Below are 56,162 nucleotides of genomic sequence, written 5' to 3'. Positions count from 1 at the left end.
GCGTCACCGAGGCCGCCCAGCGGACCGCCGCCGGTGCTCTCGGTGGCCGAGGGGGACGGCGTGGCGGAGGCGGAGGGCGACGCGGCCTCGTCGTCGGAACCTGAATCCGGCGAAGAGGCCGTGCTCGCGACGTCCTCGTCCGCGCCGGCCCGGTCTGCCGCCCTGGACTGCGCGGACCGCAGCGGCGACGAGGGCGCCGACGGTGCCGGCTCGGCGGAGGCGTCCTTGTCCGCGCCGTCCGTGCCGTTCGCGTCCTTCTTCTCGTCCCCGGCGGCGCCGTCGCTCGCGGAGGCCGACGGCGTGGGCGAGGCCGAGGAGGCGTCCTTGTCCTTCTCCAGCGCCGCCACACAGTCTTTGTACTCGTCCGCGGTCAGGCTCTTGGCGGTCGGCACCGGGGTGCTGTTGCTGTCCGCCAGCGCCAGTGAGGACGTGAAGCCCAGTCCCACGATCACCGCCGTCGGCATCGCGGCCATGGCCATCGCCTTGCCGGCCGGCATGTGGAACCGGGTGAACAGCGGCTTCCTGGGTGCCGCGTGACGCGCCCCGGATCTGGTACGCGGCCGGTCCGCTTCCGCCCCGTTGGTCACCTCGTCAGCCGGCACTGTGCCTCCCGTTCGCCCCGTTGGCCGGGCTCGTTCCTGACAGGTCGTTGGGCTCGTCCGTCCCGTCCGTCACCGGACCGGGGGCGGTCCGGGGAGCGCCGCCCTGCCCCGGGCCGGTCTCCTCGGGCGGCACGCCCGGCGCCCACGACACCGCCAGCGCGCCGCCGATGAGCGCGAGCAGGAAGCCGATGACGAAGCCGCCGAAGTTCGACACGGGTATGGACACCAGCGCCAGCAGGATCGACGCGACGCCCGCGAAGACCCGGATGTGCTTCTGGAACCACAGGCTGATGCCCAGGACGATGAGCAGCACGCCGATGATCAGGGAACCGGCTCCCGCGGTGGTGGACATCGCCAGGGTGAGGTGACCGACCTGGAGATGGGCGTACGGGAAGTAGATGATCGGAAAGCCGCCGAGCAGGACGAACAGACCGGCCCAGAACGGTCGGCTGCCCCGCCAGGCGCGGAACTGCAGCCTCCGGCGAGTGAACCGGCCGGGTACGGCGGAAGTCTCGGCGCTCATGGAAAACAGCTCCCTGGTGCGGCTCGCTGTGAAGGGTGGTACGTGGGTGGTGTGAGTGGTGTGTGAAGGAGCGGGTGAGTGTCGAACGGGCGGGGGTGCCGTCGGCTCCCCCGCCCGTCACCGGGTGCTCAGTAGCACTCGTGCTTGCCGGTCTGCAGCTTCATGTGCAGCCCCGGCAGCTTGAAGGTGCCGGCCGTGGTGGCCCACGCCGTCTGCTTCACATCGGTCAGCGTCGCCGACTCGGCCTGCTGAGCGAAGCCGTACGGGTTCGTCCGCTTCGAGGACACCTCGTCCTGGTTGATGCCAGGACCCTTCTGGGCGTCCTTCGCGGCCACGCCGATGTCGATGTTGTTGAACGTGGCATCGGCGCCGAGGTCCTCGACGTCGATGTACAGGTTCTTGGCGGAGACCTGCTTGCCCGGGTCGCTGCTGTCGCCCGCGGTGAGGGTCAGGCTGACCGACCCCAGCAGCGGGATGCCCGGAGTGACGACGGACTGGCAGAGGTTCTGGATCTGCGCCTCGTTGAACGCCGAGACCGCGACCGGGTGCTCGGCCTTCTCACCGGAGAGGGTGTAGCCCGTGTCGATCGCGCCGTACTGAACGAAGCCCTTGCCGTCGAGCTTCTCGGCCGTCACCTTGAACGACTGGCCCGACACGCTGAACGACGCGGCCAGGGCACCCTGCGCCAGGGCCACGCCTATCGCCGCGGTGGCGGCCACGCTGGGCACCATGACCACAGCGAACCGCTTCCATCTGGTCCCGCCACGCACCTGGGACTCCATCAATTCCTCCTTCTCGGACGTACATCTCCTGGCTCCGGCTCAGCCCCCGTTCGGCTCGGGCCGGGCAGGGATGGGAGAAGTGCTACGTCCTCGGGAAGGAGAGCGCCCGCGCTCGGTGGCGCGTACCGCGCCCGAATCACCGGCGATCACCCCCGAGCGACAACCACTGGTCGCGCCTGACACGCATCACGCACAACCTTGCTGGACAGGCTTCACCGGCCGGCGAAGACCCCCCTGTCCAAGAGCCGACACCGCCGGCTCTGCTCGGTGGGGACCCAGACATCCCGTGACCCGATTGGCTGTCGGGGGACGGGGATGGACCGAGCGTGGCCGATCGTGGTGCATTCTCGCCGCACGCACAAGGGGGTTCGTTACTCACTAGTAACGACCGGATAACCGAGCGGCGACGCAACGGCCCCGGACGGCGACACTCGGTGGTAACGCAGGCCACGGCATATCGACCGATGCCCGGACAGATCAGGGCACCCTTCCGGCCTGGTCTTACTCGCAGTAACAGCGGCCGCGATTACCAAGTTTTGGTAAAGCGCGGCCGCTGTGACGGTGTGTCGGCAGTTCTTTCACTCGGGCATCACATGCCCGGGCGTCCGGCGTCCGGCCGCGGACCGCAGGGTCCGCCCGGCTCAGAACAGCGCCCGCGCCAGTGCCCGCCGGGCCGCCGTCACCCGGGGGTCCTCGGCCCCGACGACCTCGAACAGCTCCAGCAGCCGCAGCCGGGCCGCGTCCCGGTCCTCGCCCGCCGTCCGCTTGACCGTCTCGATGAGCCGCCCGAAGGCGTCCTCCACATGACCGCCCGCCAGGTCCAGGTCGGCGGCGGCGATCTGCGCCTGCACGTCGCCCGGCTTCTCCGCGGCCTCCTGACGCACCTTCCGCACGTCCATCTCGCGGACCCGCTGCAGCAGTTCGGCCTGGGCCAGACCCAGCTTGGCCTCGGGGTTGGCCGGGTCGTCGGCCAGCACGTTCTTGTACGCCTGGATGGCGCCGCCCAGGTCACCGGAGTCCAGGGCCTGCGCCGCCGCGTTCAGCGCCGCAACGTACGGACCGACTGGCTGCTGCTGCGCCCGCGCGCCCGGCTCGGCCTCCGCGTCGACGGTCAGACCGGTCAGCCCGAAGCGCTGCTCGGCGACCTGCACCAGCTGGTCCAGCGTCTGGCGGATCTGCGCCTCGGGCGCCGCGCCCTGGAACAGCGGCAGCGCCTGGCCGGCGACCACCGCGAAGACCGCGGGGATTCCCTGGATGCCGAACTGCTGCATCAGCAGCTGGTTGGCGTCGACGTCGACCTTGGCGAGCAGGAAGCGGCCGTTGTACTCGACGGCCAGCCGCTCCAGGACCGGGCCGAGCTGCTTGCAGGGCTGGCACCACTCGGCCCAGAAGTCGATGACGACCGGCACCTCGGCGGAGCGCTGCAGGACGTCGCGTTCGAAGGTGGCCTCGCTGACGTCGATGACGAGGTCGGCCGGGGAGACGGCACCCGTCCTGCCCTCCCGGGCGGCCTGGGCGCGGGCCTGCTCCGCCTTGGCCTTGGCCTCCTGGGCCGCCTTCACCGCGGCGAGGTCGACGACGCCGCTCATGGACATGTTCCGTGGCTGCATGCGTCTATCCTCCCCCGTTCCGCCTCTCCGAGTGAAAACGGCCGTCGAGCCGGGCACGCCGGCCGGCCGGCGTGCCCGGTCCCCACCGGGCCCGCCGGCCGGTGCACGGTGCCGTCGTGCCGGTACGTGGCCGTCGTCCCGTGCCGGTCAGGATGGTGGTGCGTGCGTGTGCTGTGTGGTTGTCGCTCGGGCGCGGATCGGAACCCGCGCTTTCGCTACGGCTCGTAGCGTAATGGCACCGAGTGCCGCCGCGAAACCGACCCCCGGTGATCTCCCTCACCACCACACGGAACCGCCCGGTTCCGCGCCGGTTATGGTCGTGGGATGCAGAGCCGGACCTCGCACGCCCGCGCCGGCCGCCCACGCAGCGCCGCCGCGGACGCGGCCATCCTGGCCGCCACGCGCGCGGCGCTGGTGGAGCTGGGCTGGTCGAAACTCACCCTGCAGGACGTGGCCACCCGCGCGGGGGTCGCCAAGACGACGCTGTACCGGCGCTGGGCGGGCAAGAACGAACTCGTCGTGGACGCGGTCGCCGAACTCTTCGACGAGCTGCGCCTGCCGGACCGCGGCAGCCTGGCCGCCGACATCGAGGGCGTGGTACTGCAGTTCGCGGCGATCCTGGCCCGCCCGGAGGCCCGCAGCGGGCTGATGGCAGTCGTTGCGGAGTCGACCCGTGACGCAGCGTTGCGGGAACGTATCCGCATGTCGATCGTGGACCGGCAGAAGCGACTGGTCGTGCGGGGCCGGGAGCGTGCCCAGGCACGCGGCGAGCTGCCCGGCGAGGACGACGCCGCTGCGGCCGCCCGCACCGCCGACCTCATCTTCGACGTGGTGGCGGGGGCGGTGGTGCACCGCACCCTGGTCAGCGCGGAGCCCGCGGACGAGGAGTGGGTGCGCAGGTTCACCCAGCTGCTGTTGCTGGGGCTGGGCGAAGCGGCCCGCACCGGGTTCGCCGGAGCCGCCGGGGAGCGCGGGCCGGACGGGAAGGACGCCCGGGGCCGGGACGGCTGAGTCGGGCGCGACGGCGGCGGGCGGTCCCGGAGCCGGGTCCGCCCGCCGCCGCGGCTGTCCTGGGGCGCTCAGAACCCGGCGGGCTCGGTGTACACGCCCCACTCGTCGCGCAGGGCCTGGCAGATCTCGCCCAGCGTGGCCTCGGCCCGCACGGCGTCCAGCATCGGCTCGATCATGTTGGCGCCGTCCCGGGCCGCGGCCAGCATGGCGTCCAGCGCCGAGCGCACCGCGGCGTCGTCGCGTGCCGCCCGCCGCTTCGCCAGCAGCCGCACCTGCTCGCGCTCCACCTCGTGGCTCACCCGCAGGATCTCCAGGTCCCCGGTGACCGACCCGGTGTGCACATTGACGCCGACGACCTTCTTCTCGCCCTTCTCAAGGGCCTGCTGATAGCGGAACGCCGCCTCGGCGATCTCGCCGGTGAACCAGCCGTCCTCGATGCCCTTGAGGATGCCGGAGGTCATCGGCCCGATGGGGTGCTGCCCGTCGGGGTGGGCGCGCCGGCCGCGTTCCTTGATCTGGTCGAAGATCTTCTCGGCGTCCGCCTCGATCCGGTCCGTGAGCTGCTCGACGTACCAGGAACCGCCCAGCGGGTCGGCGACGTTGGCGACGCCGGTCTCCTCCATCAGCACCTGCTGGGTGCGCAGCGCGATCTCGGCGGCCTGCTCGCTGGGCAGCGCCAGGGTCTCGTCCAGGGCGTTGGTGTGCAGCGAGTTGGTGCCGCCGAGCACGGCCGCGAGGGCCTCCACGGCGGTGCGGACGACGTTGTTGTACGGCTGCTGCGCGGTCAGCGACACCCCGGCGGTCTGGGTGTGGAAGCGCAGCCACTGGGCCCGGTCGGTCTTCGCGCCGTAGACGTCGCGCATCCAGCGGGCCCAGATCCGGCGCGCCGCGCGGAACTTGGCGATCTCCTCGAAGAAGTCGACGTGCGCGTCGAAGAAGAAGGACAGGCCGGGCGCGAACACGTCCACGTCCAGGCCGCGGCTCAGGCCCAGTTCGACGTAGCCGAAGCCGTCGGCGAGGGTGTACGCCAGCTCCTGCGCGGCCGTCGCGCCGGCTTCGCGGATGTGGTAGCCGGAGACGGACAGCGGCTTGTACGCGGGGATGCGCGCGCTGGTGTACTCCATCAGGTCGCCGATGAGGCGCAGATGGGGCTCGGGCGGGAAGAGCCACTCCTTCTGCGCGATGTACTCCTTGAAGATGTCCGTCTGCAGCGTGCCGTTGAGGACGGAGGTGTCCACGCCCTGGCGTTCGGCGGCGACCAGGTACATGCAGAAGACGGGGACGGCCGGGCCGCTGATCGTCATCGAGGTGGTGACGTCGCCCAGCGGGATGTCCTGGAACAGCACCTCCATGTCGGCCGCGGAGTCGATCGCCACGCCGCAGTGGCCGACCTCGCCGAGCGAGCGCGGGTCGTCGGAGTCGCGGCCCATGAGGGTGGGCATGTCGAACGCGACCGAGAGCCCGCCGCCGCCCGCGGCGAGGATCATCTTGTAGCGCTCGTTGGTCTGCTCGGCGTTGCCGAACCCGGCGAACTGCCGGATGGTCCACGTACGCCCTCGGTAGCCGGTCGGGTACAGGCCGCGGGTGAACGGGAACTCGCCGGGCCAGCCGATCCGCTCGAAGCCCTCGTAGGTGTCCCCGGGGCGGGGACCGTAGACCGGCTCCACGGGATCGCCGGAGAGCGTGGTGAAGTCCGCGTCGCGCTTGCGCGCCGCGTCGTACCGGGCCTGCCAGCGACGGCGGCCTTCTTCTATGGCGTCAGCGTCCATGCTCCGAATTTACTAGGACGTCCTAGTAAATGTCGATGGCTGACCGCCGCACGGGTGCGGTGTGCGGCGGTGGACGTTACGCCTTGACGGCGGTGGGGGCCGGGTCGGCGACCTTGGCTTCCAGCTCGCGGCTGACCTTCCGCTCGACGAAGAAGGCGGCCGTGGGGATGGTGCCCGCGAGCAGCACCCACAGCTGGCGGCCGACCGGCATCTTCGCCTTGGAGCCCAGGTCGAAGGCGAAGATCAGATAGATCACGTACAGCCAGCCGTGCGCGATGGCGACGACACGGGTGAAGTCCGCGGCCCCGGCGATGTCCAGCCCGTACTTGGCGATCATGCTCAGACACAGGAGCACCAGCAGGACGCCGGTGACGTAGGCCATGACGCGGTAGCGGGTCAGCACGCTTCGTTTCATGGGTCGAGCGTAACCGCACGTTCCGGTAGATCTTGGGCGGGGTCGCCCTGCCGCGCGGCTGCGCGCGGCCCGGGGATCCGGGCGGTTCAGTCCTCCTCGAAGTCGCGGGCCGCCACGCGCAGCGGGCGCAGCATCGCGAAGATCTCCGCGCACTCCTCGGCGTCGTAGACGCCGAGGCCGAAGTCCATCGCCATCAGGTCGCGGGTGGCCGCCTCGACCACCTCGCGGCCCTTGTCCGTGATGACCGCGAGGGTGCCGCGGCCGTCGTTGGGGTTGGGACGCTTGGCCACCAGACCGGACTTGACCAGGCGGTCGACGGTGTTGGTCACGGAGGTGGGGTGCACCATGAGCCGTTCACCGATCTTGGACATCGGCAGTTCGCCGGCCTTGGAGAAGGTGAGCAGCACCAGCGCCTCGTAGCGCGCGAACGTCAGTCCGTACGGCTTGACCACCGCGTCGACCTCGGCCAGCAGGATCTGGTGGGCGCGCATGATCGACGTGATCGCCGCCATGGACGGGACGTTCCCCCAGCGCTGCTTCCAGAGTTCGTCGGCGCGGGCGATGGGGTCGAAGGGAAGACTGAGGGGCTTGGGCACGTCACAGAACCCTACCCCCGGCGGTCATATGGTGGTCAGCCCCGTCTCGCGGACCGGTACGCGGCGGCGGTGACCGGCGGCCGGCGGCGCGGGGTGCACCCGCGTTGCGCGGCCGCCGGGCGTCCTACTGCTCGGCCAGGTGCCGTTCGACGGTCTCCACCTTGCGCGTCAGGCCGTCGGTCACGCCGGGACGGATGTCCGCCTTGAGGACCACCGACACACGCGGGGCGCGGGCCTCCACCGCGGCCACGGCGCGCTTGACCACGTCCATGACCTCGTCCCACTCCCCCTCGATGGAGGTGAACATCGCGTCGGTGCGGTTGGGCAGCCCCGACTCGCGGACCACGCGGACGGCCTCGGCCACGTGGGCGCCGACGTCCTCGCCGACGCCGAGCGGGGTGACGGAGAAGGCGACGATCATGCGTTCACGATCCCTTCGCGACGGGCGCGGGCGGCGATCACCGCGTCCTCGGCGGCCCGCTTGAGCCGGCGCTCGGCGAAGAAGCCACCGGTGGGCAGCACCGAGAGGACGAAGTAGAGCGCCGCGGTCTTCAGCGGCCACTTGGCGCGGTTCCAGGCGTCGGCCCAGAAGAGCACGTACAGGACGAACAGGATGCCGTGGACGGAGCCCATCACGGGCACCGCGTTGAAGTCCGTGGTCCGCTTCAGGACCGAGCAGACCAGCAGCAGAAGGAAGGACACGGCCTCGGGCCCGGAGACCAGGCGCAGGCGTCGCAGGGCGGTGGCGGTTTTGATGTCCACGGGTCACCTTCGGTGGAGAGGAGTTTGTGAACGCGGGCACAAAGGGTCGGTCCATTGTGGCAAACCGGTCGCAGTGCCCCTCCCCCAGGGTCGTCCGCACGGCGCGCGCCCGCGGCACGCCGCGTCTCAGGGTCGGGTCCGGGTTCGTCTCCGTCCACAGGCCCTGTCGGCCGCGGGCGAGCGCGGCTACCGTCGCTGCGTGGCGACGTTCCGACTGCACAGCGGCAAGGTGCTCGCCGTCGACCTGACCGGGGACGCCGTGACGGCGAGAAACGGCTCGATGGTCGCGTACGACGGGCGGATGACCTTCAAGAGGCTGACCGGGGGCGGTGAGGGGCTGCGGGGCGTGGTGACGCGGCGGCTCACCGGGGAGCAGATGACCGTGATGGAGGTGCGCGGGGAGGGGACCTGCTGGTTCGCCGACCGGGCGAGCGAGATCAATCTGGTGCGGCTGACCGGGGACACGCTGTACGTGGAGGCGGACAGCCTGCTGGCGGCCGATGCGGGGCTGCGGACCGGGACCACGTTCACCGGGCTGCGGGGGGCCTCGCAGGGCAACGGCCTGTTCACCACGACCGTGCGGGGGCACGGGCAGGCGGCGATCCTGTCCGACGGGCCGGCGGTGGTGCTCCGGGTGGCTCCGCACGCGCCGCTGGTCGTGGATCCGGGGGCGTACGTGGCGCACCAGGGCAGCCTCCGGCAGTCCTTCCAGTCCGGGGCGACCTTCCGCACCCTGATCGGCGAGGGCGGCGGGGAGGCCGTGCAGATCCGGTTCGAGGGGGACGGCCTGGTGTATGTGCAGCCGAGCGAGCGGACCACGGTGGCGGGGGACGTGTGACATGGCCTTCCGGGAGATCAACGCCAAGATGATCGAGGCCACGGTGGTGCCGGGGCGGCGGCTGTTCAGCCGGCGCGGGGCGATGCTGGCCTACCGGGGCGAGGTGTCGTTCACCCCGAACCTCACGTCGGGCCCAGGCGGGGTGATGTCCGTGCTCGGGCGGCGGATCGCCGGGGAGGCGGCACCGCTGATGACCGTCGAGGGCAGCGGCACCGTGTACTTCGGGCACGGCGGGCATCACGTGCACGTCGTCCGGCTCACGGGCGACACGCTGTACGTGGAGGCGGACCGGCTGCTCGCCTTCGAGGACACGCTGGAGCAGGGCACGGTGTTCCTGGGCGCGCAGGGCGGGGTGAGGGGCCTGGTGCGGGGACAGGCCACCGGTCAGGGGCTGTTCACGACCACTCTGACGGGGCACGGAACCGTGGCCGTGATGGCGCACGGGGGTGTCTTCGAGGTGCCGGTCCGTCCGCAGCGGCCGGTCCATGTGGATCCGCAGGCCTACGTCGCCCACCACGGCGACGTGCGCAACCGGCTGTCGACGGCCGTGGGCTGGCGGGAGCTGGTGGGCCGCGGTTCGGGTGAGGCGTTCCAGCTCGAACTGAGCGGCACGGGCGTGGTGTTGGTCCAGGCGTCGGAGGAGAAGCTGTGAACGGACCCGTGGTGTACGACCCGGTGACGCTGCCGGCCGACGACAACGTCGACCCGTACACCTTCTGCGTGGAGCTGTCGGGGACGCGGTGGTTCCTGCAGAAGGGGAAGATGATCGCCTACTACGGGTCGATCGCGTTCGACGGGGTGGGGCACGGGCGGCTGGACCGGCTGGTGCGGACCTCGTTCCATTCGCCCCTGCACGCGGCCGACTGGGTGGTCGCGGAGGGCTCGGGCAAGATGCTGCTCGCCGACCGCGCCTTCGACGTCAACTCCTACGACCTCGACGACGGCAACCTGACCATACGCTCCGGGAACCTGCTCGCCTTCCAGCCGAGCCTGTCCCTCAAACAGTCGATCGTGCCGGGTTTCGTGACCCTGATCGGCACCGGGACGTTCGTCGCCGCGTCGAACGGACCGGTGGTGTTCATGGAACTCCCGCTCCGGGTGGACCCCCAGGCGCTCGTCGGCTGGGCCGACTGCCCCTCCCCGTGCCACCACTACGACCACGGGTATCTGACCGGGGTGCTGGGCGGTGTGCGCGCGCTGACGGGTATCGGCGGGCCCTCCGGGGAGGAGCACCAGTTCGAGTTCGTGGGCGCCGGAACGGTGCTGCTGCAGTCCAGCGAGGCGCTGATGCCCGAGCAGCCGACGGGCGCGGCGCCGGACGAGCCGGGGGTACCCGGTCCCGCGGCGACGTCCGGGGACCGTGGCCCGCAGGGCGGCGTACCGCGACTTCCCGGACAGCTCGGAGATCTCCAGCGCCGCTTCGGGCTGTGAGCGGTAGTCTGCACACCGTGACGGCTCGAACGCCTGCGCGCCGCCACACGATCCTTGCTCGTCCGGAATTCAACCATTAGGTAGACTTCATCCATGGAGACCGAGACGGCCACGCGCTGGCTGACCGATGCGGAGCAATGCGCCTGGCGTACCCATCTGGACGTCAACAGGCTGTTGACGTACCAGCTGGAGAGGGACCTGCAACCGTTCGGCCTGACGTTGAACGACTACGAGATCCTCGTGCATCTGTCGGAGTCGGAGGACGTGCGGATGCGGATGAGCGACCTCGCGGCCGCCACGCTGCAGTCCAAGAGCCGCCTCTCGCACCAGATCACGCGCATGGAGAACGCGAACCTGGTGCGCCGTGAGAACTGCGAGTCCGACCGCCGGGGCCTGTACGCGGTCCTCACCGAGCACGGCATGGAGACCATGCGGAAGGTCGCTCCGCACCACGTCGCCTCCGTGCGCCGGCACTTCATCGACCTGCTGGAGCCCGAGCAGCTGGCCCAGCTCGACAAGGCGCTCAAGCCGATCGCGGAGCACCTGCGCGCCCAGCGCGGACGCCCCTGAGCGGCCGGGCGCCGGGAGGGGGCAGCCGTCCCGGCGCGTCGCGCGGCCCCGGTGGCCGGCGGGCCGCCCCGACGCGCCCCGGTGGGCCGGACGCGGCCCGCGCCGCCCGGCCGGGCGGCCGGCCCTCACCGGTCACGAGAACGGGGGCCTTCCGCATCCGGTGGAGGCCGCCCTCCTCCGGATGCGGAAGGCCCTTCGTCGCGTCGTGGACGCCGTCAGCTCTCGGTCAGGCCCGTCACCAGTTCGTCGGCCGCGCGGTACGGGTCCAGCTCGCCCGCCACGATCCGCGCCGCCAGGGCGCTGAGGCGGCGGTCGCCGTGCAGATCGCCGATGCGCTCGCGCAGCGCGGTCACCGCGATCGTCTCCACCTCGCGGGCCGCACGGGCCAGCCGGCGCTCGGCGAGCACCCCGCGCTCCTCCATCCACGCCCGGTGCTTCTCCAGGGCCTGCACGACCTCGTCCACGCCCTCCCCGCGGGCGGCGACCGTCTTGACGATGGGCGGCCGCCAGTCGCCGGGAGCGCGGGCCTCGCCCAGGCCCAGCATGTGGTTCAGCTCGCGGGCGGTGGCGTCGGCACCGTCCCGGTCGGCCTTGTTGACCACGTACACGTCGCCGATCTCCAGGATGCCCGCCTTGGCCGCCTGGATGCCGTCGCCCATGCCCGGGGCCAGGAGGACCACGCTCGTGTCCGCCTGGGAGGCGATCTCCACCTCCGACTGGCCCACGCCCACCGTCTCGACCAGGATCACGTCGCAGCCGGCCGCGTCCAGGACCCGGATGGCCTGCGGGGCCGCCCAGGCCAGGCCGCCCAGATGGCCCCGGGTGGCCATGGAGCGGATGTACACCCCGGGGTCCGAGGCGTGCTCCGACATCCGCACCCGGTCCCCGAGCAGCGCACCGCCGGAGAAGGGCGAGGACGGGTCGACGGCGAGCACTCCGACCCGCTTGCCCTGCTTGCGGTAGGCCGTGACCAGCGCGGAGGTCGACGTGGACTTGCCGACGCCGGGCGCGCCGGTCAGGCCGACGACGTAGGCGTTGCCGGTCAGCGGCGCGAGCGCCGCCATGACCTCCCTGAGCTGCGGCGACGCCCCCTCCACCAGGGAGATCAGCCGGGCCACGGCCCGCGGTCGGCCTTCCCTGGCCTGGGCCACCAGTGAGGAGACGTCCTGCATCACAGCTCCGTTCACGTCTGCGTCGTCTTCGTCCGCCGTACGGGGCCGCCGGGCCCCCAACGGCGCTTCAGCCGGCCCGGCCGGGCCGGCAGACAGGCTCCCTCACGCCCGGGGCACCCGCAGGATCAGCGCGTCGCCCTGGCCGCCGCCGCCGCACAGCGCCGCCGCGCCGACGCCGCCGCCGCGCCGCTTCAGCTCCAGCGCCAGGTGCAGCACCAGACGGGCGCCGGACATCCCGATCGGGTGACCCAGCGCAATCGCGCCACCGTTCACATTCACCTTTTCGGTGGATACCCCGAGGTCCTTCATGGACTGCACGGCGACGGCCGCGAACGCCTCGTTGATCTCGATGAGGTCCAGGCCGGAAACCTCAAGGCCCTCCTTCTTCAGGGCGTGCCGGATCGCGTTGGACGGCTGCGAGTGCAGCGAGTTGTCCGGGCCGGCCACATTGCCGTGGGCGCCGATCTCGGCGATCCACTCCAGGCCCAGCTCCTCGGCCTTGGCCTTGCTCATCACCACCACGGCCGCGGCGCCGTCGGAGATCTGCGAGGAGGTCCCGGCGGTGATCGTGCCGTCCTTGGCGAAGGCCGGGCGCAGCTTGGCCAGCGTCTCGACGGTCGTGTCGGCGCGGACACCCTCGTCCTTGCTGAACAGCACCGGGTCGCCCTTGCGCTGCGGGATCTCCACCGGGGTGATCTCGGCGTCGAACAGGCCGTTCTTCTGCGCCGCGGCGGCCCGCTGGTGGGACAGCGCGGCGAACTCGTCCTGCTCGGTGCGCGTGATGCCCAGGCGGCCGTTGTACTTTTCCGTGGACTCGCCCATGGCGATGCCCTCGAAGGAGTCGGTCAGCCCGTCGTGGGCCATCGCGTCGAGCATCTGCACCGCGCCGTACTTGAAGCCCTCACGGGACTTCGGCAGCAGGTGCGGGGCGTTGGTCATGGACTCCTGGCCGCCGGCGACGACGATGTCGAATTCACCCGCGCGGATCAGCTGGTCGGCGAGGGCGATCGCGTCCAGGCCGGACAGGCACACCTTGTTGACCGTGAGCGCCGGGACGCTCATCGGGATGCCGGCCTTGACCGCGGCCTGCCGGGCGGGGATCTGGCCGGCGCCCGCCTGCAGCACCTGCCCCATGATCACGTACTGCACCTGGTCGGCGCCGATCCCGGCGCGGTCGAGGGCGGCCTTGATGGCGATGCCGCCGAGGTCGGCGCCGGAGAAAGACCTCAGCGAGCCCAGCAGCCGCCCCATGGGCGTACGGGCGCCCGCGACGATGACCGAGCTGTTCGTTCCCGAGGTTCCAGAAGGCATGAGCTGCGTCCCCTTACCGGCCTGCTCGGCCCGAGGAGTGAACGAGGGTTTACTTCGAATGTACTGAGCGGTACCGCACCCGTCATCGGCCTTTCAGTGTGATCGCGCGCACGTTGCGTAACCATCCGCGGGGCGCTCCACTGAAACCATGCTGACGCGAATCGACCACATCGGGATCGCCTGCCACGACCTCGACGCCACCGTCGAGTTCTACCGGACCACCTACGGATTCGAGGTGTTCCACACCGAGGTCAACGAGGAGCAGGGCGTACGCGAGGCCATGCTCAAGATCAACGATACGTCGGACGGCGGCTCCTCCTACCTCCAGCTGCTGGAACCCACCCGGGAGGACTCGGCGGTCGGCACATGGCTCGCCAAGCACGGGGAGGGCGTCCACCACATCGCCTTCGGCACCCCGGACGTCGACGGCGACGCCGCCGAGATCCGCGACAAGGGCGTGCGCGTGCTCTACGACGAGCCGCGGCGCGGCACCATGGGGTCCCGGATCACCTTCCTGCACCCCAAGGACTGCCATGGCGTCCTCACAGAACTGGTCACGTCGGCGCGAGTTGAGCCGGACGAGCACTGACCGACATACATAAGGGCCGGTAGGGTTGGGGGCGGTCGTTCTCGCACCGAGGGCGGCCGCTTGCCGGGGTCCGGGTTTCGGGGGACGGGCGGTGGGGCAACAGCTCATGCTCCGCCGCGGATCTGACACCATTCCCCGGGGGCCCCGTTCGGCGGATGGACGGAGCTCGTTTCACAAGCTTGCGACCAGGGGACGGATGGGACCGCGCAGTGCGGGGCTACGAACGCCAGGAGCGAGAGCCGGCGGCTGACGTCGACCACCTGACTCGGTTCGAGGCCGAGATGGAACGGCTGAAGACCGAGCGGGAGAAGGCGATCCAGCACGCCGAGGACCTCGGCTACCAGGTCGAGGTGCTGCGCGCCAAGCTGCACGAGGCGCGGCGTGCTCTCATGCTCCGGCCCGCCTACGACAGCGCCGACATCGGCTACCAGGCCGAGCAGCTGCTGCGCAACGCGCAGATGCAGGCCGACCAGATCCGCGCGGACGCCGAGCGCGAACTGAGCGAGGCGCGGGCACAGACCCAGCGGATCCTGCAGGAGCACGCCGAGCAGGCCGCACGGCTGCAGGCGGAGCTGCACCAGGAGGCGGTCACCCGCCGCCAGCAGCTGGACCAGGAGCTGGCCGAGCGCCGGCGCACCGTGGAGTCCCACGTCAACGAGAACGTGGCGTGGGCCGAGCAGCTGCGCGCCCGCACCGAGCAGCAGGCCCGCCGGCTGCTGGAGGAGTCCCGGGCGCAGGCCGAGCAGGCGATGGCCGCCGCCCGCGCGGAGGCCGAGCGGCTGACCGCCGAGGCCCGGCAGCGGCTGCGGAACGAGGCCGAGGCGGCCCGCGCCGAGGCGGACCAGCTGCTGCGCCGGGCCCGTGCCGACGCCCAGCGGATGCTGGACGCCGCCTCCGCCCAGGCCCAGGAGGCCACCGACCACGCCGAGCAGCTGCGCAGCGCCGCGCTCGGCGAGTCCGAGGCCGCCCGCCGGCAGGCCGCCGAGCTGAGCCGGGCCGCCGAGCAGCGGATGGCCGAGGCCGAGGAGGCGCTGCGCAAGGCGCAGGCCGAGGCGGAGAAGACGGTCGCCGAGGCCAAGGAGGCCGCGGCGAAGGCGCTGGCGAGCGCCGAGTCGGCCAACGAGCAGCGCACCCGGGTCGCCAAGGAGCAGGTCGCCCGGCTGGTGGAGGAGGCCACCAAGGAGGCCGAGAGCACCCGCGCCGAGGCCGAGCAGCTGGTCGCGGACGCCCGCGCGGAGGCGGAGAAGATCGTCGCCGAGGCCGCGGAGAAGGCCCGTACGGTCAGCGCGGAGGAGGCCGCCACCCAGCTGTCGAAGGCGGCGAAGCAGGCCGAGGACGTCCTGAACAAGGCCTCCGAGGAGGCGCGGCGCACCACGAAGGAGGCCGCCGAGGAGGCCGAGCGCATCCGCAGCGAGGCGGAGGCCGAGGCGGACCGGCTGCGCGCCGAGGCGCACGAGATCGCCGAGCAGCTCAAGGGCGCGGCCAAGGACGACACCGAGGAGTACCGCGCCAAGACCGTCGAGCTGCAGGAGGAGGCCCGCCGGCTGCGCGGCGAGGCGGAGCAGCTGCGCGCCGAGGCGGTCACCGAGGGTGAGAAGATCCGCGCCGAGGCCCGGCGCGAGGCCGTGGCGCAGATCGAGGAGGCGGCCAAGACCGCCGAGGAGCTGCTGGCCAAGGCCAAGGCGGACGCCGACGAGCTGCGCCGGACCGCCACCGCGGACAGCGAGAAGGTCCGCACCGAGGCCATCGAGCGCGCCACCACGCTGCGCCGGCAGGCCGAGGAGACCCTGGAGCGCACCCGCAAGGAGGCCGAGCGGCAGTGCGCCGAGGCCGAGGAGCGGGCCGAGGCCGTCAAGGCGGACGCCGAGCGCGCCGCCCGCGAGCTGCGCGAGGAGACCGAGCAGGCGCTGGCGGCCCGGCAGGCGGAGGCCGCCGAGGAGCTGACCCGGCTGCACACCGAGGCCGAGGAGCGCCTGGCCTCGGCCGAGCAGGCGCTGGCCGACGCCCGTGCGGAGGCCGACCGGATCCGCCGCGAGGCCGCCGAGGAGGCCGACCGGCAGCGCACCGAGTCCGCCGAGCGGATCCGCACCCTGCAGCAGCAGGCCGAGGAGGAGGCCGACCGGCTGCGCACCCAGGCCGCCGCGGACGCCTCCGCCTCCCGCGCGGAGGGCGAGGCCGTGGCCGTGCGGCTGCGGTCGGAGGCGGCCGCCGAGGCCGAGCAGCTGAAGACCGAGGCCCAGGAGACCGCCGACAAGGTGCGCGCGGAGGCGCAGGCCGCCGCCGAGCGGCTGGGCGCGGAGGCGTCGGAGACACTGGCCGCCGCCCAGGAGGAGGCGGCCCGGCGCCGCCGCGCCGCCGAGGAGCTGCTCGCCGCCGCCCGCGAGGAGTCGGACCAGGAGCGCGAACGGGCCCGGGAGCAGAGCGAGGAGCTGCTGGCCGCCGCCCGCACCCGGGTGGAGGAGGCGCAGGCCGAGGCCACCCGGCTGGTGGAGGAGGCCGACCGGCGGGCCGGCGAGACGGTCGCCGCGGCCGAGCAGCACGCCCAGCAGGTACGGGACTCCGTGGCCGGGCTGCAGGAGCAGGCCCAGGAGGAGATCGCCGGGCTGCGGTCGGCGGCCGAGCACGCGGCGGAGCGCACCCAGCGGGAGGCCCAGGAGGAGGCCGACCGGGTCCGCGCCGACGCCTACGCCGAGCGGGAGCGGGCCGGCGAGGACGCCGCCCGGATGCGCCGCGAGGCGCAGGAGGAGGCCGAGGAGGCCCGCGAGCTGGCCGAGCGCACGGTGACGGAGGCGGCCGAGGAGGCCGAGCGGATCCGCAAGGACGCCGCCGAGCACGCCCAGCGGGTGCGCACCGAGGCCTCCGACACCATCGCCCAGGCCGAGCAGGACGCCGCGCGCACCCGGGCGGACGCCCGCGGGGACGCCAACCGCATCCGCTCGGACGCGGCCACCCAGGCGGACACCCTCATCTCCGAGGCGCGCTCGGAAGCCGAGCGACTGCAGACGCGGACGGCCGAGGAGGCCGAGCGCCTGCGCACCGAGGCGGCCGAGGAGGCCGAACGGGTCCGCACCGAGGCGAACACCGAGGCCGAGCAGGTCCGCACCGAGGCGGCCGAGGAGGCCGAGCGCCTGCGCACCGAGGCGGCCGAGGAGGCCGAACGGGTCCGCACCGAGGCGGCCGCCGAGGCGGACAGGCTCGTCTCGGACGCCACCGGGGAGGCCGAGCGGCTGCGTGCCGAGGCGGCCGAGCTGCTCCGCTCGGTGCAGGAGCGTGCCGAGCGGATCCGCACCGACTCCGACCGGCTCAAGGCGGAGGCGGAGGCCGAGGCCGAACGCACGCTGGCCAAGGCCCGCAAGGAGGCCGAGCGCACCCTGGACGAGGCGCGCGAGGACGCCAACAAGCGGCGGTCGGAGGCGGCCGAGCAGGTCGACAAGCTGATCACGGAGACCACCGCCGAGGCCGACAAGCTGCTCGCCGAGGCGCAGGCGACCGCGGTGAAGACCACGGCGGACGCCGAGGCGCAGGCCGACACCATGGTGGGTGCGGCCCGCCAGGAGGCCGAGCGGATCGTCAAGGAGGCGACCGTCAAGGGCAACACCCTGGTGGAGAAGGCCCGCACCGACGCCGACGAGCTGCTGGTCGGTGCCCGCCGGGACGCCACCCAGATCCGCGAGCGCGCCGAGGAGCTGCGCGAGCGCATCACCACGGAGATCGAGGAGCTGCACGAGCGGGCCCGCCGCGAGGCCGCCGAGACGATGAAGTCGACCGGCGACCGCTGCGACGCGCTGATCAAGGCGGCCGAGGAGCAGCTGGCCAAGGCGGAGGCCAAGGCGAAGGAGATCGTCTCGGAGGCCAACTCCGAGGCGGGCAAGGTCCGTATCGCCGCGGTGAAGAAGGCCGAGGGCCTGCTGAAGGAGGCCGAGCAGAAGAAGGCCAAGCTGATCACGGAGGCCGAGAAGCTGAAGGCCGAGGCGGTCCGCGAGGCCCGGCGCACCGTGGAGGAGGGCCGGCGCGAGCTGGAGATCCTGATGCGCCGCCGCGAGGACATCAACGCCGAGATCTCTAGGGTGCAGGACGTCCTGGAGGCGCTGGAGTCCTTCGAGGCGCCCTCGGCCGGCAAGGACGGCGGTGTGAAGGCGGGCGCGACGGTGGGTGCCCCCAGGGCGGGTGGCAAGCCGTCAGAGCGGTAGCGTATAAGGGGAGTTCCGGGCTCCGGCGGGGGCGCGTCCGGAGGTTCGGCCTGCTCCCAGGCCGTGTTCGTGGCATCGCGTCGTCCGCCCGGGAGGCGGCAGACAAGACCTCACGGACAGGGCTCAGGCAAGGCCTCCGGCGGTCAGCCACTCAAAAGAGGTGTCATTCTCCAGATCAAACATGTATCCGCTCGATGACACACCGCTTCGGCCCCTAGGATTCGACCTATCACCTCACCGGTCTCATTCGACAGGAACCCCATGAGCGACACTTCCCCCTACGGCTTCGAGCTTGTGCGGCGTGGGTACGACCGCGCGCAGGTGGACGAACGCATCGCCAAGCTCGTCTCCGACCGCGACAGTGCTCTCGCCCGCATCACCGCTCTGGAGAAGCGCATCGAGGAACTCCACCTCGAAACGCAGAACGCCCAGGCCCAGGTCGCCGACGCCGAACCGTCCTACGCGGGTCTCGGTGCCCGGGTCGAGAAGATCCTGCGCCTGGCCGAGGAAGAGGCCAAGGAGCTGCGTGAGGAGGCCCGGCGCGCCGCCGAGCAGCAGCGCGAGCTCGCCGAGGCGTCGGCCCAGCAGGTCCGCAACGACGCCGAGGCGTACGCCGCCGAGCGCAAGGCGAAGGCCGAGGAAGAGGGCGTGCGGATCGTCGAGAAGGCGAAGTCGGACGCCGCCCAGCTGCGTGCCGAGGCCCAGAAGGACGCGCAGTCCAAGCGTGAGGAGGCGGACGCCCTCTTCGAGGAGACCCGCGCCAAGGCCGCGCAGGCCGCCGCCGACTTCGAGACCAACCTCGCCAAGCGCCGCGAGCAGTCCGAGCGCGACCTGGCCGCCCGCCAGGCCAAGGCGGAGAAGCGGCTGGCCGAGATCGAGCACCGGGCGGAGCAGCTGCGCCTGGAGGCGGAGAAGCTGCGCACCGACGCCGAGCGCCGGGCCCGCCAGACCGTCGAGACCGCGCAGCGGCAGGCCGAGGACATCGTGGCCGACGCCAACGCCAAGGCGGACCGCATCCGTTCGGAGTCCGAGCGCGAGCTGGCGGCCCTGACCAACCGCCGCGACTCCATCAACGCCCAGCTGACCAACGTCCGCGAGATGCTGGCCACGCTCACCGGTGCGGCGGTGGCCGCCTCCAGCTCGCCGTCCGAGAAGGAGTCCACCTCCCGCGGGGTTCCGGCCCAGCAGTCCAGGTGACGTGACGGGGTGAGGGAGTAGCACCCGCTCACGCAGAGACCGTACCGCGCGAAGCCCTTCGCCGCCTTCCGGTGGCGAGGGGCTTCGTCCGCGTCTAGCGTGGCCGCATGATCGAGCTCTCGGGGCTGACCAAGCGCTACGGCGAGAAGGTGGCGGTGGACGACCTGACGTTCACCGTGCGGCCTGGTGTGGTCACGGGATTCCTCGGACCGAACGGCGCCGGCAAGTCCACGACCATGCGGATGATTCTCGGCCTGGACCACCCCACCGCGGGGGACGTGCGCATCGACGGACGGCAGTACCACGAGCTGCCCGATCCGCTGACGTACATCGGGGCCCTGCTGGACGCGAAGGCCGTGCACGGCGGGCGCACGGCCCGCAGCCATCTACTGTGGCTGGCGCAGAGCAACGGCATCCCCGCCCACCGGGTGGACACGGTGCTCGAGACGGTGGGGCTGACGGCGGTCGCCCGCAAGAAGGCCAAGGGGTTCTCGCTCGGGATGAGCCAGCGGCTCGGCATCGCGGCGACGCTGCTCGGCGATCCCCGGATCCTGATGTTCGACGAGCCGGTCAACGGCCTGGACCCCGAGGGCATCCACTGGATCCGCAGTCTCATGAAGTCGCTGGCCGCCGAGGGACGCACCGTGTTCGTCTCCAGTCACCTGATGAGCGAGATGGCGCTGACCGCGGACCATCTGATCGTCATCGGGCAGGGCAGGCTGCTCGCGGACACCTCGATGGCGGACTTCGTGGCGGACAACGCCCACGCCCGGGTCCGTATCCGCACCCCCGACCGGGAGCGGCTGCTGGACGCGCTGCACGGGGCCGGCATCACCGCGCAGGACGCCGAGGACGGGGTGCTGGAGATCGAGGGCGACGCGGCGGAGCGCATCGGGGAGCTGGCCGCCGAGCACCGGATCGTGCTGCACGAGCTGAGCGTGCGCCGGTCCTCCCTGGAGGAGGCGTTCATGCGGCTGACGGCCGGGTCGGTGGAGTACCACGCGCAGGGCGCACCGCCCGCACCACCGTGGGGTGCCGAAGGTGCGGCGGCGGCCTTCGGGGCCGGGAAACAGGCCGTGGCGCGGACGAGCGCGGAGGGCTGAGCGATGACGGTGATGCGGGTCGCCCGGTCCGAGTGGACCAAGATCCGGTCGGTGGCGTCCACGGCATGGACGCTGTCCCTGGCAGTGGTCGTCACCCTCGCCCTGGGCATGCTGATCTCCGCGTTGTCGCGGCGCGAGTCCGGCTCCATGGACCCGCGTGCCCGGCTGTCCTTCGACCCGACCCTGGTCGCCTTCGCGGGCATGACGCTGGGGCAGCTGGCGATGATCGTGTTCGGGGTGCTGGTGGTGTCCTCCGAGTACAGCACCGGCATGATCCGCACCTCGCTGGCCGCGGTCCCGCGCCGGGGGGTGTTCCTGGCGAGCAAGATCGCCGTCGCCACCGCCCTCGCCCTGGTGGTGGGCATGGCCACGAGCTTCGCCGCCTTCTTCCTCGGGCAGGCGATGCTCGGCCCGCTGGGGACGTCGCTGGGCGAGCCAGGGGTGCTGCGGGCGGTCGTCGGCGGCGGCCTGTACATGACGCTGATCGCCGTGTTCTCCATGGGCATCGCCACGATGCTGCGCTCGCCGCTGCTGTCGCTGGGCATCCTGATGCCCTTCTTCTTCCTGATCTCCAACATCCTCGGCAACGTCTCGGCCACGAAGAAGGTGGGCCGGTTCCTGCCCGACCAGGCCGGCAGCCGGATCATGGAGGTCGTCCCCCGGGCCGCGGACGACACACCGTACGGGCCGTGGGGCGGCCTGGGGATCATGGTGCTGTGGGTGGTGGCGGCCCTCGCGGGCGGCTACGCCGTCCTGCGCCGGCGCGACGCCTGACGGTCCCCGCCCGGCGGCGGGACCGGTCGTCTTGGCCAGAACCGCACACGCCCCGATATTGTCCTAGGACTTGTGAGGGCGGTGCGGCGCCCCGCTGTCCTGAACGTCGGGACGAGCACCTTCCGATGGGACCGGAGCATGATCGAGGCAGTCGGGCTGACCAAGCGCTACGGCGACAGAACCGCGGTGGACGACCTCACCTTCACGGTGCGGCCCGGGGCCGTGACCGGCTTCCTAGGTCCCAACGGCTCCGGCAAGTCCACGACCATGCGGATGATCCTCGGCCTGGACAACCCCACCTCCGGCACCGTGACCATCGGGGGGCTGCCCTACCGGAAGCTGCCCAACGCGGCCCGCCAGGTGGGCGCCCTGCTCGACGCCCGGGCCGTGCACGGCGGCCGCACCGCACGCGACCATCTGCTGTCCCTGGCCCAGCTGTCGGGCATCCCGGCCCGCCGGGTGGACGAGGTGCTGGACGTGGTCGGTCTGCGGGACGTGGCCGGCAAGCGCACCAAGGACTTCTCCCTGGGCATGGGGCAGCGGCTCGGCATCGCCGCGGCCCTGCTCGGCGACCCGCAGGTGCTGCTGTTCGACGAGCCGGTCAACGGCCTGGACCCCGAGGGCATCTACTGGGTGCGCAACCTGATGAAGGAACTGGCCGCCGAGGGGCGCACCGTGTTCGTCTCCAGTCATCTCATGAGCGAGATGGCGCAGACCGCCGATCACCTCATCGTCATCGGACGCGGGCGGCTGCTCGCCGACATGAGCGTGCGGAACTTCATCGCCGCGAACTCCGCCGGTTTCGCCCGGGTGCGCACCCCCGGCTCCGAGCCGGAGCAGCGCGAGAGGCTGACCGCGGCGCTGACCGAGGCCGGCGGGCAGGTGCTGCCCGAGCCGGACGGGGCGCTGCGGGTGACCGGGCTGCCGCTGCCGCGCATCAGCGATCTCGCCCACGGGGCCGGCGTGCGGCTGTGGGAGCTGTCGCCGCACCAGGCCTCGCTGGAGGAGGCGTACATCCGGCTGACGCAGAGCGCGGTCGACTACCGCTCGACCGCCGACCCGAAGGCCGGGCTGACGGAGCCGCTGCCGCCCGGCGCCGAGCCGCCGCTGCCCGTCCCCGGCCAGGGACAGCCCGGCTGGTTCGTCCCGCCACCGTCGCAGGATCCCGCGACGGCCGGCGCCGCGCCCGGTCCGCAGGACGGCACCGCCCGCCCCTTTCCTGCCCCGACCACGTCCGAGGACCCCCGATGAGCACGCCCGAGAGGCCGGCACCGCCGGGCCCGCCGTCCGCCGCCCAGGCGGTCACGCCCGATCCGTACTCCGGTTACACCTCGCCCATCCCCGTGGTGCGCACCCACCTCGGGCACGCGGTCGCCGCGGAGTGGACGAAGATCAGATCGGTGCGCTCCACGCGGTGGACGCTCGGGGTGTACGTGCTGCTGGTGGTCGGGACCGGACTGCTGGTCGGCCTGGGGGTCGCCGCGTCCTCGGCGGACCTGCGCGGGGAGAAGAACACGCTGTCGCTGGGCATCGTCGGGCTGCTCGTCGGCAGCGTCTGCCTCGTCACGCTCGGTGCGCTGACCACGACCTCCGAGTACAGCACGGGCCTGATCCGCACCACGATGACCACGTGCCCCAGCCGGGTCCGGGTGCTCCTGGCAAAGGCCGTGGTGTTCTTCCTGCTGGCCTTCACGGTGACCCTGGTGTGCAGCACGCTCGTCGGCTTCCTGCAGACGTCCCTGCTGTCCGGCAGCGGCGCCCCGCGGCCCACCGGCGGTCAGTGGCTCAGGGCCACGGTCGGCGTCAGTTGCTTCCTGGCCCTGCTCGGGCTGGTCTCGCTGCTGGTCGGCTCGATGCTGCGGCATGCGGCGGCCGCCATCACCGTCATGATCGGCGTCGTGCTCGCGCCGCTGGTGCTCGCGCTGTTCATGACCGCGCGGTCGCTGCGGACGGTGCGCACCGGCCTGCTGCACTACTCCGTCCCGACCCAGCTGAGCGTTTTCTACACCGGCCGCCTGGGAGACTCGGGCCCCGCGGGCTGGGACCCGGTGTGGATCATGCTGGGCGTGGCCGCCGTCGCCTTCGCGGGCGCCTGGGCGCTGCTGAACCGGCGGGACGTGTAGGGACGTCTGGGGACGTCGCCGTTCCCCGCGCGGTCCCCGCGGCCGTGCGGGAACCGGTTCAGTAGCGCGGCGCGTTGCGGGACCGCTGCACCCGTGCGCTGCGGCGGTCCCGGGCGTTCCAGCAGGCCTTGTGCCAGTGCCGGCGGTCGTCCACCCCGGCGTACTCGGGCCAGGCCACCACGTGCGGGACGCCGGAGCCGATCAGCTGGTCGCAGCCCGGGCAGCGGTAGGTCTTGCCGGCGGCGCTGGCCCCGGCGACATGGCGCACGCTCCACGCCTCGCCCTGCCAGCTCTCCGTGAACTGCCAGCCGCCGTAGCGCTGTGCGGCGTCGTCCTCGGCGCTCCAGCCGGCGGAGCCGGAACCCTTGGGGCGGTTGCGACGCGGAGACACGGAACACCTCACCGAGTTGGGGCAGCGGGACACGTCCGCTCCAGCGTACGCGCCACGGCCGGACGGCCGGGCGTGCGGCACCCGAGTGCGGCCGTGCCGCCGGCGGCGCCCGACGGGCGGGCGCCCGGCGCACCACAGTGCGGGCAGACCATCCGCCGATCCGTCCGGCCGTGTCCTCGGCACGTGTCATCCGGTTATGCGTGAGTGGGGGAGCTCCGTGTCGGAGCCGAGGAAGCAGGAAAGCAATGCACGTCGGAAGCTTCGTGGTGGCCGCCCAGTTCCCCGGGCAGGGCCAAGGGGAGGCGCTGCACCGGGCGGTGCGCACCGCCGAGGTCGCCGAGCAGGCCGGGCTGGACGCGGTCTGGCTGGCCGAGCACCACTTCGTGCCGTACGGGACGTGCCCGTCGGCCATCACCCTCGCCGCGCTGCTGCTGGGCCGCACCCGCACCCTGCGGGTGGGCACGGCAGTCAGTGTGCTGACCACCGCGCATCCGGTCGCGCTCGGCGAGCAGGCCGCACTGCTGCATGTGACGAGCGGCGGACGGTTCTCGCTGGGCGTGGGGCGCGGCGGGCCGTGGGTGGACCTGGAGGTGTTCGGGGCGGGCGTCGAGGCGTACGAGTCGGGATTCCCCGAATCACTCGATCTGCTGATGCGCTGGCTGCGCGAGCCGTCGGTGTCGGCCGACGGGGAGCGGTTCCGTTTCCGTGCGGTGCCCGTCGTGCCTCGCCCGTCCCAGGCGCTGACCGACGCACCGGGCCCGGAGGTCGTCGTCGCGTGCACCTCGCCGGCGAGCGTCCGCCTGGCCGCCGAACGCGGTCTGCCGATGCTGCTCGGCATGCACGCCGGAGACGAGGAGAAGGCCGAGATGGTCGCCCTGTGGCGGCGTGCGGCCCGCGAGGCCGGGCGCGGCGAGGAGGAGATCCGCGGCGCCGCACATGTCTCGGCGGGCGTCTGCCAGATCGCCGACCGGAGCACGGACGCGGTGGAGACGCTGCTGAAGGCGATGCCGGGCTGGCTCGAACAGGGTCTGGGGGCGCATAGGACGGTGGACGGCCGCACCCGCCGGATGCGCGATCCGCTCGCCTACACCGAACTGCTCTGCGCCTTGCACCCGGTGGGCACCCCGCAGGTGTGCGCCGACCGGCTCGCGGCCACCGCCGAGCGGACCGGGATCTCCCGTTTCGCGCTGCTCGTCGAAGGCTCCGGCGACCTCGCCGCCACCGAGGAGAACGTCCGGCGGCTCGGCGCCGAGGTGCTGCCCCGGCTGGGCGCACAGGGACGTGCCCGGGTCGGCTAGCGCTTTCACAACACGCCCTGGGCCGTGCCCGCCGCGGCCGTCCCGTACCGGCCCCGGCGTCCGCGGCCCGGTCCGCCGGACCGGCCCCGGCGGGCCGGCCGACGGGAGCGGCCTGCCGCCCCGGCACTGTGACGCGCCTCCCGCGTTCGGGGCGGCAAGCCCGCGGCCACCGCGTCAGCAGTCCCTGAGCTCGGGCGACTGGTTGAGCAGCTGGCTGCGCACCGACGTGAACCGGGCCAGCGACTCGTCGGCCGAGGCGTCCATCGGGAACACCGCCACCCGGTGGCAGTTCTGGAAGGCCAGCCGCACCCCGAAGTGCCGCTGCAGCGCGCCGCGTATCGCGTCACTCGCGAGCGCACGCAGCAGCTGACCGCGCGCGTGCTCGTCCGGCGGGGGCGTCTGGTTGTCGGCGAAGTCACCGCCGTCCACCTTCAGCTGGGCCACCAGGGAGCTGATCATCTCCCATGCGTAGGGCAGGGAGGTCCGGACGCAGTCGACGAATTCCGCTTCGTCGACCTCGCCTCGCTCGGCCTTCTCGAGCAGGGCCGGTGAGACGTCGAGCGACATGGGTTCTCCTCTCGCACCCCCGATGAGCAGGGGTTGCCGGACAGATAAGAGGGAGTTCGCGATACCGAACACGGTGAGTACACACATCGCGACCACCCGTTCCTACGGTAGGCAACGAAGCGAAGGCTCACTAGGCAAATGCCCATACAGGTCAGTCGAGTTGTGTACACAATCGGCCACGAGTGAACACGGATGTTCCAGTGGAAATCGGGGCGTGGCACGGGCGGCGCACGGCGGCCGTACGTGGCCCGTGCGGGGACCGGAAGCGGGGCATCGGCGACCGAATCGCGCGCGGCGCGGTGTGTCGAGTAGCGTTGCCGACCATGCGTCTCGTCATTGCCCGATGTTCCGTCGACTACGCCGGGCGGCTCACCGCCCACCTGCCGTCAGCGCCGCGCCTGATCCTGGTCAAGGCGGACGGCAGCGTCTCGATCCACGCGGACGATCGCGCCTACAAGCCCCTGAACTGGATGTCGCCGCCGTGCACCCTCAAGGAGCAGGCCGGCGACGGGGACGGCGCCCCGGGCGTGTGGACGGTCGTCAACAAGGCGGGCGAGAAGCTCATCATCACGATGGAGGAGATCCTCCACGACTCCAGCCATGAGCTGGGTGTGGATCCCGGGCTGATCAAGGACGGCGTGGAGGCGCATCTGCAGGAGCTCCTCGCCGACCGCATCGAGACCCTCGGTGAGGGCTACACCCTCATCCGGCGCGAGTACATGACGGCCATCGGGCCGGTGGACATCCTGTGCCGCGACGGCTCGGGGCAGACCGTCGCGGTGGAGATCAAGCGGCGCGGCGAGATCGACGGGGTGGAGCAGCTCACCCGCTATCTGGAGCTGCTCAACCGCGATCCGCACCTGGCGCCGGTGCGCGGCATCTTCGCCGCCCAGGAGATCAAGCCGCAGGCGCGGGTGCTGGCGACCGACCGCGGCATCGACTGTCACGTGCTGGACTACGACGCCCTGCGGGGCATCGAGGACGACAAGCTGCGCCTGTTCTGACGGCGCCGCCGTCCTTCGGGCACAGCGGCAGAGGCCGGGTTCCGCGGGGTGCGGGACCCGGCCCCTGCCGTGCTGTCGCGGCCGCACCCGCGGCCCGGACGCCGGGGCGGTGCGGCCGCGGCGAGGCCTGCCGGTCAGGCGGCCGTCGCCGTGCCGGAGGGAGCGGCGGGGCTGTTCGCCGAGGTGCTCGTGGACGTAACGCCCGCCGAGACACCGGAGGTCGGCGAGGAGCCGCCGCCCGTCGCGTCCCCGCTGCCGCCGGATTCGCCGGAACCGCCGCCCGTGGTCGGGTCACCGCTGCCGCCGGATTCGCCGGAACCGCCGCCCGTGGTCGGATCGCCGCTGCCGCCGGATTCGCCGGAACCGCCGCCCGTGGTCGGGTCACCGCTGCCGCCGCCGGTCGGGCTGCCGGAGCCGCTGGAACCGCCGGTCTGCGAGCCGGTGCCGCCCGAGGAGCCCCCGGTATGGCTGCCGCCCGCGGAACCCGAGGAGCCGGTCGGGTCGGGCGAGGTGCCGGACGACGTGCCGCCGCCGGTCGGTTCGATGGTGTCGGAGGGCCCGGCACCGCCGCGCGTCGGCGCCGGGTCGTCCGCCGTACCCACGGTGCCGTCCGGGCCCGGGTCGGTGGGCCGCCCGGTCGCGGTGCCGACGCTGCCGTCCGCCGGGACGGCACCGCCGCCCGGGCCGCCGTCCTGCGGCGGGGTGTCGGCGCCCAGACTGCCGTCGTCCGCGCCCTGGCTGGCCGACGGGTTGACGCCGACCTTGTCGGACGGGGTGTCGGGGTCGTTGTGGGAGGTCGCGCCGAGCGTGACCACCGTGCCCAGCACGGCCGCGAGCACCGCGCCGGCGCCCGCCGCCACCAGATTGCGGCGGGCGAACGCCTTGATGCCGGTCCGCTTGGCGGCCGGGGCCGCGGCCGGCCGGGCCGCGCCCGGCGGTGCCGCGTTCGGCGGCTGGTAGGAGACCAGCGTGGCGGTGTCGCCGACGGGCGGCTTCAGCTTCGGGAACGGCGTGGTGACGGCGTCCGGCGGCGTGGCCGACTCCTCGGTGCGGGCGTCCGGCACCTCCTCCGCGGCCGGTGCGCCCCCAAGGCCCGGCACCGGCACCGCGTCCGGTCCGGACGCGGTGCCGGAGCGGTCCTCGACCAGGGCGAGCGCGCGGCGGCCGGCGACGGTGCCGCGCTTGTCGGCGACGGCCCCGCGCAGGCCGATGGAGGCCTCCAGCTCGGCCCGGGCCCGGTCCAGCAGGCCGCCGCACAGCGCGAGGATCCCCAGCTCGTGGTGGAAGTACGCCTGGCCGGCGACCTCGCCGGCGAGCCGGGAGGCCTCCGCGCCGAAGCGCAGGGCCCGCTCCCAGGCACCCCAGTCGCTTCCCGCGGCGAAGGCGGGTGCGGCGGCCCGTGCGAGCCGCACCGCGGGGCTTGCCTCGCCGTCCTCGCCCGGCCCGGCCGTCGGCACCAGCACGGCCAGCGCGGCCAGCACCGCGTCCGCCTCGGCGCACACCCGCTCGGCGCCGACCGAGGGGTGACCGGCCCACCAGGTGTAGTGCCGGGCGGCGGCGCGGGCGGTCTCCTCGCCGTCGTCGCCGTAGCCGGCGGCCTGCAGCTGGGTGAGCACACCGGCGGCGAGCCGGTAGCGGCAGCCGACCGGGGACACCAGCCCGCAGGCGACCAGCTCGCCGAGGGCCGCGTCGGCGTGGGTGTCCCCCACCAGCGCGGGCAGATGCGCCGGGTGGGGCACCTCTCCGCCGAGCGCGACGGCGAAGCGCAGCGCGGCCCGGGCGCTGGCGCTGAGCCGGGAGGCGAGCAGCGGCGCGGGTCCGGCGGCCTCGCCGAGCGAGGGCAGCGGCAGCTGTGCGCCGTCACCGCCCTCGCCCGTGCCGTCCACCGGGCCGTCGGCGGCGGAGGTGTCGGCGAACACGCCGAACTCCTCGACGGCGTCGGCGTCGGCCCGCAGCCGGTCGCGCTGGCGCAGCAGGGCGCCGGCCTGGACGAAGCGCAGCGGCAGGCCCTCGGACTCGAACCACACGTCGCCGGCCCAGTTGGCCTCCTCCTCGGTGAGGGGACGGCCCACGCCCTGCTCGACGAGCGCGATGCCGTCGGCGCGGCCGAGTCCGCCGAGGACGATCTCCTCGACCTCGAACTCGGCGGAGGCGGCGGGCACATCGGGGGTGGCCGCCATCAGGAAGGCGCACTCGGGGGTCGCGTCGAGCAGTTCGTCCAGGGCGCTGCCGCCGAACTCGAGGTCGTCCACGACGACGATCGCGCCGATCTCCCGGACGTGTTCGAGCAGTTCCTCCCGGCCGGGCCGGTACCGGGGGGCGTCGTACACGGCGTGGAACAGGTCGTGCAGCAGGTCCTCGGCCGTGCGCCGGTATCCGCTCAGGCGTACGACGCCGTCGGGCGCGAAGTCCGCGCAGTCCTCGGCGACGACGTCGAGGAGGCTGGTGCGGCCGGAGCCGGGCGCGCCGGTCAGGCGCGCGCAGCGGCCACGGGCGAGCAGCCTCACCAGCCGCTCGCGTTCCTCCCGGCGTCCCAGGAGGGGCGGGGCGGGGCGGGCGGGGCCGGGCGGGGCGGGCGGCCTCGTGGCACGGTCGGCCTCGGCGCGTGCGTCGACGGTGTACCGGGACGCCCGGCCGAACCGTTCCCCGGGCGGACAGGACTCGATCTCGCTGCCGTCGACGGGGTTGACGGTGAGCAGGAAGTCGCCCGCGACGAGCTGCACCGTGCGGACCGGTGCCGGCGCGAGGGGCGGAAAGTCGGCTGCGAGGGAATCCCTGGGCGGGCGCCGGCCCGGCGCGCGGCCGTCGCCGTCCTGGCCCTGGTCCTCGGGCTCCCGGGTGTTCGGGTCCATGGGTTCCATAGGTTCCAAGCCCCCCAAAAGCGTCTCGTGTGCTCGGGCCCGGCGGCCGGGCCCGCCCTCCCGGCCTTGCCGCACACCACGCTGTCGCTTCTGGTCCGGGCCCGCTCGAGGGTCGCGAGGCAGCGGGCGACCGAACACTAAACCTTCGCACAGTATCCCCGACAGTCCGGGGTACCGGGCCGCCCGAGACGTCACAGTCTCATGAGGATTGCGTCCGTCGTGCGCTTCGCAGCGATCCGGCACGCTCCCGGAGATCGCTCGGGTCGCCTCGCCGGCGTGCCGTCCCGCAAGGAGCCGTGCGGGGGCCGGGACGGGCGGCGGCCGCCGGGCGGTACGGGCCGCCGCCGTGTGCGCCCGGGGGTCCGTACCGCGGCTCGTTCAGGCGGGGGGTGCCGTCTGGGCGCCGAGGCCGCCCTCGATGGCCAGGATGCGGTGCAGGCGGGTGGCCACCAGCAGGCGCTGCATCTGCGGCGGTACGCCGCGCAGCACCAGACGCCGGCCGCAGCGGCCGGCGCGCCGGTGGACCCCCATGATCACACCGAGCCCGGTGGCGTCCCAGGCTTCCAGCTCTGACAGGTCCAGGATCAGGTCTCCCACGCCGTCGTCCACGGCCGAGTGCAGGGCCGCACGGGCGTCCGCCGCGCTGCGGACGTCCAGGCGGCCCCCGACGACCACCTGGGCGTGGTCGCCCCTGATGTACATATGCGCTCCCCGTGAGTGCGGTGACCTGCTCCGTGCGACGGTTGGCTGTGCACCGTCTGACTGTCCGAGCCCCGGTGCGGTTGCTGGTTGTTGGCGAACCGATACCAAAATCACCCCGAAGGGTGATACGGGTGGTGCGCCTGCGGCTCAGTACGTGTAGAAGCCCTGCCCGCTCTTGCGGCCGATGTCACCGGCGTCCACCATCCGGCGCATCAGCTCCGGCGGGGCGAACTTCTCGTCCTGGGTCTCGGTGTAGATGTTGTCGGTGGCGTGCAGCAGGATGTCGACGCCGGTGAGGTCGGCGGTGGCGAGCGGGCCCATGGCGTGGCCGAAGCCCAGCCTGCAGGCGAGGTCGATGTCCTCGGCGCTGGCCACGCCCGACTCGTACAGCTTGGTCGCCTCCACCACGAGGGCGGAGATGAGCCGGGTGGTGACGAAGCCGGCCACGTCCCGGTTGACGACGATGCAGGTCTTGCCCACGGACTCGGCGAACTCCCGCGCCGTGGCCAGGGTTTCGTCGCTGGTCTTGTAGCCGCGGACCAGCTCGACCAGCTGCATCATCGGCACCGGCGAGAAGAAGTGGACGCCCACGACCCGCTCCGGGTGCTCGGTCACGGAAGCGATCTTGGTGATCGGGATGGCGGAGGTGTTGGAGGCGAGCACGGTGTCCTCGCGCACCAGCTTGTCGAGCGTGCGGAAGATCTCGTGCTTGACGTCCAGCTTCTCGAAGACGGCCTCCACGACGACGTCGGCGTCGGCGGCGGCGTCCAGGTCGGTGGTCGGGGTGATGCGCGCGAGCGCGGCCTCGGCGTCCTCGGCGGCCAGCTTGCCCTTGCTGACGAACTTGTCGTACGAGGCCTTGATGCTGTCGGTGCCGCGCCCGAGGGCCTCGTCGGTGACGTCCCGCAGGACGACGTCCCAGCCCGCCTGCGCGGAGACCTGGGCGATGCCGGAACCCATGAGGCCGGCCCCGATGACGGCGAGTTTCCGTGCCACTGACGACTCCCCTTCGAACGACTGCGCGGGCGTGATCCGCTGTGAACGGCTGCGGCGGACCGGCTCCGCCGTATGCGCGAGGCGGTCCGCGGGAGCGCTCACCCGCTGGTGACGTAAGGCTCCTGGGCGGACCCTAGCGCCCGTTCGGGGCTGTGTGACCGGTAAGTAACGCGCGTCACGTCTCAATTGACGGACATCACACCCTCAGGTGTCAGCCGTCGCCTCGGACGGCGTAGTTGAGGACCTTCTCGCTCAACACGTCCTCGATGTCGTCGAGGAGAGCCAGGACGTCCCGGGACACCTCCTCCGGGTTGCGGCCCTTCAGCATCTCGTGGCCGATGGCGACGAAGACCGTCTGCTCGATCCAGCAGATCTGGCCGGCGATCAGCCCCGGCAGCGGATCGTCCGGCGCGGCGCCGGTCTCCTCGCGCAGCGCGGCCTCCAGGTTGGTCTTGCCCTCCTGCTGCAGGCTCCACAGCCTCGACCGCAGCGTCGGCGCCTCGTGGACGACCCGCATGAAGCGGCTGTAGCCCTCCATGAGGCCGACCCGCGGCGAGACCGCCTCGACCTCCTCGCGCAGCTCGCGCAGCACGGCCCGCGTGGCGGACTCCCCCGTGCGGCGCCCGCGCACCCAGCGGGAGAGCCGGTCCACGAGGTCGGCGGAGCGGTCGAAGAAGAGGTCCTCCTTGGCCGGGAAGTAGTTGTAGACGGTGTTCACCGAGACGTCGGCGGCCTGAGCCACGTCCGCCATCGTCACCGCCGCGAAGCCCCGCTCCAGGAACAGTCCGGTGGCGATGTCCGAGATGCGCTGCCTGGTCTGGCGCTTCTTGCGCTCCCTGAGCCCCTCTGCCATGCCCCCCATCGTAGGGGGGCACATCTTTGGCGGCCTCTCGTCTTTGGTGACTCCACATTTTTGGAGTGGTTGCAGAGTTTCAGTCTCTCTGCTTTCGTGGACGGCATGGCAGCAGTCATCAGCGCGGCCGGACTGGCCCGTACGTTCCGCACCAAGCGCGGCCCCGTGCACGCGGTGCGCGGCATCGACCTCACCGTCCACGAGGGCGAGATCCTCGGCTTCCTCGGCCCCAACGGCGCCGGCAAGACGACCACCCTGCGGATGCTCACCACCCTGCTGGCGCCGACGGGCGGCACCGCCACCGTCGCGGGCTGCCACCTGGTCACCGACCCGGTCGGGGTGCGCCGCGCGTGCGGCTATGTCGCGCAGTCGGGCGGGGTGGACGGGCAGATCACCGTCCGGGAGGAACTGGTCACCCAGGGCCGGCTGTACCGGCTCACCAAGGCGGAGGCCGTCGAGCGCGCCCGGGAGCTGGCACAGGATCTCGGCCTGGACGGTCTGCTGGACCGCAGGACCGCGGCGCTCTCCGGCGGACAGCGCCGCCGGCTGGACATCGCGATGGCGCTCACCCACCGCCCTCGCGTGCTGTTCCTGGACGAGCCGACGACCGGCCTGGACCCGGGCAGCCGGGCGGACCTGTGGGACCTGGTGCGCCGCCTGCGCGACGAGCACGGCACCACGGTCTTCCTGACCACCCACTACCTGGACGAGGCCGACGCCCTCGCCGACCGGCTGGTCGTGGTCGACCACGGCGTGGTGGTGGCCGAGGGCACACCGAGCGCGCTCAAGCGGGAGCACGCCGGCTCGGCCGACGCCTCGCTGCAGGACGCCTTCCTCGCCATCACCGGCCGCCGGCCCGCTCCGGCCGACGCGGCCCCCGTCGCCATCTAGGGAGACCGAGACCGATGCTGTTCAAGGACACCGCTCTCGTCTACGGCCGCTGTCTGCGCCAGTCGCTGCGCTCGGGCGTGGCCCTGTTCTTCGGCGTCCTCACGCCACTGCTGTATCTGTTCTTCTTCGGTCCGCTGCTCACCGGGCTGCCGCTGGGCGGCCAGGGCAGCTCCTGGCAGGTCCTGGTGCCCGGACTGCTGCTGCAACTCGCCCTGTTCGGAGCGCTGTTCGCGGGTTTCTCGATCATCCTGGAGAAGGCGCAGGGCGTGGTGGAGCGGATGCGGGTGACCCCGGTCAGCCGGCTGGCGCTGCTGCTCGGCCGGGTGCTGCGGGACACCACGGTCCTGCTGTTCCAGGCGGTGCTGCTGGTGCTGGCGGCCCTGGCCATGGGGCTGCGCGCACCGCTCGGCGGCATCCTCGTCGGCTTCGGCTTCGTCGCCCTGCTCGCCGTCGCGCTGGCCTCGCTGTCGTACGCGCTGGGGCTGACGGTCGCCACCCCGCAGGAGTTCGCCCCGCTGGTGAACGGGGTGGCGATGCCCTCGATGCTGCTGTCCGGCCTGATGCTTCCGATGAGCCTGGCACCGGCCTGGCTCGAAGCGCTCTCGCACGTGGTGCCGCTGCGCTACCTGGTGGACGCGGTGCGCGACGCCTACGCCGGCTCGTACACCAGCCCACACATGCTGCGCGGCGTCCTGGTGGCCGTGGGCTTCGCGGTGCTCGCGGTGACGGTGGGCACACGTGTCTTCCGCCGGGCCGGGGCATGACTACGCTGAGTACATGGTCAATCTGACACGCATCTACACCAGGACCGGCGACCAGGGCACCACCAGCCTCGGGGACATGAGCCGGGTCGCCAAGACCGACCTGCGCATCGCGGCCTACGCCGACGCCAACGAGGCGAACGCGGTGATCGGCACGGCGATCGCGCTGGGCGGCCTCGGCGAGGAGATCGTCACCGTGCTCTCCCGCGTGCAGAACGACCTGTTCGACGTAGGCGCGGACCTGTCCACCCCGGTGGTGGAGAACCCGAAGTACCCGCCGCTGCGCATCGAGCAGTCCTACATCGACCGGCTGGAGGCGGACTGCGACCGCTTCAACGCCGAGCTGGACAAGCTGCGCTCGTTCATTCTCCCCGGCGGCACGCCCGGCGCGGCCCTGCTGCACCAGGCCTGCACGGTCGTCCGCCGGGCCGAGCGCTCCACCTGGGCGGCTCTGGAGGTGCACGGCGAGACGATGAACCCGCTCACCGCGACCTACCTCAACCGCCTGTCCGACCTGTTGTTCATCCTGGCGCGCACGGCGAACAAGGAGACCGGCGACGTGCTGTGGGTGCCGGGCGGGGAACGCGGGACCGGAATCTGAAAGCCGCGCCGTCCGCCTGAGGGGCGGGCCGGACGGCGTCCGGTGCGCGCTCCGAGGGTTCCCCTGCTCGAAGCAGCGTGCGGGAGTGACGGTGCGGCCTGTCCGCGATGCCGGCACCCGGTCCGACGACGTCCTTCCATGCCGCCCGCCCCTGCTCGAAGAACGCGGAGGGACCCGCCGGGGGACGGTCAAGAGATGGTCAGCAGGGCGCAAAACACCGCTGGGCCTCCGGGAGTTGAGGCTCTGACGGTGCTATTGGTCCAGACCCATTGACCAGTGGTCCAGACCTTTCTATATTCGCGCGAAGGGCGTGCAGACCGTCATGCCCCTGACATCCCCCGCACACAGAGGAGGCGCTTCATGCGCTTCGCACACAGAGCCGCGGCAGGATTCGCGACCCTGCTGCTCCCCCTGGGCGGCCTTCTCGGGTTCTCGGCCGGCGCCCAGGCCGCCACCGGCCACTCCCCCACCGTCCAGACCCGCGCCGCCGCCGACAGCGGCAAGGTCAAGCTCGGCTACTTCACCGAGTGGGGCACCTACGGCCGCAACTTCAACGTCAAGAACCTGGACACCTCCGGCACCGCGGCGAAGATCACCCACATCAACTACGCCTTCGGCAACGTCACCGGCGGCAAGTGCGCCATCGGCGACTCCTACGCCGACTACGACAAGGCCTTCACCGCCGACCAGTCCGTCAGCGGGCAGGCCGACACCTGGGACCAGCCGCTGCGCGGCAACTTCAACCAGCTGCGCCAGCTCAAGGCGAAGTACCCGAACCTCAAGGTGCTGTGGTCCTTCGGCGGCTGGACCTGGTCCGGCGGCTTCGCCGACGCCGCCAAGGACCCGCAGGGCTTCGCCCAGTCCTGCTACGACCTGGTGCACGACCCGCGCTGGGACGGTGTCTTCGACGGCATCGACATCGACTGGGAGTACCCGAACGCCTGCGGTCAGACCTGTGACAGCAGCGGCCCCGACGCCTTCAGGAACCTGATGGCCGCGCTGCGCTCCAAGTTCGGCGACGAGCTGGTCACCGCCGCCGTCACCGCGGACGGCACGGCCGGCGGCAAGATCGAGGCCACCGACTACGCGGGCGCCTCCCAGTACGTCGACTGGTACAACGTCATGACGTACGACTTCTTCGGCGCCTGGGACGCCCAGGGTCCCACCGCCCCGCACTCGCCGCTGACCTCCTACGACGGCATCCCGAAGCAGGGCTTCACCAGCGCCGACGCGATCGCCGCGTTCAAGGCCCAGGGTGTGCCCGCGAACAAGCTGCTCCTCGGCATCGGCTTCTACGGCCGCGGCTGGACCGGCGTCACCCAGGACGCCCCGGGCGGCACCGCGACCGGCCCCGCCGCCGGCACCTACGAGCAGGGCATCGAGGACTACAAGGTCCTCAAGAACACCTGCCCGGTCACCGGCACCGTCGCCGGCACCGCCTACGCCCACTGCGGCAGCAACTGGTGGTCCTACGACACCCCGGACACCATCGCCTCGAAGATGGCCTGGGCGAACGAACAGGGCCTGGGCGGCGCCTTCGCCTGGGACTTCAGCGGCGACACCGCCAACGGTGAGCTGATCACCGCCCTGAGCAACGGTCTGGCGTAAGCGCAGCATCCCGCACGACATGAGGAAGCTCCCCCGGACCGCATCCGGGGGAGCTTCTTCGTGCGTCTGCCGGCCTGCGGGACGGGGCCGGGCGGGGCTCGGAACGCCGCTCTACGTCGCTGACTCGCTCCACGTCGCTCTACGCGACGTTCACCCTCTGTCCCGGCGGGGCGGCCTCCAGCCAGGCGAGGAAGCCGGTGAGGGCGTCCTCGCTCATGGCCAGTTCCACCCGGACGTCCTGGTGCAGGCAGGTGAGGATCACCGCGTCCGACAGCAGCGCCAGTTCCTCCTCGCCCTCGGGCAGCCGGCGGCCCGCCACCTCGATGCAGGCGCGTTCCAGCAGGCGCCGCGGACGCGGGGCGTAGGAGAAGACCCGGAACCACTCCACCCGGTCGCCGTTGTAGCGGGCGACCCCGTAGCTCCAGCCCTTGCCGCTGGTGTCGGGCTCCTCGGCCACCCCCCAGCGCAGGCTGCAGTCGAAGGTGCCGCCCGAGCGCTGGAGCAGCCGGCGGCGCAGCCCGAAGACGAACAGTCCCACCACCACGAGCGCGACCACGATCGCGCACACACTCAGAGCGAGGACCATCGGCACCGACCTCCTCGTCTCCTAGGTAATGGAACGGAAAAAACACCTACATCCACCTCAGCCGCGGCCGGTACCGGAGTTCTCCGGTACCGGCCGCGGCTGAGTGGTGTCATCAGATCGCGAGCTTCGTTCAGCGCGCCGCCGAAGCCGCACGCAGTCGTACGTCCGCTCGCCGCTCGGCATGGGCGTCGCCTTCCGCCTTCGCGCGTTCCAGCTCCCGCTCCGTGCGCTGGACGTCGATCTCGTCCGCCAGCTCGGCGATCTCCGCGAGCAGCGACAGTTTGTTGTCCGCGAACGAGATGAAACCGCCGTGCACCGCGGCGACGACCGTCTCACCGTCACTCGTACGGATGGTCACCGGGCCCGACTCCAGCACACCGAGCAGCGGCTGGTGACCGGGCATGACGCCGATGTCGCCGGACGTGGTGCGCGCGACGACCAGGGTGGCCTCACCGGACCAGACCTGGCGGTCGGCGGCGACCAGCTCGACGTGCAGCTCAGCAGCCAAGGGTGGCTCCTCGGATCACCACCCGGCAGGGTGCCGGGTGTTGGGGTCAATACTAAGGGGCGTGAGTGAGGGGGCGGGACGCTCCCGCCCCCTCGGCCGGACTCGGGTCACCGAGTTCAGGAGACGCCCAGCTCCTTCGCGTTCTTCTTCAGGTCCTCGAGACCACCGCACATGAAGAACGCCTGCTCCGGGAAGTGGTCGAACTCACCGTCGCAGATCGCGTTGAACGCGGCGATGGACTCGTCCAGCGGCACGTCCGAGCCGTCCACACCGGTGAACTGCTTGGCGACGTGCGTGTTCTGGGACAGGAAGCGCTCCACGCGGCGGGCACGGTGGACGACGAGCTTGTCCTCCTCGCCCAGCTCGTCGATACCGAGGATCGCGATGATGTCCTGGAGGTCCTTGTACTTCTGCAGGATGTTCTTGACGCGCATGGCGCAGTCGTAGTGGTCCTGCGAGATGTACCGCGGGTCCAGGATGCGGGACGTGGAGTCCAGCGGGTCGACGGCCGGGTAGATGCCCTTCTCGGAGATCGGACGGGACAGCACCGTCGTCGCGTCCAGGTGGGCGAAGGTGGTGGCCGGGGCCGGGTCGGTCAGGTCGTCCGCGGGGACGTAGATCGCCTGCATCGAGGTGATGGAGTGACCGCGGGTGGAGGTGATGCGCTCCTGCAGCAGACCCATCTCGTCGGCCAGGTTCGGCTGGTAACCCACCGCGGAGGGCATGCGGCCCAGCAGGGTGGAGACCTCGGAACCGGCCTGGGTGAAGCGGAAGATGTTGTCGATGAAGAACAGCACGTCCTGCTTCTGGACGTCGCGGAAGTACTCCGCCATCGTCAGGCCGGCCAGGGCCACGCGCAGACGGGTGCCCGGCGGCTCGTCCATCTGGCCGAAGACCAGCGCGGTCTTGTCGATGACGCCGGACTCGGTCATCTCCTGGATGAGGTCGTTGCCCTCACGGGTGCGCTCACCGACACCGGCGAACACGGAGACACCGTCGTGGTTGTTGGCGACGCGGTAGATCATCTCCTGGATGAGCACCGTCTTGCCGACGCCGGCGCCGCCGAACAGACCGATCTTGCCGCCCTTGACGTACGGGGTGAGCAGGTCGATGACCTTGACGCCGGTCTCGAACATCTCGGTCTTCGACTCGAGCTCGTCGAAGTTCGGCGCCTTGCGGTGGATCGGCCAGCGCTCGCCGTCGTACTCGGCGTCGGTGTTCAGCACCTCGCCGAGGGTGTTGAACACCTTGCCCTTGGTGAAGTCACCGACCGGGACGGAGATGGGCGCGCCGGTGTCGGTCACCGGGGACTGGCGGACCAGGCCGTCGGTGGGCTGCATGGAGATCGCACGGACCAGACCCTCGCCCAGGTGCTGGGCGACCTCCAGGGTCAGGGTCTTCTTCTGGCCCGCGTTCGCCGGGTCGGTGACCTCGACGTGCAGGGCGTTGTAGATGTCCGGCATCGCGTCGACGGGGAACTCCACGTCGACGACCGGGCCGATGACCCGCGCGACGCGGCCCGTCGCCGTGGCCGTCTCAACAGTGGTGGTCATTTAGTAGTCACTCCCCGCGGTCGCGTCGGCCAGGGCGCTCGCGCCACCGACGATCTCGCTGATTTCCTGGGTGATTTCGGCCTGGCGGGCCTGGTTGGCAAGCCGGGTGAGCGTCTCGATCAGCTCACCGGCGTTGTCCGTCGCCGACTTCATCGCACGCCGCGTGGCGGCGTGCTTGGAGGCGGCCGACTGGAGCAGCGCGTTGTAGATACGGCTCTCCACGTAGCGCGGCAGCAGAGCGTCCAGGACCTCCTCCGCCGACGGCTCGAAGTCGTACAGCGGAAGGATCTCGCCCTTCGTCTGCGTCTGCTCCGCCACCTCGTCGAGGCGCACCGGCAGCAGCTGGGACTCCACCGCCGTCTGCGTCATCATCGAGACGAACTCGGTGTAGACGATGTGCAGTTCGTCCACACCGCCGTTCGCGGTGTCCTTCTCGATGGCCTCGATCAGCGGGGCCGCCACCTTCTTGGCGTCCGCGTACGACGGCTCGTCGGTGAAGCCCGTCCACGACTCGGTGATCGTGCGGTCGCGGAAGTTGTAGTGGGCCACACCGCGTCGGCCGACGATGTAGGTGTCGACCTGCCGGCCCTCGCGCTCCAGGCGCTCGGTCAGCTGTTCCGCCGCCTTGATGGCGTTGGCGTTGAACGCACCGGCCAGACCGCGGTCGCTGGTGAGCAGCAGGACGGCGGCGCGGGTCGGGTTCTCCGCCTCCGTCGTCAGCGGGTGCTTGGTGTTCGACCCGGTGCCGACCGCCGTGACCGCGCGGGTCAGTTCCTGCGCGTACGGCGTGGAGGCCGCCACCTTGCGCTGCGCCTTGACGACGCGCGAGGCGGCGATCATCTCCATCGCCTTGGTGATCTTCTTGGTCGCGGTGACGGATCGGATGCGACGCTTGTAGACCCGGAGCTGGGCTCCCATGAGTCAGGTCCTTTCCTTACGTCACTTGGCGGCGGCCGGGGTGTCCTCGCCGAGCAGCTTGCCGTCCGAGGTCTCGAACTGCTTCTTGAACTCCGCGATGGCGTCCGCGACGGCCTGGAGGGTGTCGTCCGACATCTTGCCGCCCTCCTTGATGGAGGTCATCAGGCCCTGCTCCTTGCGGTGCAGGTACTCCAGCATCTCCTTCTCGAAGCGGCGGATGTCGGCGACCGGGACGTCGTCCATCTTGCCGGTGGTGCCGGCCCACACGGAGACGACCTGGTCCTCGGTGGCCATCGGCTGGTACTGGTCCTGCTTGAGCAGCTCGACCATGCGCTGACCGCGCTCCAGCTGGGCCTTGGACGCGGCGTCCAGGTCGGAACCGAAGGCGGCGAACGCCTCCAGCTCACGGAACTGGGCGAGGTCCACGCGCAGACGGCCGGAGACCTGCTTCATGGCCTTGTGCTGGGCGGAGCCACCGACGCGGGAGACGGAGATACCGACGTTCAGCGCGGGCCGCTGACCGGCGTTGAACAGGTCCGACTCCAGGAAGCACTGGCCGTCGGTGATGGAGATGACGTTGGTCGGGATGAACGCCGAGACGTCGTTGGCCTTGGTCTCGACGATCGGCAGACCCGTCATCGAACCGGCACCCATGTCGTCGGAGAGCTTGGCGCAGCGCTCCAGCAGCCGGGAGTGCAGGTAGAAGACGTCACCCGGGTAGGCCTCGCGCCCCGGCGGACGGCGCAGCAGCAGGGAGACGGCACGGTAGGCGTCGGCCTGCTTCGACAGGTCGTCGAAGACGATCAGGACGTGCTTGCCCTGGTACATCCAGTGCTGGCCGATGGCCGAGCCGGTGTACGGGGCGAGGTACTTGAAGCCGGCCGGGTCGGAGGCCGGGGCGGCGACGATGGTGGTGTACTCCAGCGCGCCGTTCTCCTCCAGCGCGCGGCGCACCGACGCGATGGTGGAACCCTTCTGGCCGATGGCGACGTAGATGCAGCGCACCTGCTTCTTCGGGTCGCCCGAGCGCCAGTTGTCGCGCTGGTTGATGATCGTGTCGACGGCCAGGGCGGTCTTGCCGGTCTGGCGGTCGCCGATGATCAGCTGGCGCTGGCCGCGGCCGATCGGGGTCATGGCGTCGACGGCCTTGTAGCCCGTCTCCATCGGCTCGTGCACCGACTTGCGCTGCATGACCGTGGGGGCCTGCAGCTCGAGGGCGCGGCGGCCCTCGGTCTCGATCTCGCCGAGGCCGTCGATCGGGTTGCCGAGCGGGTCGACCACACGGCCGAGGTAGCCCTCGCCGACGGCGACGGACAGGACCTCGCCGGTGCGGGTGACCGACTGGCCCTCCTCGATGCCGCTGAACTCGCCGAGGACGATGGCACCGATCTCGCGCTCCTCGAGGTTGAGGGCGAGGCCGAGGGTGCCGTCCTCGAACTTCAGCAGCTCGTTGGCCATGGCCGAGGGCAGACCCTCGACCTTCGCAATGCCGTCGCCGGCAAGGGTGACCGTGCCGACTTCCTCGCGCGAGGCCGCGTCCGGCTTGTACGACTGGACGAAGTCCTCCAGCGCGTCCCGGATCTCATCCGGCCGGATCGTGAGCTCCGCCATCTGGGTTCCCTGCTCTCCTTGTTGGGCCCGAAGTTTCACTCGGGGGGTATGCCACGAGTCGGGGACTCCCCCGCTAAGAGGTGAATCCTCTGCACGGCCCAACCAGGGCCGTCGTGTACGTCGTGCTGTTGAGTTGCTGCTCAGCTCGCCAGGCGGCGGGCCGCGTCCTCGAGCCGGTCCGCGAGCGAGCCGTTGATGATCTCGTCACCGACCTGCACCCGGATCCCGCCGATCAGCTCGGGGTCCACGTCGAGATTCAGGTGCATCTCGCGCCCGTAGAGCTTGGCGAGGGCGGCGCCCAGGCGCCGCTTCTGCGTGTCGCTCAGCGGGACCGCCGAGGTGACGACGGCGACCATGCGGTTGCGGCGCTCGGCGGCGAGCTTGGACAGGGACTCAAGTCCCGCCTCCAGGCTACGTCCGCGCGGTGCCGTCACCAGGCGCGTGACCAGACGCTCCGTGACCGGGTCGACCCGTCCGCCGAGCAGCCGGCGCAGCAGCTCGGTCTTGGCCGACGCGCTCGCGGCCCGGTCGGTCAGCGCCGCGCGCAGCTCGGTGCTGGAGGAGACGATCCGCCCGAAGCGGAACAGCTCGTCCTCCACGCTGTCGAGCGTGCCGGAGCGCTCGGCCGAGGTGAGGTCGGCGAGGTTCGCCAGCTCCTCCAGGGCGTCCACCAGGTCCCGAGGCTGCGACCACCGCGCGCGCACCATGCCCGACACCAGGTCCACGGTCTGCCCGCCGACCCGGTCGCCCAGCAGGCGCTGGACCAGCGTGGCCTTGGCCTCACCGGGCTGCGCCGGGTCGGTGAGGACCCGACGCAGGCCGACCTCGCGGTGGAGCAGCGCCGTGACGGCCGCCAGTTCGTCGGCGAGCCGCGCGGCGGAGGCGGACGTGGAGTCCGTCAGGGCGTCGAGACGCTCACGTGCGGCGGTCAGAGCCTCACGGCTCGCTCCGTTCATCGCGCGGCCTCGGCCTTCTCCTCGAGCTCGTCGAGGAAGCGGTCGATCACGCGGCTCTGCCGGGCGTGGTCCTCGAGGGACTCACCGACGAGCTTGCCGGCCAGCTCGGTGGCGAGCCTGCCGACGTCCTGGCGGAGCGCGGCCGCGGCGGCCTTGCGGTCGGCCTCGATCTGGGCGTGACCGGCGGCGATGATCTCCTCGCGCTGACGCTGGCCCTCGGCCCGCATCTCGGCGATGAGCGCGGCACCCTGCTCCTGCGCCTCCTGGCGCAGGCGCGCGGCCTCGTGCCGGGCCTCGGCGAGCTGGGCCTTGTACTGCTCCAGGACGCTCTGGGCCTCGACCTTCATGGCCTCGGCCTCTTCGATGCCGCCTTCGATCGCCGCGCGACGCTCCTCCAGAACCTTGTTGATGTTCGGAAGCAGCTTCTTCCAGAAGAAGAAGAACACGATGGCGAAGGCGATGGTGCCGACGAGCAGCTCGGGGCCGGCCGGCAGGAGCGGGTTCTGCTCCGTCTCCTCGGCCGCCAGCTGTGCCAGGTTGGCGATCACATCAGTGCCTTTCGTCGAAACGTGTCGGGTAAGCGCTGATTACTTACCGAACACGAACGGCATAACGATGCCGATCAGGGCGAGCGCCTCACAGAAGGCGAAGCCGAGGATCTGGTTGGCGCGGATCAGGCCGGCGGCCTCGGGCTGACGGGCCAGGGCCTGGGTGCCGTTACCGAAGATGATGCCGACGCCGATGCCGGGGCCGATGGCCGCGAGGCCGTAGCCGATGGAACCGAGGGAACCGGAGACGCCGGCGGCGAGCTCGATGGCAGCGGACATGCCGTTTCTTCCTTCTCTATTGCGGACCGGTGGGGGTTGGCCACCGGACGACTGGGTGGTGGGCGTGGTGGTTCGGCTCAGTGGTGCTCGGCGAGAGCGCCCTGAATGTAGGAGCAGGCCAGCAGGACGAAGACGTACGCCTGGACGGCCTGGACGAAAAGCTCGAAGACGATCATGAACATCGTCATCACGAACGAGACGCCGGCGGCCGGGATCAGCCAGCTGTTCAGCAGGTACCAGGAGGCGACGGTGAACATCACCAGCATCAGGTGACCGGCGAACATGTTGGCGAAGAGTCGCACCGCGTGCGTGAACGGCCGGACGATCAGGTTCGAGAAGAACTCGATGACCATGACCAGCGGGAGGACCCAGCCCAGCGACTTGTCGTAGCCCGTGATGTTCTTGAAGAAGCCCACGAAGCCGTGGCGCTTGAAGGTCAGCCCGACCCAGACCAGCCACACGATCGCGGCCAGGACGGCCGGGAAGGCGATGACCGAGGAGACCGGGAACTGGGCCAGCGGGATCACGGACCAGATGTTCATGATCCAGATGAAGAAGAAGAGGGAGACCATGAGCGGCACCCACTTCTCGCCCTCGCGCTTGCCGAGGGTCTCGTACACGATGCTGCGGCGGACGAAGTCGTAGCCGGCCTCACCGATCATCTGGAGCTTGCCGGGGACCACCTTGGCCTTGCCGAAGGCGGCCCAGAAGAAGGCGACGACGAGCAGGGTGGTGATGAGCGCGAGCAGCATCACCTTGTTGAACTCGAAGCCACCGACCGTGGCGAGCGGCTTGAACAGGAAGGAGTGCAGGCCCGGAGCCGGGAAGCCGCACCCGTTGTCGGACAGGATCCGACAGCTCCAGTCGAAGGCGAGCTGGGTCTGGTCAGCACTCACCGCGGGCTCCTTCGGCATGACGCATGGATACGGCAACCTCGTTGTGTCGGCGCGGCGCGCGGCCGCGGATCGGCACCGGACTGGTGTAACGGATGTGGGAGCGGCTGGGGGGCATCGAGCCTCGCGATCGTGCAGGCGTCAGCTCAGATGCCCGCGCCCGCGATGCCGCAGTTGGCACCGGACGATAGCAGGAGATCGCATACGTCTTTATCCCGGCCCTACCCCTCACGACGGGGACCCTGTGTTCTGGGGCTGCCCGCTCTTGGCGGAGTCCGGTTCCACATAGAAGATCTTGGCCTTCATGTGCGCGCGCGCCTGTGCGGCCATCCACACGACGGTCGCGACGATGAGCGAGAACGCGAACGCCTTGCCGTCGAACAAAGAGGTGTTCTTGAAGACGGCGAGGAAGATCATGAGAAGCAGGAGCTGGGCGACGTAGAGCATCAAACCCATGGCCTGGAACAGCTGCGGCAGCGTTTTCGCCGTCCACTGCAGCACGTACAGGCCGATCCCCATGAAGACGATCGCCAGGGCTGCGCCGACCGCGGCCCCGATCGCACCCTTGCCGCCGGCGACGGCGCCGCTGACCGCCACCGCGACCACACCGACGGCTGCGGTGGGCACTGCGGTGTGCAGGAGGTTCCGGGCGTCATTGGACGGCATGGCGGCAACTCCGCTTTCACTGGGGGCAGGGTGTCGTCATGGACGAGCGTAGTCCCCGGTCGGGACAACCATCCTCCACACCAAGGCCCCGCGCACTCGGGTCCTTCGGGTGTATCCGGGGTTCTCGTGAACCGTATCACAAACTATTTGATGAGGTCTTTACCTGAGACGTGTGCTTGCCGTCACACGTGCGGCCGATACTGCACTCTTGTGCAAAAACCTGACCGTTTTGCCCGGGGTCGGTCGGATTTGCACTCCCATGAATCGGCAACGCTTTAGTCAGATTCTTACCTTGAACGTCAGCGCGACGTTTCCGCCTTCCGCCCGTCGAGGAGACGCGGACGGGCGCCGAGGGCACTCGCTCCGTTGACTCCCGCTGCCGCCGTCGCCAGATGCGCGGAACTCTCACCGGTCCCGGCCGCCTCGCCGGCCTGTGCCGCCTCACCGGCCGCCTCCGCGGCGAGCGCGGCGGCCTGCTCCGCCGCACGCGGGCGACGGCGGCGGTAGCGCGGCGGCACGAACCGCTCGGCCCAGCGCGGCGCCCGCGGCTGGAACCGCGGCAGCAGGAGCAGCACCAGGCCGATGAAGCTGAGGACGACGATGCCCAGCACGATCCACATGGACGCGTTGTTCACCGAGTAGGCCAGCGCGCCGAAGCCGATCAGCGCCGCCCAGAAGTACATGATCAGCACGGCCCGGCTGTGCGAGTGCCCGATCTGCAGCAGCCGGTGGTGCAGGTGGCCGCGGTCGGCGGCGAACGGCGACTGGCCCCGCCAGGTGCGCCGCACCACCGCGAAGACGAAGTCGGCGGTGGGGATCGCGATGATGGTCAGCGGCATCAGCAGCGGGATGTAGACCGGCACCATCTGGTGCACGGAGTTGCGTTCGGAACCGGTGAACAGGTTCATCAGGTCCGGGTCGACCTGCCCGGTCACCGAGATCGCCCCGGCGGCCAGCACCAGGCCGATCAGCATGGACCCCGAGTCGCCCATGAAGATCCGGGCCGGGTGCATGTTGTGCGGCAGGAAGCCCAGGCACATGCCCATCAGCACGGCCGCGAACAGGGTGGCCGGAGCGGCGGCTTCGATGCCGTACGAGTACCAGATCCGGTAGGCGTACATGAAGAACGCGGCGGCCGCGATGCACACCATGCCGGCGGCCAGGCCGTCCAGCCCGTCGACGAAGTTCACCGCGTTGATCGTGATGACGACCAGCGCCACCGTCAGCAGCGTGCCCTGCCACTGGGTGAGCGCGACCGTGCCGACACCCGGGACCGGCAGCCACAGGATCGTCAGACCCTGCATCACCATCACACCGGCGGCGATCATCTGGCCGCCCAGCTTGATCAGGGCGTCGATCTCGAACTTGTCGTCCAGGACACCGATCAGCCAGATCAGCGCGGCACCGGAGAGCAGCGCGCGCGGCTCGTTGGACTTCTCGAAGACGTCGCTGAGGTTGGTCAGGTGGCCGGCCGCCAGCAGGCCCGCGCACAGGCCGAAGAACATCGCGATCCCGCCCAGCCGCGGAGTGGGCTGCTTGTGCACGTCGCGCGCCCGGATCTCCGGCATGGCCCTCGCCACGATCGCGAACTTGCGCACCGGCTCTGTCAGCAGGTACGTCACCGCGGCCGTGATGCAGAGCGTCAGCAGGTATTCACGCACGGGCTTCCCCACAGGTCTCGCTGGCCATCTGTGTCCCACACCCTAGCGACGCAGGTATGTCCATGAGGACTTCCGGGTAGCGTCGATGGTTGCACGTGCACCTGTGTACGGGTTTGTACGCCCTTCCCTGCCCGGTGCCTCACGCCTGCCGCCCCTTTCACCGTGCGTAGGGCGGGAACGCGGCCACCAGTTCCCGCACCTCCGCGCGGGCCCGTGCGGGGTCCAGATCACCGCGCAGCAGCTTGCCGAGCAGCACGGCGATCCACTGCATCTCCTCCTGCGTCATGCCCTGCGTGGTCACCGCCGCCGTGCCCAGGCGCAGCCCGCGGGCCTCGGTGTGCGGCAGCGCACAGCAGTCCAGGACGATGCCCGCCGCGGCGAGCCGGGCGCGGGCGGTGCGGCCGTCCACACCCAGCGGTGCGGGGTCGGCGGTGATCAGGTGAGTGTCGGTGCCGCCGGTGGTCACCCGCAGGCCCTCCACGGCCAGCTGCGCGGCCAGCACGCGGGCGTTGGCGACCACCTGGCGGGCGTAGGCGGCGAAGGCGGGTGTGGCCGCCTCGGCGAACGCCACCGCCTTCGCGGCGATGGTGTGCATCTGCGCACCGCCCTGGGTGAAGGGGAACACCGCCCGGTCCACCCGGCCGGCCAGCTCGGCGCCGCACAGGATCATCCCGCCGCGCGGACCGCGCAGCACCTTGTGCGTGGTGGCGCACACCACGTCGGCGTACGGCACCGGGCTGGGCGCCGCCTTCCCGGCCACCAGCCCGATGGGGTGTGCGGCGTCGGCGATGAGGTAGGCGCCCACGTCGTCGGCGACCGACCGGAAGAAGGCGTAGTCGAGGTGGCGCGGGTAGGCGATCGAGCCGCACACGATCGCCTTGGGGCGGTGCACCCGTGCCAGGGTGCGCACCTGGTCGTGGTCGATGAGCCCGGTTGCGGCGTCCACGCCGTAGCCGACGAAGTCGAACCAGCGCCCGGAGAAGTTGGCGGGCGAGCCGTGCGTGAGGTGGCCGCCGTAGGGCAGACCGAGGGCGAGGACGGTGTCACCCGGGCGCAGCAGCGCCGCGTAGGCGGCCAGCACCGCGGAGGAGCCCGAGTGGGCCTGCACGTTGGCGTGCTCGGCCCCGAACAGGGACCGGGCCCGCTCGACCGCGAGCCGTTCGGCGGCGTCGGCGTACTCGCAGCCGCCGTGGTGGCGGGCGCCCGGGTAGCCCTCGGCGTACTTGTTCGCCAGCGGGTGGCCGAGCGCGGCAAGCACCGCCGGCGAGGTGAAGTTCTCCGCCGCGATCAGCTGCAGGGACGTCGACTGCCGGGTCAGCTCCCCCGACAGGATGTCGGCCACTTCGGGGTCCTGCCGCCGCAGGACGTCGGCCTCGAGAGCGGGGGTGACCGGCATGGCGGGCTCCGGGCGGTCGGCGGTGAGCTACGTCCACTGTAGGCCCGCGCGGGGCCGCCTGCGCGGCTGTTACGCCTCGCGGGTACCCCGTGTCCCGTCCGCCGCGGCGGTGCCGCCCCCGCCTCGCGACGCGGTGCGCGCCGCAGCGCCTCAGCCGCGCGCGCTCACACCCGTCAGCGCCGTCACCACCGGCTCCAGCGCCTGGTGTATCTCGTCGCCGATCGACCGGAAGAACGGCAGCGGGGCGCCGTAGGGGTCGTGCACCTCGTCGGCCTCCGCGCTCGGTGCCGCGAGCCAGCCGCGCAGCGCGGCGGCGGCCCTGACCAGGGCGCGGGCGCGTTCGGGCACCCCCTGCTCCAGCGGGGGCAGCGTGGCCGGGTCGATCGCCTTGACCAGGCGGGTGAACTCCTTGAGCGTGAAGGTGCGCAGGCCCGCCGAGTGGCCCATGGAGATGACCTGGGCGCGGTGGTCGCGGGTGGCGGTGAGCACCAGGTCGGCGGTGATCACGTGCTCGTCGAGCAGTTCGCGGCCCACGAAGCCGGAGGCGTCCGCGCCGAAGTCCGCGAGCACGGTCTCGGCGTTGGTCTCCATGGGCGCGCCCTCGTGGCCCCAGGTGCCCGCGCTCTCCACGATCAGCCCGCCGCCGGCCGGGTCGCCGAGCCGGTCCGCGAGGAAGTGCCGGGTCAGCCGCTCGGTGATGGGCGAGCGGCACACGTTGCCGGTGCTGACGTGGAGGATGCGAAAGGTGTCGCGGGGCGTGTCCGCCCGGTCCTGCTCGCCTATGCCACGCCCCGTGTCGGGCGGCGTCAATTGGCCACCTCGAGGTCGGGTACGACCTTGCGCAGCTCCTCGGGCGACAGGGCGCCCTCGCGGAGCAGCACGGGCGTGGGCCGGGTGACGTCCACGATGGAGGAGGGGACGTTGCCCGGGGTGGGGCCGCCGTCGAGGTAGACGGAGACGGAGTCGCCGAGCATGTCCTGGGCGGCGTCGCAGGTCTCGGGCGCCGGGTGCCCGGTGAGGTTGGCGGAGGTGACGGCCATCGGCCCGACCTCGGTGAGCAGTTCGATGGCGACCGGGTGCAGCGGCATGCGCACGGCGACCGTGCCGCGGGTCTCCCCCAGGTCCCACTGCAGCGACGGCTGGTGCCGGGCGACCAGGGTCAGCGCGCCCGGCCAGAAGGCGTCCACCAGCTCCCAGGCCTTCTCGGAGAAGTCGGTGACCAGGCCGTGCAGGGTGTTCGGGGAGCCGATGAGGACCGGGGAGGGCATGCTGCGGCCACGGCCCTTGGCGGCGAGCAGGTCGCCGACGGCCTCGGGGGAGAAGGCGTCCGCACCGACGCCGTAGACGGTGTCGGTCGGCAGCACCACGAGTTCGCCCCGGCGGACGGCGGACGCGGCCTCGCGCAGACCGGTCACACGGTCGGTCGCGTCGTTGGTGTCGTATCGCCGAGCCATGGTCAGCGACCCTCCTCGTTCACGTTGTGCGGGACTGCGGGAAGAACTGCCCGCGCGGTCACGGCAGCGCCTTGCGGGCGGTCGCGAACCGGGGGCGGTTGTTGAGGTCGGGATGGTCGGCCGCGTCCGCCCAGCCCCGCTCCTCGGTGAAGATCCACGGCACCTGGCCGCCCTGGGTGTCGGCGTGCTCGACCACCACCACCCCGCCCGGGCGCAGCAGCCGGTGGGCGGTGCGTTCGATGCCGCGGATCAGGTCCAGGCCGTCCTCCCCCGAGAACAGCGCCATCTCCGGGTCGTAGTCCCGGGCCTCCGGAGCGACGTGCTCCCATTCGGTCAGCGGGATGTACGGCGGGTTGGAGATGACGAGGTCGACCTGGCCGTCGAGGTCCGGGAAGGCGGTCAGGGCGTCGCCCTGGCGCAGGTCCACCCGGGACCCCTCCATGTTCTTGCGGGTCCACACCAGCGCCTCCTCGCTCAGCTCCACGGCGTGCACGCGCGAACGCGGCACCTCCTGGGCCAGGGCGAGGGCGATGGCGCCGGAACCGGTGCACAGGTCGACCACGCACGGCTCGGCCACGTCCATGGCGCGGACGGCGTCTATCGCCCAGCCGACCACCGACTCGGTCTCCGGCCGGGGCACGAACACCCCGGGCCCGACCTGCAGTTCCAGATACCGGAAGTAGGCCCGTCCGGTGATGTGCTGCAGCGGTTCGCGCTGCTCACGGCGGGCGACGACCTCCCAGTAGCGGGCGTCGAAGTCGGCGTCCTTCACGCAGTGCAGCTGGCTGCGCTTGACACCGTGCACGAACGCGGCCAGTTCCTCGGCGTCGGTGCGCGGCGAGGGCACGCCGGCGTCGGCCAGCCGCTGGGTGGCCTGTGCCACCTCCGCGAGCAGCACACTGCGGGGGCCTGGGGGTCGCCCCCCGAATCCTTGCTGCACGCTGGTCCTCCGTGCTCGGTGCTCGTTGGTGCTGTGCCGTCGTGCCGTGCCGCCGGCCGCGGGCCGGGCGCGCTTCTTCACGCCGCGGCGAGCTTGGCGGCCGAGTCCGCGTCCACGCAGGCCTGGATCACCGCGTCCAGGTCGCCGTCGAGGACCTGGTCGAGGTTGTACGCCTTGAAGCCGACGCGGTGGTCGGAGATGCGGTTCTCCGGGAAGTTGTAGGTGCGGATCTTCTCGGAGCGGTCCACGGTGCGCACCTGGCTGCGGCGGGCGTCCGCGGCCTTGCTCTCCGCCTCCTCCTGCGCCATGGCGAGCAGCCTGGAGCGCAGGATCCGCATGGCCTGCTCCTTGTTCTGCAGCTGGCTCTTCTCGTTCTGGCAGGAGGCGACGACGCCGGTGGGCAGGTGCGTGATGCGCACCGCGGAGTCGGTGGTGTTCACGGACTGGCCGCCGGGGCCGGAGGAGCGGTAGACGTCGATGCGCAGATCGCTGGGGTTGATCTCCACGTCGACCTCCTCGGCCTCCGGGGTGACCAGCACACCGGCGGCGGAGGTGTGGATACGGCCCTGGGACTCGGTGGCGGGCACCCGCTGCACGCGGTGCACGCCGCCCTCGTACTTCAGCCGCGCCCACACGCCCTGGCCGGGCTCGACCGGGCCGCGGGACTTCACCGCGACCTGCACGTCCTTGTAGCCGCCCAGCTCGGACTCGGTGGCGTCGATGATCTCGGTCTTCCAGCCGACGCGCTCGGCGTAACGCAGATACATGCGCAGCAGATCGCCGGCGAACAGCGCCGACTCGTCGCCGCCCGCGCCCGCCTTGATCTCCAGGATGACGTCCTTGTCGTCGCTGGGGTCGCGCGGGATCAGCAGCAGGCGCAGGCGCTCGGTCAGCTCCTCGCGCTGCTTCTCCAGCTCCTTGACCTCACCGGCGAAGTCCGGGTCGTCGGCGGCCAGCTCGCGCGCGGCCTCGATGTCGTCCCCGGTCTGCTTCCAGGAGCGGTACGTGGCGACGATCGGCGACAGCTCGGCGTACCGCTTGTTCAGCTTGCGCGCCGTCGCCTGGTCGGCGTGGACCGACGGGTCGGCGAGCTTCTTCTCCAGGTCGGCGTGCTCGGCGACGAGTTCCTCGACGGCCTCGAACATGGTGCGGCTCCTGATACTGCGGAAGAGGGGAAGGCGGACGACCAAAAACGCCGGTCCCGGCGCACCCCGGGTGCGGGGTACGGCCGTGGACCGGCGATCGGCGCTCGCTACTTCTTGGAGCCGGCGGCAGCCTTGCCGAAGCGGGCCTCGAAGCGGGCCACACGGCCACCGGTGTCGAGGATCTTCTGCTTGCCCGTGTAGAACGGGTGGCACTCGGAGCAGACCTCGGCCCGGATGGTGCCGGACTCGATCGTGCTGCGGGTGGTGAAGGACGCGCCGCACGTGCAGCTGACCTGCGTCTCTACGTACGCGGGGTGGATGTCGCGCTTCAAGGTGTCTCCTAGGTTTCGGGAGGGCGCCGGGTCGCCGCCGCGGGATGCGGGTGCGTGAACCGGAGCCGACGTACCAGTCTGCCAGGACTGGCGCCTTCTCCCCAAACCGGGGGTGCCGGGGTTTTGTTCCCCCGGCCCACGGCCGGCCGCGGGGCGGTGCTCACCGCGCCCGGGCGCCGTTCAGCACGCCCTTGGCCTCGCCCGCCGCGGTGCCCTCGGTGGCCGTGCCCGGCACCGGCCGGTCCTCGCGCAGGGCCTGCCACACCTGCCGGGCCTTGGCCTCGTCCACGACGACGCGGTTGGCGTTCCCGGCGGCGTACTGCACCGGCATGGTGATCATGGTGGTGCGGGAGGAGCTGATGCCCTTCAGTCCGCCGGCGAAGGAGATCAGGGAGTCGACCGAGCCGAGGCCGGAGTCGGTGGTGACGGACCGGGTGGCGGTGTCGGCCAGACGGTAGAGCTTGGTGGGGTTGTCGAACACCCCGAGCTGCCCGATCCGGTCGATGAGCGCCCTGAGGAACGCCTGCTGCAGCTGGATGCGGCCCAGGTCGGAGCCGTCGCCGACGCCGTGCCGGGTGCGCACCAGGCCGAGCGCCTGCCGCCCGTCGAGGGTGTGGGTGCCCGCGTCGAGGTCCAGGTGGCTGCCGGGGTCGCGGATGGCCTCGGTGGTGCGGACCCGGACGCCGCCGAGGTCGTCGACGATCCTGCGGAAGCCGCTGAAGTCGACCTCCAGGTAGTGGTCCATGCGGACGCCGGTGAGCGCCTCGACGGTCCTGACGGCGCAGGCGGCGCCGCCGGTGGCGTAGGACTCGTTGAACATCACGTGGCGCGCGGCCGGGTGCACGGTGCCCTTGGCGTCGGTGCACGCGGGCCGGTTCACCAGGGTGTCGCGCGGGATGGAGACGACGGCGGCCTTGCGGTGGCCCTTGTAGAGGTGGACGATCATCGCCGTGTCGGAGCGGGCGCCGCCGCCGCTGGGGCCGCCGCCGAGCTTCCTGTTCTCCCCCGAGCGGGAGTCGGAGCCCAGGAGAAGGATGTTCTGCGAGCCGTTGTCCGTCTTCTCCGGCCGCATCCCGCCGAGCAGCCGGTCGAGGTCGACGGTGGTCAGGTTGCCGTTGAGCTTGGCGTACAGGTAGCCGGCGCCGGTGCCGCCGAGCACCACGATCCCGGCCGCGGTCCAGGCCATCGCCCTCAGCGCCCGGCGGCGCACCGTGCGGTCGGCGCGGCGGCGCCGGGTGCGGCGACGGCGGTCGGGGGAGCCGGTGTCCCGGGGTGTGCCCGGGCCCGGCGTGCTCTCGGGCGGCATGTGCTCCTCGGTCCTCGTGTCCGGTCGGTCACCCCGTGCCTGTGGGAACCGGCCTTGTCACCGCGTACCTCGCCTGCGGCACTCCTACCGTCGGACCGGGGATGTTCCGGGGGCGGTGCGGCCGCGCCCGTGCGGAAACGGCGAAGGGCCGCCCCCCGTGCGGGGACGGCCCTGTCCGGCTGACGTGCGCCTCAGTCGCCGTTGCCCGGCGCCGGGGTCGTCTTCTGGATCTGCATGAGGAACTCGACGTTCGACTTGGTCTGCTTCATCTTGTCGAGCAGCAGCTCGATCGCCTGCTGCTGGTCGAGCGCGTGCAGCACCCGGCGCAGCTTCCAGACGATGGACAGCTCCTCGGCACCGAGAAGGATCTCCTCCTTGCGCGTACCGGACGCGTCGACGTCGACGGCCGGGAAGATGCGCTTGTCGGCGAGCTTCCGGTCGAGCTTGAGCTCCATGTTGCCGGTGCCCTTGAACTCCTCGAAGATCACCTCGTCCATGCGGGACCCGGTGTCCACCAGGGCGGTGGCGAGGATGGTCAGCGAGCCGCCGTCCTCGATGTTGCGGGCCGCACCGAAGAAGCGCTTCGGCGGGTACAGCGCCGTGGAGTCCACACCGCCGGAGAGGATGCGGCCGGAGGCCGGGGCGGCGAGGTTGTAGGCGCGGCCCAGACGCGTGATCGAGTCGAGCAGCACGACCACGTCGTGTCCCAGCTCCACCAGGCGCTTGGCGCGCTCGATGGCCAGCTCGGCGACCGTGGTGTGATCCTCGGCCGGGCGGTCGAAGGTCGAGGAGATGACCTCGCCCTTGACCGACCGCTGCATGTCGGTGACCTCTTCCGGACGCTCGTCGACGAGGACGACCATCAGGTGGCACTCGGGGTTGTTGTGGGTGATCGCGTTGGCGATCGCCTGCATGATCATGGTCTTGCCGGTCTTCGGCGGGGCCACGATCAGACCGCGCTGGCCCTTGCCGATGGGCGAGACCAGGTCGATGATCCGGGTGGTCAGCACGCCCGGGTCGGTCTCCAGGCGGAGGCGGTCCTGCGGGTACAGCGGGGTCAGCTTGTTGAACTCCGGGCGGCCGCGGCCGTGTTCGGGCGCCATGCCGTTGACGGAGTCCAGGCGCACGAGCGCGTTGAACTTCTCGCGGCGCTCGCCTTCCTTCGGCTGGCGGACGGCGCCGGTGACGTGGTCGCCCTTGCGCAGGCCGTTCTTGCGGACCTGGGCGAGGGAGACGTACACGTCGTTCGGGCCAGGCAGGTAGCCGGAGGTGCGGATGAAGGCGTAGTTGTCGAGGATGTCCAGGATGCCGGCGACCGGGATGAGGACGTCGTCCTCGGCGATCTGCGGCTCGGAGACGTCGTCGCGGCCGCGGCGGCCCCTGCGGTCGCGGTAGCGGCCGCGCCGGCCCCGGCGCCCGCCCTCGTACTCGTCGTCGTCCTGCCGGCCACCGCCCTGCTGCTGGTTCTGCTGCTGGCGCTGGCCCTGCTGGTCGTCGCCCTTGCCGCGGCGGTCACGGTTGCGGTCGCGGCGGTCGCGGCGGCGTCCCTCGCCGCCCTCGCCGGCGTCGCCCTTGGCCTCGCTGAGCTGCTGGTTCTGCGGCTGCTGGGCCTGCTGCGGCTGGGCCGGCGTCTCGGCCTTGGGCTCGCTCTTCGCCTCGGCGGCGACGGTCTCGGCGCTGCCGGCGGGGCTGCCCGCCTCCGCGGTGGCGCGGCGCCGGCGGCGCTCGCCCGGGGCGTCCTGGCCGGTGCGCTCGGTCTCCGCATCCGGGCGGGCCCCGTCGCGGGCGGTGCCCGCAGCAGGCTGACCAGGGATCTCGATCTGCTGCTGGGACACGGCCTTGTCGGCTGCGGGAGCCTCGGCCGCCTTCTTCGCGGCGGCGTCGCCCGTGCGGGCGCGGGAGGTGGCGCGACGCTTCGGCTTGGTCTCGGCGGCGGCCGCGTCGGCCTTCGCCGGGGCGGCGCCCCCTGCTGCCTGTGCCTCCTTGATGACCTCGATCAGCTGGCTCTTGCGCATGCGCGCCGTACCCCTGATGCCGAGGCCGGATGCGACCTGCTGCAGTTCGGCCAGCACCATGCCCTCGAGGCCGGTGCCACGGCGCCGCCGGGAGCCGGCACCGGTGGCAGGCGCGGAGGCGTCCGTGGCGGGCGCGGCAGCGGTCTCCTCGACACGTGCGCCCATCAGATCGGTGGTGTCGCTCACGAAGGGTCCTTCCCTGGAGCGGACGTCGGCCTGTCTGGCTCGGCGACCGGTTGTGCTGTCCGGCATCGGTCCTTGCTGTGTGGACCGTGCCGGGGCGGTGGTCCGCCAAAGCGGCGGAAGAAATATCTGGTGATGGCGCTTCCTGGAGGCGTGGCACCCGGTGACACGCGTGGTCGCACCGATTCCGGAACTCCCCCTATGGGGGTAACCCCACCTGTGGAGCGCTCAGCGTCCGCGTACGACGTACTGCCCGGATACGGCGTAGAGAACACGGAGTGTCTTGGGGAGCTCCCGGAAGAATGTCGGTCCCGGACGGGGACACGAAGCACCTCGCCATGATGAGGTCGGGTGCAGACTTGAGGTTAACACTACCGGACCCAACAAACATTCCCCCTCTCCATCATCGGGCCATCGCGTGTCAGCCCGCCAGCGGGAGCACGCTGGCGCCCTGGGCGTCCAGGCTGAGCCGGTTCGCGGCCCAGTCGCTGCCGGCCAGCTGTTCCACCTTGTCGGCGGTGTCCGCGTCGGCCAGGGCCATCACCGTGGGGCCGGCGCCGGAGATGACCGCAGGGATGCCGTCCGCGCGCAGCCGCTCCACCAGCGCGGCGCTCTCCGGCATGGCCGGGGCGCGATACTCCTGGTGGAGGCGGTCCTCGGTGGCGGGCAGCAGCAGGTCGGGACGGCGGGTGAGGGCCTCGACGAGCAGGGCGGCCCGGCCCGCGTTGACGGCCGCGTCGACGTGCGGCACCGTGCGCGGCAGCAGTCCGCGCGCCGTCTCGGTCAGTACCGGTTTCCCGGGGACGAAAACCACCGGAACGATGGAATCGCAGGGCTCCATCCTGATGGCGCGGGCGACGCCGGCGTCCATCCAGGACAGCGTGAAGCCACCGAGCAGGCAGGCGGCCACGTTGTCGGGGTGGCCTTCGATCTCGGTGGCGAGTTCGAGCATCGCGGTGTCGTCGAGCCGCGATTCGCCGCCTATGGTCACGGCACGGGCGGCGACGAGGCCGGCGCAGATGGCGGCGGAGGAGGAGCCGAGGCCGCGGCCGTGGGGGATGCGGTTGGCGCAGACGATCTCCAGTCCGCGCGGCTGCCCGCCCAGGGCGTCGAAGGCGGTGCGCAGGGACCGGACGAGCAGGTGGCTCTCGTCCCGCGGCAGGGTCCGGCTGCCCTCGCCCGCGATGTCGATGTGCAGCCCTGAGTCGGCCACCCGGACGACGACGTCGTCGTAGAGCCCCAGCGCGAGACCGAGGGCGTCGAAGCCCGGGCCGAGGTTGGCGCTGGTGGCGGGGACGCGCACCCGGACGG

At 71.7% G+C, this 56,162-nt stretch carries 54 protein-coding genes and 1 pseudogene (2 of these 55 only partly in view); 18 read left to right on the top strand and 37 right to left on the bottom strand.

Going from position 1 to position 56,162, the window contains the following annotated elements:
- The 4 genes from IE286_RS06675 to IE286_RS06660 all read right to left on the bottom strand — a co-directional run.
- Window positions 1–602: the 5' end (the start) of a hypothetical protein gene (locus tag IE286_RS06675; protein WP_189795673.1), read on the bottom strand. Its footprint begins 799 nt before the window's first position; 602 of the gene's 1,401 nt are visible here — the first part of the coding sequence; it begins with the start codon at window positions 600–602; the stop codon falls past the left edge of the window.
- On the bottom strand, window positions 592–1,125 hold the full coding sequence (locus IE286_RS06670) for a DUF6114 domain-containing protein (RefSeq protein WP_189795672.1): 534 nt from the start codon (window positions 1,123–1,125) through the stop codon (window positions 592–594). Before IE286_RS06670 ends, IE286_RS06675 begins: the two co-directional genes overlap by 11 nt.
- A gap of 128 nt (window positions 1,126–1,253) precedes the next feature.
- Window positions 1,254–1,907 carry a DUF6230 family protein gene (locus IE286_RS06665; protein ID WP_189795671.1) on the bottom strand — a complete coding sequence of 218 codons (654 nt, stop codon included), beginning with the start codon at window positions 1,905–1,907 and terminating at the stop codon, window positions 1,254–1,256.
- Window positions 1,908–2,548: 641 nt separating this feature from the next.
- A complete protein-coding gene (locus tag IE286_RS06660; protein WP_189795670.1) occupies window positions 2,549–3,517 on the bottom strand; it encodes a tetratricopeptide repeat protein in 969 nt (322 codons plus the stop codon).
- Between the two features lie 324 nt (window positions 3,518–3,841).
- Between IE286_RS06660 and IE286_RS06655 the strand changes: the two genes are divergently transcribed.
- Complete coding sequence (locus IE286_RS06655) at window positions 3,842–4,528, top strand: TetR/AcrR family transcriptional regulator (protein WP_189795669.1); 687 nt, start codon at window positions 3,842–3,844, stop codon at window positions 4,526–4,528.
- Window positions 4,529–4,596: 68 nt separating this feature from the next.
- On the opposite strand, the gene icmA is transcribed toward IE286_RS06655, so the two are convergent.
- From icmA to IE286_RS06630, 5 genes are all read right to left on the bottom strand, one after another.
- Entirely contained in the window at window positions 4,597–6,297 is a 1,701-nt protein-coding gene (gene icmA, locus IE286_RS06650; protein WP_189795668.1) for a coenzyme B12-dependent isobutyryl-CoA mutase large subunit, read from the bottom strand.
- A 76-nt stretch (window positions 6,298–6,373) separates the two neighbouring features.
- Window positions 6,374–6,712, bottom strand: coding sequence for a DUF3817 domain-containing protein (locus IE286_RS06645; protein ID WP_189795667.1), 339 nt, complete (start codon window positions 6,710–6,712; stop codon window positions 6,374–6,376).
- Window positions 6,713–6,798: 86 nt separating this feature from the next.
- Entirely contained in the window at window positions 6,799–7,308 is a 510-nt protein-coding gene (locus tag IE286_RS06640) for a MarR family winged helix-turn-helix transcriptional regulator (protein ID WP_189795666.1), read from the bottom strand.
- Window positions 7,309–7,432: 124 nt separating this feature from the next.
- Entirely contained in the window at window positions 7,433–7,729 is a 297-nt protein-coding gene (locus IE286_RS06635) for an MTH1187 family thiamine-binding protein (protein ID WP_189795665.1), read from the bottom strand.
- Window positions 7,726–8,070 carry a DUF3817 domain-containing protein gene (locus tag IE286_RS06630; protein WP_189795664.1) on the bottom strand — a complete coding sequence of 115 codons (345 nt, stop codon included), beginning with the start codon at window positions 8,068–8,070 and terminating at the stop codon, window positions 7,726–7,728. Before IE286_RS06630 ends, IE286_RS06635 begins: the two co-directional genes overlap by 4 nt.
- Window positions 8,071–8,269: 199 nt before the next feature.
- Here IE286_RS06630 and IE286_RS06625 point away from each other — a divergent pair, with 199 nt between their 5' ends.
- The 4 genes from IE286_RS06625 (at window position 8,270) to IE286_RS06610 (ending at window position 10,909) form a co-directional block, all read left to right on the top strand.
- Entirely contained in the window at window positions 8,270–8,908 is a 639-nt protein-coding gene (locus tag IE286_RS06625; RefSeq protein WP_189795663.1) for an AIM24 family protein, read from the top strand.
- Between the two features lies 1 nt (window position 8,909).
- Entirely contained in the window at window positions 8,910–9,560 is a 651-nt protein-coding gene (locus IE286_RS06620; protein ID WP_189795662.1) for an AIM24 family protein, read from the top strand.
- Window positions 9,557–10,339, top strand: coding sequence for an AIM24 family protein (locus tag IE286_RS06615; protein ID WP_189795661.1), 783 nt, complete (start codon window positions 9,557–9,559; stop codon window positions 10,337–10,339). The genes IE286_RS06620 and IE286_RS06615 overlap by 4 nt, the downstream gene beginning before the upstream one ends.
- Window positions 10,340–10,432: 93 nt before the next feature.
- Window positions 10,433–10,909, top strand: a complete 477-nt coding sequence (locus tag IE286_RS06610) for a MarR family winged helix-turn-helix transcriptional regulator (RefSeq protein ID WP_189795660.1) — start codon at window positions 10,433–10,435, stop codon at window positions 10,907–10,909.
- Between the two features lie 215 nt (window positions 10,910–11,124).
- Here IE286_RS06610 and meaB read toward each other — a convergent pair whose 3' ends face one another.
- Together meaB and IE286_RS06600 are read right to left on the bottom strand one after the other, a co-directional pair.
- Entirely contained in the window at window positions 11,125–12,081 is a 957-nt protein-coding gene (gene meaB, locus IE286_RS06605) for a methylmalonyl Co-A mutase-associated GTPase MeaB (protein WP_189795659.1), read from the bottom strand.
- 102 nt (window positions 12,082–12,183) lie between these two features.
- Window positions 12,184–13,392, bottom strand: coding sequence for an acetyl-CoA C-acetyltransferase (locus tag IE286_RS06600; RefSeq protein ID WP_189795658.1), 1,209 nt, complete (start codon window positions 13,390–13,392; stop codon window positions 12,184–12,186).
- Between the two features lie 148 nt (window positions 13,393–13,540).
- On the opposite strand from IE286_RS06600, the gene mce reads away from it, so the two are divergent.
- The 7 genes and pseudogenes from mce to IE286_RS06565 all read left to right on the top strand — a co-directional run bounded on the left by mce (window position 13,541) and on the right by IE286_RS06565 (window position 23,368).
- Entirely contained in the window at window positions 13,541–13,981 is a 441-nt protein-coding gene (gene mce, locus IE286_RS06595; RefSeq protein ID WP_189795657.1) for a methylmalonyl-CoA epimerase, read from the top strand.
- Between the two features lie 209 nt (window positions 13,982–14,190).
- Window positions 14,191–18,171: a polarized growth protein Scy gene (scy, locus tag IE286_RS06590; protein WP_189795656.1), complete on the top strand. Its 3,981-nt coding sequence runs from the start codon at window positions 14,191–14,193 to the stop codon at window positions 18,169–18,171.
- 261 nt (window positions 18,172–18,432) lie between these two features.
- Window positions 18,433–19,368 carry a coiled-coil domain-containing protein gene (locus tag IE286_RS06585; protein ID WP_189795655.1) on the top strand — a complete coding sequence of 312 codons (936 nt, stop codon included), beginning with the start codon at window positions 18,433–18,435 and terminating at the stop codon, window positions 19,366–19,368.
- 107 nt (window positions 19,369–19,475) lie between these two features.
- Window positions 19,476–20,471 carry an ABC transporter ATP-binding protein gene (locus IE286_RS06580; RefSeq protein WP_189795654.1) on the top strand — a complete coding sequence of 332 codons (996 nt, stop codon included), beginning with the start codon at window positions 19,476–19,478 and terminating at the stop codon, window positions 20,469–20,471.
- 3 nt (window positions 20,472–20,474) lie between these two features.
- On the top strand, window positions 20,475–21,245 hold the full coding sequence (locus tag IE286_RS06575) for an ABC transporter permease (RefSeq protein WP_189795653.1): 771 nt from the start codon (window positions 20,475–20,477) through the stop codon (window positions 21,243–21,245).
- Window positions 21,246–21,383: 138 nt separating this feature from the next.
- Window positions 21,384–22,407: pseudogene (locus IE286_RS06570) on the top strand (ABC transporter ATP-binding protein); the annotation flags it as partial.
- A gap of 85 nt (window positions 22,408–22,492) precedes the next feature.
- Window positions 22,493–23,368 carry an ABC transporter permease subunit gene (locus IE286_RS06565; protein WP_189795651.1) on the top strand — a complete coding sequence of 292 codons (876 nt, stop codon included), beginning with the start codon at window positions 22,493–22,495 and terminating at the stop codon, window positions 23,366–23,368.
- A 58-nt stretch (window positions 23,369–23,426) separates the two neighbouring features.
- Here the strand turns inward: IE286_RS06565 and IE286_RS06560 are convergent, their stop codons facing one another.
- The gene (locus tag IE286_RS06560) at window positions 23,427–23,759 is read right to left on the bottom strand and encodes an Rv1322 family protein (RefSeq protein WP_189795650.1); all 333 of its coding nucleotides are present in this window, start codon (window positions 23,757–23,759) and stop codon (window positions 23,427–23,429) included.
- A 245-nt stretch (window positions 23,760–24,004) separates the two neighbouring features.
- Here IE286_RS06560 and IE286_RS06555 point away from each other — a divergent pair, with 245 nt between their 5' ends.
- Window positions 24,005–25,057, top strand: a complete 1,053-nt coding sequence (locus IE286_RS06555) for an LLM class flavin-dependent oxidoreductase (RefSeq protein WP_189795649.1) — start codon at window positions 24,005–24,007, stop codon at window positions 25,055–25,057.
- A gap of 174 nt (window positions 25,058–25,231) precedes the next feature.
- Here the strand turns inward: IE286_RS06555 and IE286_RS06550 are convergent, their stop codons facing one another.
- On the bottom strand, window positions 25,232–25,624 hold the full coding sequence (locus IE286_RS06550) for an SCO5389 family protein (protein ID WP_125497066.1): 393 nt from the start codon (window positions 25,622–25,624) through the stop codon (window positions 25,232–25,234).
- 323 nt (window positions 25,625–25,947) lie between these two features.
- Here IE286_RS06550 and nucS point away from each other — a divergent pair, with 323 nt between their 5' ends.
- Window positions 25,948–26,628 carry an endonuclease NucS gene (gene nucS / locus IE286_RS06545; RefSeq protein WP_189795648.1) on the top strand — a complete coding sequence of 227 codons (681 nt, stop codon included), beginning with the start codon at window positions 25,948–25,950 and terminating at the stop codon, window positions 26,626–26,628.
- A gap of 134 nt (window positions 26,629–26,762) precedes the next feature.
- On the opposite strand, the gene IE286_RS06540 is transcribed toward nucS, so the two are convergent.
- The 4 genes from IE286_RS06540 to IE286_RS06525 all read right to left on the bottom strand — a co-directional run bounded on the left by IE286_RS06540 (window position 26,763) and on the right by IE286_RS06525 (window position 32,040).
- Entirely contained in the window at window positions 26,763–29,480 is a 2,718-nt protein-coding gene (locus IE286_RS06540) for an ATP-binding protein (RefSeq protein WP_189795647.1), read from the bottom strand.
- A 387-nt stretch (window positions 29,481–29,867) separates the two neighbouring features.
- On the bottom strand, window positions 29,868–30,191 hold the full coding sequence (locus IE286_RS06535) for an STAS domain-containing protein (RefSeq protein ID WP_189795646.1): 324 nt from the start codon (window positions 30,189–30,191) through the stop codon (window positions 29,868–29,870).
- Between the two features lie 147 nt (window positions 30,192–30,338).
- Window positions 30,339–31,187: a 3-hydroxyacyl-CoA dehydrogenase family protein gene (locus tag IE286_RS06530; RefSeq protein ID WP_189795645.1), complete on the bottom strand. Its 849-nt coding sequence runs from the start codon at window positions 31,185–31,187 to the stop codon at window positions 30,339–30,341.
- A gap of 211 nt (window positions 31,188–31,398) precedes the next feature.
- Window positions 31,399–32,040: a TetR/AcrR family transcriptional regulator gene (locus IE286_RS06525; RefSeq protein ID WP_189795644.1), complete on the bottom strand. Its 642-nt coding sequence runs from the start codon at window positions 32,038–32,040 to the stop codon at window positions 31,399–31,401.
- A gap of 105 nt (window positions 32,041–32,145) precedes the next feature.
- Between IE286_RS06525 and IE286_RS06520 the strand changes: the two genes are divergently transcribed.
- From IE286_RS06520 to IE286_RS06505, 4 genes are all read left to right on the top strand, one after another.
- On the top strand, window positions 32,146–32,931 hold the full coding sequence (locus tag IE286_RS06520; RefSeq protein WP_189795643.1) for an ABC transporter ATP-binding protein: 786 nt from the start codon (window positions 32,146–32,148) through the stop codon (window positions 32,929–32,931).
- Between the two features lie 14 nt (window positions 32,932–32,945).
- Window positions 32,946–33,695 (top strand): ABC transporter permease, encoded by a 750-nt coding sequence (locus tag IE286_RS06515; RefSeq protein ID WP_189795642.1) that lies wholly within the window; start codon window positions 32,946–32,948, stop codon window positions 33,693–33,695.
- A gap of 13 nt (window positions 33,696–33,708) precedes the next feature.
- Window positions 33,709–34,293 carry a cob(I)yrinic acid a,c-diamide adenosyltransferase gene (locus tag IE286_RS06510; RefSeq protein ID WP_189795641.1) on the top strand — a complete coding sequence of 195 codons (585 nt, stop codon included), beginning with the start codon at window positions 33,709–33,711 and terminating at the stop codon, window positions 34,291–34,293.
- Between the two features lie 360 nt (window positions 34,294–34,653).
- On the top strand, window positions 34,654–35,901 hold the full coding sequence (locus IE286_RS06505; protein WP_189795640.1) for a glycoside hydrolase family 18 protein: 1,248 nt from the start codon (window positions 34,654–34,656) through the stop codon (window positions 35,899–35,901).
- A 139-nt stretch (window positions 35,902–36,040) separates the two neighbouring features.
- On the opposite strand, the gene IE286_RS06500 is transcribed toward IE286_RS06505, so the two are convergent.
- The 20 genes from IE286_RS06500 to thrB form a co-directional block, all read right to left on the bottom strand.
- Window positions 36,041–36,487 carry a DUF2550 domain-containing protein gene (locus IE286_RS06500; RefSeq protein ID WP_189795639.1) on the bottom strand — a complete coding sequence of 149 codons (447 nt, stop codon included), beginning with the start codon at window positions 36,485–36,487 and terminating at the stop codon, window positions 36,041–36,043.
- A gap of 130 nt (window positions 36,488–36,617) precedes the next feature.
- Window positions 36,618–36,995: a F0F1 ATP synthase subunit epsilon gene (locus IE286_RS06495; protein ID WP_189795638.1), complete on the bottom strand. Its 378-nt coding sequence runs from the start codon at window positions 36,993–36,995 to the stop codon at window positions 36,618–36,620.
- A 116-nt stretch (window positions 36,996–37,111) separates the two neighbouring features.
- Entirely contained in the window at window positions 37,112–38,548 is a 1,437-nt protein-coding gene (gene atpD, locus IE286_RS06490) for a F0F1 ATP synthase subunit beta (RefSeq protein ID WP_189795637.1), read from the bottom strand.
- On the bottom strand, window positions 38,549–39,466 hold the full coding sequence (locus tag IE286_RS06485; protein ID WP_189795636.1) for a F0F1 ATP synthase subunit gamma: 918 nt from the start codon (window positions 39,464–39,466) through the stop codon (window positions 38,549–38,551).
- Window positions 39,467–39,487: 21 nt separating this feature from the next.
- A complete protein-coding gene (atpA, locus tag IE286_RS06480) occupies window positions 39,488–41,077 on the bottom strand; it encodes a F0F1 ATP synthase subunit alpha (RefSeq protein WP_189795635.1) in 1,590 nt (529 codons plus the stop codon).
- 140 nt (window positions 41,078–41,217) lie between these two features.
- On the bottom strand, window positions 41,218–42,033 hold the full coding sequence (locus IE286_RS06475) for a F0F1 ATP synthase subunit delta (RefSeq protein WP_189795634.1): 816 nt from the start codon (window positions 42,031–42,033) through the stop codon (window positions 41,218–41,220).
- Window positions 42,030–42,581, bottom strand: a complete 552-nt coding sequence (locus tag IE286_RS06470) for a F0F1 ATP synthase subunit B (RefSeq protein ID WP_125497050.1) — start codon at window positions 42,579–42,581, stop codon at window positions 42,030–42,032. The genes IE286_RS06475 and IE286_RS06470 overlap by 4 nt, the downstream gene beginning before the upstream one ends.
- Before the next feature lie 39 nt (window positions 42,582–42,620).
- Window positions 42,621–42,860, bottom strand: coding sequence for an ATP synthase F0 subunit C (atpE, locus tag IE286_RS06465; protein ID WP_125497049.1), 240 nt, complete (start codon window positions 42,858–42,860; stop codon window positions 42,621–42,623).
- A 77-nt stretch (window positions 42,861–42,937) separates the two neighbouring features.
- Window positions 42,938–43,774, bottom strand: coding sequence for a F0F1 ATP synthase subunit A (atpB, locus tag IE286_RS06460; protein ID WP_505014446.1), 837 nt, complete (start codon window positions 43,772–43,774; stop codon window positions 42,938–42,940).
- A 207-nt stretch (window positions 43,775–43,981) separates the two neighbouring features.
- The gene (locus IE286_RS06455) at window positions 43,982–44,419 is read right to left on the bottom strand and encodes a Cg1360 family ATP-synthase-associated protein (protein WP_189795633.1); all 438 of its coding nucleotides are present in this window, start codon (window positions 44,417–44,419) and stop codon (window positions 43,982–43,984) included.
- 299 nt (window positions 44,420–44,718) lie between these two features.
- On the bottom strand, window positions 44,719–46,080 hold the full coding sequence (locus IE286_RS06450; RefSeq protein WP_189795632.1) for an MraY family glycosyltransferase: 1,362 nt from the start codon (window positions 46,078–46,080) through the stop codon (window positions 44,719–44,721).
- Window positions 46,081–46,237: 157 nt separating this feature from the next.
- Window positions 46,238–47,476, bottom strand: coding sequence for a serine hydroxymethyltransferase (glyA, locus tag IE286_RS06445; protein ID WP_189795631.1), 1,239 nt, complete (start codon window positions 47,474–47,476; stop codon window positions 46,238–46,240).
- A 150-nt stretch (window positions 47,477–47,626) separates the two neighbouring features.
- Window positions 47,627–48,286 carry an arsenate reductase/protein-tyrosine-phosphatase family protein gene (locus tag IE286_RS06440; RefSeq protein WP_189795630.1) on the bottom strand — a complete coding sequence of 220 codons (660 nt, stop codon included), beginning with the start codon at window positions 48,284–48,286 and terminating at the stop codon, window positions 47,627–47,629.
- Complete coding sequence (locus tag IE286_RS06435) at window positions 48,283–48,930, bottom strand: L-threonylcarbamoyladenylate synthase (protein ID WP_189795629.1); 648 nt, start codon at window positions 48,928–48,930, stop codon at window positions 48,283–48,285. Before IE286_RS06435 ends, IE286_RS06440 begins: the two co-directional genes overlap by 4 nt.
- A gap of 58 nt (window positions 48,931–48,988) precedes the next feature.
- Entirely contained in the window at window positions 48,989–49,828 is an 840-nt protein-coding gene (prmC, locus tag IE286_RS06430) for a peptide chain release factor N(5)-glutamine methyltransferase (protein WP_125497043.1), read from the bottom strand.
- Window positions 49,829–49,947: 119 nt separating this feature from the next.
- Window positions 49,948–51,015, bottom strand: coding sequence for a peptide chain release factor 1 (gene prfA, locus IE286_RS06425; RefSeq protein WP_189795628.1), 1,068 nt, complete (start codon window positions 51,013–51,015; stop codon window positions 49,948–49,950).
- 107 nt (window positions 51,016–51,122) lie between these two features.
- On the bottom strand, window positions 51,123–51,347 hold the full coding sequence (gene rpmE / locus IE286_RS06420) for a 50S ribosomal protein L31 (protein WP_014675000.1): 225 nt from the start codon (window positions 51,345–51,347) through the stop codon (window positions 51,123–51,125).
- Between the two features lie 160 nt (window positions 51,348–51,507).
- On the bottom strand, window positions 51,508–52,653 hold the full coding sequence (locus IE286_RS06415; RefSeq protein ID WP_189795627.1) for an LCP family protein: 1,146 nt from the start codon (window positions 52,651–52,653) through the stop codon (window positions 51,508–51,510).
- Between the two features lie 191 nt (window positions 52,654–52,844).
- Window positions 52,845–54,854, bottom strand: coding sequence for a transcription termination factor Rho (gene rho / locus IE286_RS06410; protein ID WP_189795626.1), 2,010 nt, complete (start codon window positions 54,852–54,854; stop codon window positions 52,845–52,847).
- Between the two features lie 418 nt (window positions 54,855–55,272).
- Window positions 55,273–56,162, bottom strand: the 3' portion of a protein-coding gene (gene thrB, locus IE286_RS06405; RefSeq protein ID WP_189795625.1) for a homoserine kinase. It continues 28 nt past the right edge of the window; only the last 890 of its 918 coding nucleotides appear in the window; its start codon lies beyond the right edge, outside the window; it ends in the stop codon at window positions 55,273–55,275.

The sequence above is a fragment of the Streptomyces thermodiastaticus genome (assembly GCF_014656135.1).
GTDB classification, from domain to species: domain Bacteria; phylum Actinomycetota; class Actinomycetes; order Streptomycetales; family Streptomycetaceae; genus Streptomyces; species Streptomyces thermodiastaticus.
This window is presented reverse-complemented; position numbering and strand designations above follow the sequence as displayed.

Excerpts from the sequence above, each read along its gene's own strand:
- IE286_RS06670 (WP_189795672.1), bottom strand. The coding sequence starts at position 1,125 with ATGAGCGCCGAGACTTCCGCCGTACCCGGCCGGTTCACTCGCCGGAGG.
- IE286_RS06665 (WP_189795671.1), bottom strand. The coding sequence starts at position 1,907 with ATGGAGTCCCAGGTGCGTGGCGGGACCAGATGGAAGCGGTTCGCTGTG.
- IE286_RS06660 (WP_189795670.1), bottom strand. The coding sequence starts at position 3,517 with ATGCAGCCACGGAACATGTCCATGAGCGGCGTCGTCGACCTCGCCGCG.
- IE286_RS06655 (WP_189795669.1), top strand. The coding sequence starts at position 3,842 with ATGCAGAGCCGGACCTCGCACGCCCGCGCCGGCCGCCCACGCAGCGCC.
- icmA (WP_189795668.1), bottom strand. The coding sequence starts at position 6,297 with ATGGACGCTGACGCCATAGAAGAAGGCCGCCGTCGCTGGCAGGCCCGG.
- IE286_RS06645 (WP_189795667.1), bottom strand. The coding sequence starts at position 6,712 with ATGAAACGAAGCGTGCTGACCCGCTACCGCGTCATGGCCTACGTCACC.
- IE286_RS06635 (WP_189795665.1), bottom strand. The coding sequence starts at position 7,729 with ATGATCGTCGCCTTCTCCGTCACCCCGCTCGGCGTCGGCGAGGACGTC.
- IE286_RS06620 (WP_189795662.1), top strand. The coding sequence starts at position 8,910 with ATGGCCTTCCGGGAGATCAACGCCAAGATGATCGAGGCCACGGTGGTG.
- IE286_RS06610 (WP_189795660.1), top strand. The coding sequence starts at position 10,433 with ATGGAGACCGAGACGGCCACGCGCTGGCTGACCGATGCGGAGCAATGC.
- meaB (WP_189795659.1), bottom strand. The coding sequence starts at position 12,081 with ATGCAGGACGTCTCCTCACTGGTGGCCCAGGCCAGGGAAGGCCGACCG.
- IE286_RS06600 (WP_189795658.1), bottom strand. The coding sequence starts at position 13,392 with ATGCCTTCTGGAACCTCGGGAACGAACAGCTCGGTCATCGTCGCGGGC.
- mce (WP_189795657.1), top strand. The coding sequence starts at position 13,541 with ATGCTGACGCGAATCGACCACATCGGGATCGCCTGCCACGACCTCGAC.
- IE286_RS06585 (WP_189795655.1), top strand. The coding sequence starts at position 18,433 with ATGAGCGACACTTCCCCCTACGGCTTCGAGCTTGTGCGGCGTGGGTAC.
- IE286_RS06580 (WP_189795654.1), top strand. The coding sequence starts at position 19,476 with ATGATCGAGCTCTCGGGGCTGACCAAGCGCTACGGCGAGAAGGTGGCG.
- IE286_RS06575 (WP_189795653.1), top strand. The coding sequence starts at position 20,475 with ATGACGGTGATGCGGGTCGCCCGGTCCGAGTGGACCAAGATCCGGTCG.
- IE286_RS06565 (WP_189795651.1), top strand. The coding sequence starts at position 22,493 with ATGAGCACGCCCGAGAGGCCGGCACCGCCGGGCCCGCCGTCCGCCGCC.
- IE286_RS06555 (WP_189795649.1), top strand. The coding sequence starts at position 24,005 with ATGCACGTCGGAAGCTTCGTGGTGGCCGCCCAGTTCCCCGGGCAGGGC.
- IE286_RS06550 (WP_125497066.1), bottom strand. The coding sequence starts at position 25,624 with ATGTCGCTCGACGTCTCACCGGCCCTGCTCGAGAAGGCCGAGCGAGGC.
- nucS (WP_189795648.1), top strand. The coding sequence starts at position 25,948 with ATGCGTCTCGTCATTGCCCGATGTTCCGTCGACTACGCCGGGCGGCTC.
- IE286_RS06540 (WP_189795647.1), bottom strand. The coding sequence starts at position 29,480 with ATGGACCCGAACACCCGGGAGCCCGAGGACCAGGGCCAGGACGGCGAC.
- IE286_RS06535 (WP_189795646.1), bottom strand. The coding sequence starts at position 30,191 with ATGTACATCAGGGGCGACCACGCCCAGGTGGTCGTCGGGGGCCGCCTG.
- IE286_RS06525 (WP_189795644.1), bottom strand. The coding sequence starts at position 32,040 with ATGGCAGAGGGGCTCAGGGAGCGCAAGAAGCGCCAGACCAGGCAGCGC.
- IE286_RS06520 (WP_189795643.1), top strand. The coding sequence starts at position 32,146 with ATGGCAGCAGTCATCAGCGCGGCCGGACTGGCCCGTACGTTCCGCACC.
- IE286_RS06515 (WP_189795642.1), top strand. The coding sequence starts at position 32,946 with ATGCTGTTCAAGGACACCGCTCTCGTCTACGGCCGCTGTCTGCGCCAG.
- IE286_RS06510 (WP_189795641.1), top strand. The coding sequence starts at position 33,709 with ATGGTCAATCTGACACGCATCTACACCAGGACCGGCGACCAGGGCACC.
- IE286_RS06505 (WP_189795640.1), top strand. The coding sequence starts at position 34,654 with ATGCGCTTCGCACACAGAGCCGCGGCAGGATTCGCGACCCTGCTGCTC.
- IE286_RS06500 (WP_189795639.1), bottom strand. The coding sequence starts at position 36,487 with ATGGTCCTCGCTCTGAGTGTGTGCGCGATCGTGGTCGCGCTCGTGGTG.
- atpD (WP_189795637.1), bottom strand. The coding sequence starts at position 38,548 with ATGACCACCACTGTTGAGACGGCCACGGCGACGGGCCGCGTCGCGCGG.
- IE286_RS06485 (WP_189795636.1), bottom strand. The coding sequence starts at position 39,466 with ATGGGAGCCCAGCTCCGGGTCTACAAGCGTCGCATCCGATCCGTCACC.
- atpA (WP_189795635.1), bottom strand. The coding sequence starts at position 41,077 with ATGGCGGAGCTCACGATCCGGCCGGATGAGATCCGGGACGCGCTGGAG.
- IE286_RS06475 (WP_189795634.1), bottom strand. The coding sequence starts at position 42,033 with ATGAACGGAGCGAGCCGTGAGGCTCTGACCGCCGCACGTGAGCGTCTC.
- atpE (WP_125497049.1), bottom strand. The coding sequence starts at position 42,860 with ATGTCCGCTGCCATCGAGCTCGCCGCCGGCGTCTCCGGTTCCCTCGGT.
- atpB (WP_505014446.1), bottom strand. The coding sequence starts at position 43,774 with ATGCCGAAGGAGCCCGCGGTGAGTGCTGACCAGACCCAGCTCGCCTTC.
- IE286_RS06455 (WP_189795633.1), bottom strand. The coding sequence starts at position 44,419 with ATGCCGTCCAATGACGCCCGGAACCTCCTGCACACCGCAGTGCCCACC.
- glyA (WP_189795631.1), bottom strand. The coding sequence starts at position 47,476 with ATGCCGGTCACCCCCGCTCTCGAGGCCGACGTCCTGCGGCGGCAGGAC.
- IE286_RS06435 (WP_189795629.1), bottom strand. The coding sequence starts at position 48,930 with ATGGCTCGGCGATACGACACCAACGACGCGACCGACCGTGTGACCGGT.
- prfA (WP_189795628.1), bottom strand. The coding sequence starts at position 51,015 with ATGTTCGAGGCCGTCGAGGAACTCGTCGCCGAGCACGCCGACCTGGAG.
- IE286_RS06415 (WP_189795627.1), bottom strand. The coding sequence starts at position 52,653 with ATGCCGCCCGAGAGCACGCCGGGCCCGGGCACACCCCGGGACACCGGC.